General features: G+C 73.1%; 35 protein-coding genes and 1 pseudogene (1 of these 36 cut by a window edge). 7 read left to right on the top strand and 29 right to left on the bottom strand.

Annotated elements, in window-relative coordinates:
* Nucleotides 1–126 precede the first annotated feature (126 nt).
* The 9 genes from CRP52_RS21495 to eccD all read right to left on the bottom strand — a co-directional run bounded on the left by CRP52_RS21495 (nt 127) and on the right by eccD (nt 11218).
* Nucleotides 127–1812, bottom strand: a complete 1686-nt coding sequence (locus tag CRP52_RS21495; protein WP_097237874.1) for a ribonuclease J — start codon at nt 1810–1812, stop codon at nt 127–129.
* A 170-nt stretch (nt 1813–1982) separates the two neighbouring features.
* Nucleotides 1983–2882 (bottom strand): 4-hydroxy-tetrahydrodipicolinate synthase, encoded by a 900-nt coding sequence (gene dapA, locus CRP52_RS21490; protein ID WP_097237873.1) that lies wholly within the window; start codon nt 2880–2882, stop codon nt 1983–1985.
* 227 nt (nt 2883–3109) lie between these two features.
* Nucleotides 3110–3841 carry an FAD-dependent thymidylate synthase gene (gene thyX, locus CRP52_RS21485; protein ID WP_097237872.1) on the bottom strand — a complete coding sequence of 244 codons (732 nt, stop codon included), beginning with the start codon at nt 3839–3841 and terminating at the stop codon, nt 3110–3112.
* On the bottom strand, nt 3838–4296 hold the full coding sequence (locus tag CRP52_RS21480; protein ID WP_097237871.1) for a tetratricopeptide repeat protein: 459 nt from the start codon (nt 4294–4296) through the stop codon (nt 3838–3840). Before CRP52_RS21480 ends, thyX begins: the two co-directional genes overlap by 4 nt.
* Before the next feature lie 7 nt (nt 4297–4303).
* Entirely contained in the window at nt 4304–5071 is a 768-nt protein-coding gene (dapB, locus tag CRP52_RS21475) for a 4-hydroxy-tetrahydrodipicolinate reductase (protein ID WP_097237870.1), read from the bottom strand.
* Nucleotides 5072–5099: 28 nt separating this feature from the next.
* The gene (locus tag CRP52_RS21470) at nt 5100–6431 is read right to left on the bottom strand and encodes a M16 family metallopeptidase (protein ID WP_097237869.1); all 1332 of its coding nucleotides are present in this window, start codon (nt 6429–6431) and stop codon (nt 5100–5102) included.
* A gap of 141 nt (nt 6432–6572) precedes the next feature.
* Complete coding sequence (locus CRP52_RS21465) at nt 6573–8780, bottom strand: polyribonucleotide nucleotidyltransferase (protein ID WP_097237868.1); 2208 nt, start codon at nt 8778–8780, stop codon at nt 6573–6575.
* Between the two features lie 456 nt (nt 8781–9236).
* Nucleotides 9237–9527 carry a 30S ribosomal protein S15 gene (rpsO, locus tag CRP52_RS21460; protein ID WP_030062424.1) on the bottom strand — a complete coding sequence of 97 codons (291 nt, stop codon included), beginning with the start codon at nt 9525–9527 and terminating at the stop codon, nt 9237–9239.
* A 230-nt stretch (nt 9528–9757) separates the two neighbouring features.
* Nucleotides 9758–11218, bottom strand: coding sequence for a type VII secretion integral membrane protein EccD (gene eccD / locus CRP52_RS21455; RefSeq protein WP_097237867.1), 1461 nt, complete (start codon nt 11216–11218; stop codon nt 9758–9760).
* A gap of 313 nt (nt 11219–11531) precedes the next feature.
* Here eccD and eccCa point away from each other — a divergent pair, with 313 nt between their 5' ends.
* Both eccCa and CRP52_RS21445 read left to right on the top strand, forming a co-directional pair.
* Nucleotides 11532–15473 carry a type VII secretion protein EccCa gene (gene eccCa / locus CRP52_RS21450; protein ID WP_097237866.1) on the top strand — a complete coding sequence of 1314 codons (3942 nt, stop codon included), beginning with the start codon at nt 11532–11534 and terminating at the stop codon, nt 15471–15473.
* 481 nt (nt 15474–15954) lie between these two features.
* Nucleotides 15955–17358 carry an APC family permease gene (locus CRP52_RS21445; RefSeq protein WP_097237865.1) on the top strand — a complete coding sequence of 468 codons (1404 nt, stop codon included), beginning with the start codon at nt 15955–15957 and terminating at the stop codon, nt 17356–17358.
* An 82-nt stretch (nt 17359–17440) separates the two neighbouring features.
* Here the strand turns inward: CRP52_RS21445 and CRP52_RS21440 are convergent, their stop codons facing one another.
* The 6 genes from CRP52_RS21440 to CRP52_RS21415 form a co-directional block, all read right to left on the bottom strand.
* Complete coding sequence (locus CRP52_RS21440) at nt 17441–18694, bottom strand: hypothetical protein (RefSeq protein ID WP_097237864.1); 1254 nt, start codon at nt 18692–18694, stop codon at nt 17441–17443.
* Nucleotides 18695–18759: 65 nt separating this feature from the next.
* Entirely contained in the window at nt 18760–19308 is a 549-nt protein-coding gene (locus tag CRP52_RS21435; RefSeq protein ID WP_097237863.1) for a SigE family RNA polymerase sigma factor, read from the bottom strand.
* Nucleotides 19309–19408: 100 nt separating this feature from the next.
* On the bottom strand, nt 19409–20641 hold the full coding sequence (gene mycP, locus CRP52_RS21430; protein WP_257032791.1) for a type VII secretion-associated serine protease mycosin: 1233 nt from the start codon (nt 20639–20641) through the stop codon (nt 19409–19411).
* 138 nt (nt 20642–20779) lie between these two features.
* On the bottom strand, nt 20780–21073 hold the full coding sequence (locus tag CRP52_RS21425; protein WP_097237862.1) for a WXG100 family type VII secretion target: 294 nt from the start codon (nt 21071–21073) through the stop codon (nt 20780–20782).
* Between the two features lie 159 nt (nt 21074–21232).
* The gene (locus tag CRP52_RS21420; RefSeq protein WP_257032790.1) at nt 21233–21514 is read right to left on the bottom strand and encodes a WXG100 family type VII secretion target; all 282 of its coding nucleotides are present in this window, start codon (nt 21512–21514) and stop codon (nt 21233–21235) included.
* A gap of 294 nt (nt 21515–21808) precedes the next feature.
* Nucleotides 21809–23539, bottom strand: coding sequence for a type VII secretion protein EccB (locus CRP52_RS21415; protein WP_097237860.1), 1731 nt, complete (start codon nt 23537–23539; stop codon nt 21809–21811).
* A gap of 187 nt (nt 23540–23726) precedes the next feature.
* Between CRP52_RS21415 and eccE the strand changes: the two genes are divergently transcribed.
* The 3 genes from eccE to CRP52_RS21400 all read left to right on the top strand — a co-directional run bounded on the left by eccE (nt 23727) and on the right by CRP52_RS21400 (nt 28248).
* Nucleotides 23727–25127, top strand: a complete 1401-nt coding sequence (gene eccE, locus CRP52_RS21410; protein WP_179852873.1) for a type VII secretion protein EccE — start codon at nt 23727–23729, stop codon at nt 25125–25127.
* The gene (locus CRP52_RS21405) at nt 25127–25894 is read left to right on the top strand and encodes a hypothetical protein (RefSeq protein WP_097237859.1); all 768 of its coding nucleotides are present in this window, start codon (nt 25127–25129) and stop codon (nt 25892–25894) included. Before eccE ends, CRP52_RS21405 begins: the two co-directional genes overlap by 1 nt.
* A 131-nt stretch (nt 25895–26025) precedes the next feature.
* Nucleotides 26026–28248 (top strand): MinD/ParA family ATP-binding protein, encoded by a 2223-nt coding sequence (locus tag CRP52_RS21400; protein ID WP_097237858.1) that lies wholly within the window; start codon nt 26026–26028, stop codon nt 28246–28248.
* 89 nt (nt 28249–28337) lie between these two features.
* Here CRP52_RS21400 and CRP52_RS21395 read toward each other — a convergent pair whose 3' ends face one another.
* The 10 genes from CRP52_RS21395 to rimP all read right to left on the bottom strand — a co-directional run bounded on the left by CRP52_RS21395 (nt 28338) and on the right by rimP (nt 41718).
* Nucleotides 28338–29282, bottom strand: a complete 945-nt coding sequence (locus CRP52_RS21395; protein WP_097237857.1) for a bifunctional riboflavin kinase/FAD synthetase — start codon at nt 29280–29282, stop codon at nt 28338–28340.
* Nucleotides 29283–29347: 65 nt separating this feature from the next.
* Nucleotides 29348–33043, bottom strand: a complete 3696-nt coding sequence (locus tag CRP52_RS21390; RefSeq protein WP_097237856.1) for a hypothetical protein — start codon at nt 33041–33043, stop codon at nt 29348–29350.
* A gap of 232 nt (nt 33044–33275) precedes the next feature.
* Nucleotides 33276–34205, bottom strand: coding sequence for a tRNA pseudouridine(55) synthase TruB (gene truB, locus CRP52_RS21385; protein ID WP_097237855.1), 930 nt, complete (start codon nt 34203–34205; stop codon nt 33276–33278).
* A 47-nt stretch (nt 34206–34252) separates the two neighbouring features.
* Nucleotides 34253–35356 carry a DHH family phosphoesterase gene (locus CRP52_RS21380; protein WP_097237854.1) on the bottom strand — a complete coding sequence of 368 codons (1104 nt, stop codon included), beginning with the start codon at nt 35354–35356 and terminating at the stop codon, nt 34253–34255.
* 2 nt (nt 35357–35358) lie between these two features.
* On the bottom strand, nt 35359–35802 hold the full coding sequence (gene rbfA / locus CRP52_RS21375) for a 30S ribosome-binding factor RbfA (protein WP_097237853.1): 444 nt from the start codon (nt 35800–35802) through the stop codon (nt 35359–35361).
* A gap of 153 nt (nt 35803–35955) precedes the next feature.
* Nucleotides 35956–36252 (bottom strand): DUF503 domain-containing protein, encoded by a 297-nt coding sequence (locus tag CRP52_RS21370; protein ID WP_030397729.1) that lies wholly within the window; start codon nt 36250–36252, stop codon nt 35956–35958.
* A 133-nt stretch (nt 36253–36385) separates the two neighbouring features.
* Nucleotides 36386–39496: a translation initiation factor IF-2 gene (gene infB, locus CRP52_RS21365; protein WP_097237852.1), complete on the bottom strand. Its 3111-nt coding sequence runs from the start codon at nt 39494–39496 to the stop codon at nt 36386–36388.
* A 229-nt stretch (nt 39497–39725) separates the two neighbouring features.
* Nucleotides 39726–39968, bottom strand: a complete 243-nt coding sequence (locus CRP52_RS21360; protein WP_030062501.1) for a YlxR family protein — start codon at nt 39966–39968, stop codon at nt 39726–39728.
* A gap of 154 nt (nt 39969–40122) precedes the next feature.
* Nucleotides 40123–41127: a transcription termination factor NusA gene (nusA, locus tag CRP52_RS21355; RefSeq protein WP_097237851.1), complete on the bottom strand. Its 1005-nt coding sequence runs from the start codon at nt 41125–41127 to the stop codon at nt 40123–40125.
* Nucleotides 41128–41181: 54 nt separating this feature from the next.
* Entirely contained in the window at nt 41182–41718 is a 537-nt protein-coding gene (gene rimP / locus CRP52_RS21350) for a ribosome maturation factor RimP (protein ID WP_097237850.1), read from the bottom strand.
* A 315-nt stretch (nt 41719–42033) separates the two neighbouring features.
* On the opposite strand from rimP, the pseudogene CRP52_RS40845 reads away from it, so the two are divergent.
* Both CRP52_RS40845 and CRP52_RS21340 read left to right on the top strand, forming a co-directional pair.
* Nucleotides 42034–42750, top strand: a pseudogene (locus CRP52_RS40845) (ferritin-like domain-containing protein); the annotation flags it as partial.
* Nucleotides 42751–42936: 186 nt separating this feature from the next.
* A complete protein-coding gene (locus CRP52_RS21340; protein ID WP_097237849.1) occupies nt 42937–43869 on the top strand; it encodes an aminoglycoside phosphotransferase family protein in 933 nt (310 codons plus the stop codon).
* A gap of 21 nt (nt 43870–43890) precedes the next feature.
* Here the strand turns inward: CRP52_RS21340 and CRP52_RS21335 are convergent, their stop codons facing one another.
* From CRP52_RS21335 to CRP52_RS21320, 4 genes are all read right to left on the bottom strand, one after another.
* A complete protein-coding gene (locus tag CRP52_RS21335; protein WP_097237848.1) occupies nt 43891–44442 on the bottom strand; it encodes a GNAT family N-acetyltransferase in 552 nt (183 codons plus the stop codon).
* A 92-nt stretch (nt 44443–44534) separates the two neighbouring features.
* Nucleotides 44535–45410, bottom strand: coding sequence for a GNAT family N-acetyltransferase (locus tag CRP52_RS21330; protein ID WP_097237847.1), 876 nt, complete (start codon nt 45408–45410; stop codon nt 44535–44537).
* A 160-nt stretch (nt 45411–45570) separates the two neighbouring features.
* The gene (ispG, locus tag CRP52_RS21325; RefSeq protein WP_030060613.1) at nt 45571–46731 is read right to left on the bottom strand and encodes a flavodoxin-dependent (E)-4-hydroxy-3-methylbut-2-enyl-diphosphate synthase; all 1161 of its coding nucleotides are present in this window, start codon (nt 46729–46731) and stop codon (nt 45571–45573) included.
* A gap of 143 nt (nt 46732–46874) precedes the next feature.
* A protein-coding gene (locus CRP52_RS21320) for a M50 family metallopeptidase (protein WP_097237846.1) crosses the window boundary here: on the bottom strand, nt 46875–46972 show its end. Its footprint extends 1207 nt past the window's final position; the window shows 98 of its 1305 coding nt (coding positions 1208–1305); its start codon lies off the right edge, out of view; its stop codon occupies nt 46875–46877.

Below are 46972 nucleotides of genomic sequence, written 5' to 3'. Positions count from 1 at the left end.
GAATTCGAGCCCGTTACCGAGGGGCCGTCCCGCGGGGCAACCCGGAGAACACTACGCACCGGGTCGCCCCACGTCAAACCGGCCTCAGCCGGGGACGGACGAGCGACTGACGCTCGCCGACGAGCGTCAGACCTCGACGACGACCGGAAGGATCATCGGCCGACGGCGGTAGTTGTCCGCCACCCACTTGCCGATGGTCCGGCGGACGAGCTGCTGCACCTGGCGGGGCTCCAGGACGCCGTCGCTCGCCGAGCGGTCCAGGGCCTCCTGGAGCTTGGCGACGACGGGCACGAAGGCGTTGTCGTCGATGCCGGAGCCGCGGGCCTGGATGGTCGGGCCGCCGATGATCTTGCCGTTGGTCGAGTCGACCGCGACGAAGACCGAGATGAAGCCCTCCTCGCCCAGGATCCTGCGGTCCTTGAGCGAGGCTTCGGTGATGTCGCCGACCGAGGAGCCGTCGACGTAGACGTAACCGGCCTGCACCTTGCCGACGATCCGGGCGACGCCCTTCTCCAGGTCGACGCAGACGCCGTCCTCGGCGATGACCACCCGGTTGCGCGGGATGCCCGTGGCGATGCCCAGGTCGGCGGCCGCCCGCAGGTGGCGCCACTCGCCGTGAACCGGCATGAGGTTGCGCGGCTTGCAGATGTTGAAGAAGTAGAGCAGCTCGCCGGCCGAGGCGTGGCCGGAGACGTGCACCTTGGCGTTGCCCTTGTGCACGACCTTGGCGCCCCAGCGGGTCAGGCCGTTGATCACGCGGTAGACGGCGTTCTCGTTGCCCGGGATGAGCGAGGACGCGAGGACCACCGTGTCGCCCTCAACGATGCGGATCTGGTGGTCGCGGTTGGCCATCCGGGACAGCGCGGCCATCGGCTCGCCCTGCGAGCCGGTGCAGATGAGCACGACCTCCTTGTCCGGGAGGTCGTCCAGCTGCTTGACGTCCACGACCATGTTGCCGGGCACCTTGAGGTAGCCGAGGTCGCGGGCGATGCCCATGTTGCGGACCATCGAGCGGCCCACGAAGGCGACCTTGCGCTTGTACTCGTGGGCCGCGTCCAGCACCTGCTGGATGCGGTGCACGTGGCTCGCGAAGGAGGCGACGATGATGCGCTTGTCCGCGTTGGCGAAGACGTTGCGCAGCGCCGCCGAGATGTCCCGCTCGTGCGGGATGAAGCCGGGGACCTCGGCGTTGGTGGAGTCCACCAGCAGGAGGTCCATGCCCTCCTCCGCCAGCTTGGCGAAGGTCGGCAGGTCGGTGAGGCGGCCGTCGAGCGGCAGCTGGTCCATCTTGAAGTCGCCGGTGGCCACGACCATGCCGGCGGGGGTGCGGATCGCCACGGCGAGGGCGTCCGGGATGGAGTGGTTGACCGCGATGAACTCGCAGTCGAAGGGGCCGATGCGCTCGCGCTCGCCCTCCTTCACCTCCAGGACGTACGGGCGGATCCGGTGCTCGGCGAGCTTGGCCTCGATCAGGGCCAGGGTCAGCTTGGAGCCGATCAGCGGGATGTCCGGGTTCTCCCGCAGGAGGAAGGGGACGGCGCCGATGTGGTCCTCGTGCCCGTGGGTGAGGACGATGCCGTCGACCTTGTCGAGGCGGTCCCGGATGTAGGTGAAGTCCGGGAGGATCAGGTCCACGCCGGGCTGCTCGTCCTCGGGGAAGAGGACGCCGCAGTCGACGATCAGGATGCGGTCCCCGTATTCGAGGACCGTCATGTTGCGGCCGATCTCGCCGAGGCCGCCGAGCGGAGTGATGCGGAGGGCGCCCTCCTTCAGGGCCGGAGGCGCGCCGAGTTCGGGGTGCGGGTGGCTCAAAAGACTCTCCTCACGACGCACGCCATATGCCCGGGGTCCTCCCCCTGGAGACATATGGCGTGCGTACTCAGTGTCGTTTTCCTACTGGGTCTGTGCTCTCGCGCCTTCAGTCCGGTCCAGCGGCGGACCCTGGGGGTCCGGCGAGCCGGGGCGCGCACGTCTGTGTCTGCCTACAGGTGTACCCCGCCGGCGGCGAGATCCTGCTTCAATTGCGCGATCTCCTCGGGCGTCGCCCCGACCAGTGGCAGCCGGAGCGGGCCGGCCGGGAGGCCCTGCAGCTCCAGCGCGGCCTTGGTCAGGATGGCGCCCTGGGTGCGGAACATACCGCTGAACAGTGGCAGCAGGCTCTGGTGGATCGCGGTGGCCTTGGCCACATCGCCCGCCAGGTAGGCCTCGATCATCGCCTTCAGCTCGCCGGCCGCGAGGTGCCCGACGACGCTGACCACGCCGACCGCTCCGACGGACAGCAGCGGCAGGTTGAGGATGTCGTCGCCGGAGTACCAGGCGAGGTCGGCGCGGGCGATCGCCCAGGCCGCGGAGCCGAGGTCCCCCTTGGCGTCCTTGTTGGCGACGATCCGCGGGTGCTCGCCGAGGCGGACCAGCGTCTCGTGGCTCAGCGCCACCCCGCTGCGGCCCGGGATGTCGTACAGCATGACCGGCAGCTCGGTCGAGTCGGCGAGGGCGACGGTGTGCCGGTACAGGCCCTCCTGCGGGGGCTTGCTGTAGTACGGCGTGACGGCCAGCAGGCCGTGCGCCCCGGCGGCCTGCGCCTGCCGGGCCAGCTCGATGCTGTGCCGGGTGTCGTTGGTGCCGACGCCCGCCACCACGTGGGCGCGGTCCCCGACCGCCTCCACCACGGCGCTGACCAGTCGGGCCTTCTCGGCATCGCTGGTGGTCGGGGACTCACCGGTGGTGCCGTTGACGACGATGCCGTCGTTCCCGGAGTCGACGAGGTGCGTGGCGAGGCGCTGGGCGCCTTCGGGGTCGAGTCCGCCGTCAGCGGTGAACGGGGTGACCATGGCGGTCAGGACCCGGCCGAACGGCGTTTGGGGGGTGGAGGTCGGAGCCATGTGTCCAAAGCTACTCGTAGGCGGTGGGGCGGTATCCACACCGGTCCAGGGTTCGGACAGGGGCAGCCGCGCGGAGCGGTGGAAACAGGCGGTGGGGTGGGATCCCGGTGCTGCCCGCTCGGGGGTTCAGGCAGCACCGGGATCCGTGTTCACGAATGTAGGGAGCGGCTAGAAAAGCCGCAATCCAGACATGCCAGACACTCTGCCCATATGCCTGTCGTCCCAGGTCAGGGGGCGACCCGGCCGTGCTTCTCGAAGGCCGCATGGGTGAGCGGCATGAGCTCGGCCCACTGCCGCTCCATCTGCTCGGCGACCATCTCGATCTCGCGCTGCGGGAACGACGGCACCGCCGAGTTCTCCCGCTTGGTCCGCAGCGACAGGAAGTGCATCAGCGAACGCGAGTTGCAGGTCGCGTACATCGAGGAGAACAGGCCGACCGGCAGCACCGCGCGGGCCACCTCGCGGGCCACCCCGGCCTCCAGCATCTCCCGGTAGCGGGCGTAGGACTCGCGGTACGCGGCCTCCATCGCCTCGGTGGTGGTCTTGTGCTGCTCGGGCGTGCCCTCGTGGAACTCGTACTTGCCCGGGCGGCCCTGCTGGACCAGCTTGCGGTCCTCGGCCGGGACGTAGAAGACCGGCTGCAGCTCGCGGTAGCGGCCGGACTCCTCGTTGTACGACCAGCCGCTGCGGTGCCGGTGGAACTCCCGGAACACGAAGATCGGCGCGCTGATGAAGAAGGTCATCGAGTTGTGCTCGAAGGGCGTGCCGTGGCGGTCGCGCATCAGGAAGTTGATCAGGCCCTTGGACTTCTCCGGGTCCTGCTGCAGCGCCTCCAGCGACTGCTCCCCCGCGGTCGAGACGCGGGCCGCCCAGACGACGTCCGAGTCGGCGGCGGCGCTGCGGACCAGCTCCACCGTCACGTCACTGCGGAAGCTGGGGGCCGTCGGTTCGTCGCTCACGCGTTACTCCTTGCAGGTTCGGTGCTGTGCAGCTTGATGGCGTGCTGCATGGTCTTGCGGGCGCGCGGGGTGTCGCCGGCGTCGGCGTAGGCCACGGCGAGGCGGAACCAGACCCGCCAGTCGCTCGGCGCGGCCTCCGCCTCGGTCCGGCGGCGGGCGAACACCGCGTCGGCCGAGTCCCGGTCGATCCGCCCGCCGGTGGTGCGCTTCAGCTCGTCCACCGGCAGGCCGCCCTCGGCCTCCAGCTCCCGGGCGAGCCGTTCGCTGGCCCGGCCGAAGCGGACGGTCTGGCGCAGGAACCAGAGCCCGATCACCGGGATGACGAAGGCGCAGAGGCCGATGCCGATGCCGAGCGGCTTGCCGGTGGCGATCAGCTGGACGCCCTCCCCCACGCAGAGCAGGGCGACCAGCAGCAGCACGCCGGACAGGACGAAGAAACCGGTACGGGAGGTCATGAAGGGCTCACAGGTCCAGGAAGTGTTCGAGGCCGAAGGTCAGCCCCGGGGTTTCGACGACCTTGCGCACGCCCAGCAGGATGCCCGGCATGAAGCTGCTGTGGTGCAGCGAGTCGTGCCGGATGGTGAGCGTCTCGCCGGTGTCGCCGAACATCACCTGCTGGTGGGCGAGCAGGCCGCGCAGCCGGACGGCGTGCACCGGCACCCCGTCCACGTCGGCGCCGCGCGCGCCGGGCAGGCTGTGGGTGGTCGGGTCCTGCTGCTTCGGGCGGCCGGCCTCGGCGCGGGCCGCGGCGATCAGCTGGGCGGTGCGGGTGGCGGTGCCGCTGGGGGCGTCGGCCTTGCGGTCGTGGTGCAGTTCGACCACCTCGACCGACTCGAAGTACTTCGCCGCGACCTGGGAGAACTTCATGCCGAGGATCGCGCCGATGGAGAAGTTCGGCGCGATCAGGACGCCGACGGGCAGCGGCGGGTGTCCGGTGGCCTCGGCCGGGACGAGCCAGCCTTCCAGCTCGGACAGCCGCAGGTCGTCCCAGCCGGTGGTGCCGGTGACCACGTGGATGCCGTTGTGGACGCAGTAGTCGAGGTTGCCCATCACCGAGTCCGGGTGGGTCAGCTCGACGGCGACCTGGGCCCCGGCCTCGGTCAGCTCCTCCAGCCTGGAGCCGCGGCCGAGGGTGGCCACCAGCTCCATGTCCGGCGCGGCCTCGACGGCCTTGACGGCCTCGGAGCCGATCCGTCCCTGGGCGCCGATCACGGCGACACGCAGCGTCATAGCGAAGTTCCTCTCACACCAGCCGGTTTCAGACCAGCAGATCGGCGAGCTTGGCGGCCCGCTTGTCGTTGACCGGGCCGATCAGCGCCAGCGACGGCCGGTACGCGCCCAGCACATCACGGGCGACCTCGTGGACGTCGTCCAGGGTCACGGCCGCGATCCGCTCCAGCATCTCGTCCACCGACAGGTGGTGGCCGTAGCTGAGCTCGGCCTTGCCGATCCGGTTCATCAGCGAGCCGGTGTCCTCCATGCCGAGCACCGTCGAGCCGGAGATCTGCCCGATCGCCCGCTGCAGCTCCTCCTCGGTGATGCCCTCGGCGACCACCTTGGCCAGCTCGGCGCGGCAGATCCGCAGCACCTCCTCGACCCGCTTGGGCTGGCAGCCGGCGTAGATGCCGAACAGGCCGCTGTCCGCGTAGGAGGAGGAGTACGAGTAGACCGAGTACGCCAGGCCGCGCTTCTCCCGGATCTCCTGGAACAGCCGCGAGCTCATCCCGCCGCCGAGGGCCGCGTTGAGCACGCCCAGCGCCCAGCGGCGCTCGTCGTGCCGCGGCACCCCGGGCACGCCCAGCACCAGGTGGGCCTGCTCGGTGGACCGGTTGAGCACCTCGACCCGGCCGGCCGTGCGCAGCGCCTTGACGCCGCGGCGGGCCTCGGCGGGAGCCGCGGTGGAGCGGGCCAGCACCGGCGCGAAGGCCTGCTCGACCTGCTTGACGACCTTGCGGTGGTCGAGGTTGCCGGCCGCGGCGACGACCAGGTTCTCGGGGCGGTACCGGCGGTGGTAGAAGCCGGCGATCTGGTCCCGGGTGAGCGTCCTGATGGTCTCCTGGGTGCCGAGGATCGGGCGGCCGAGCGGGCCGCTGCCGTAGATCACCTTGGCGAACAGGTCGTGCACCACGTCGCCCGGGTCGTCCTCGGCCATCGCCATCTCTTCGAGGATGACGCCGCGCTCGGCCTCCACGTCCTCGGTGCGGATCAGCGAGCCCGTGAGCATGTCGCAGACCACGTCGATGGCCAGCGGCAGGTCGGTGTCCAGGACCCGGGCGTAGTAGCAGGTGTTCTCCTTCGCGGTGAAGGCGTTCATCTCGCCGCCGACCGCGTCCAGGGCCGCCGAGATGTCCAGCGCGCTGCGCCGCTCGGTGCCCTTGAAGAGCAGGTGCTCCAGGTAGTGGGTGGCGCCGTTGAGCTGCGGCGTCTCGTCCCGCGAGCCGACGCCGACCCAGATGCCGAAGGTCGCGGAGCGAACCGTCGGCAGGGTCTCGGTGACGACCCGCAGGCCGCCGGGGAGGACGGTGCGGCGCACCGTGCCGGCGCCGTCGACGCCCTTGAGCAGGGTCCGGGTGCTGCCGGGACGCTGCATTACCGCCGGGGCCTGCGCCACGGGGGGTACCTCCAGAGAAAACGCACGTGGCGAAGGCACGTACGGACGAAAGCAAGGACAACTGGGTGCGGCCCGCACGCCGTGAGGCGTACGGGCCGCAGGGAGTCAGCTAGCGGCGCTTCACTCGGAAGCGGCCTCGCCGGCCTCTTCGCCCTCGATGACCGGGATCAGGGAGAGCTTGCCGCGCGGGTCGATCTCGGCGATCTCGACCTGCACCTTGGCGCCGACGCCGAGGACGTCCTCGACGTTCTCCACGCGCTTGCCGCCGGCCAGCTTGCGGATCTGCGAGATGTGCAGCAGGCCGTCCTTGCCCGGCATCAGCGACACGAACGCGCCGAAGGTCGTGGTCTTGACCACGGTGCCCAGGTAGCGCTCGCCGACCTCCGGCATGGTCGGGTTGGCGATCTGGTTGATCGTGGTGCGGGCGGCCTCGGCGGCCGGGCCGTCGGCGGCACCGATGTAGATGGTGCCGTCGTCCTCGATCGTGATCTCGGCGCCGGTGTCCTCCTGGATCTGGTTGATCATCTTGCCCTTGGGGCCGATGACCTCACCGATCTTGTCCACCGGGATCTTGATGGTGATGATGCGCGGCGCGTTCGGGGACATCTCGTCCGGGGAGTCGATGGCCTCGTTCATCACGTCGAGGATGTGCAGGCGGGCGTCCTTGGCCTGCTTCAGCGCGGCGGCGAGCACCGACGCCGGGATGCCGGTCAGCTTGGTGTCCAGCTGGAGGGCGGTGATGAAGTTGCGGGTACCGGCGACCTTGAAGTCCATGTCGCCGTACGCGTCCTCGGCGCCGAGGATGTCGGTGAGGGTCACGTAGTGGGTCTCACCGTCGATCTCCTGGGAGATCAGGCCCATCGCGATGCCGGCGACGGCGGCCTTCAGCGGCACACCGGCGTTCAGCAGCGACATGGTCGAGGCGCAGACCGAGCCCATCGAGGTGGAGCCGTTGGAGCCGAGCGCCTCGGAGACCTGGCGGATGGCGTACGGGAACTCCTCGCGCGAGGGCAGCACGGGCAGGATGGCCCGCTCGGCCAGCGCGCCGTGGCCGATCTCGCGGCGCTTGGGCGAGCCCACGCGGCCGGTCTCGCCGACGGAGTACGGCGGGAAGTTGTAGTTGTGCATGTAGCGACGACGCGTCTCCGGGGAGAGCGTGTCCAGCTGCTGCTCCATGCGCAGCATGTTCAGCGTGGTGACACCCAGGATCTGGGTCTCGCCGCGCTCGAACAGGGCCGAGCCGTGCACCCGCGGGATGGCCTCGACCTCGGCGGCCAGGGTGCGGATGTCGGTGACACCGCGGCCGTCGATGCGGACCTTGTCCTTGATGACGCGCTCGCGGACGATCTTCTTGGTCAGCGCGTTGTAGGCGGCGCTGATCTCCTTCTCGCGGCCCTCGAACTCGGGGAGCAGCTTCTCGGCGGCCAGCGCCTTGACGCGGTCCAGCTCGTTGTTGCGCTCCTGCTTGCCCGGGATGGTGAGGGCCTGGGCGAGCTCGTCCTTGACGGCGGCGGTCAGCGCGGCGAGGACGTCGTCCTGGTAGTCCAGGAAGACCGGGAACTCACCGGTGGGCTTGGCGGCCTGGGCGGCCAGCTGAGCCTGCGCGGCGCACAGGACCTTGATGAACGGCTTGGCGGCCTCCAGGCCGGAGGCGACGACCTCCTCGGTCGGCGCGTCGGCGCCGCCCTCGACCAGCTTGATGGTCTTGTCGGTGGCCTCGGCCTCGACCATCATGATCGCGACGTCGCCGTCCGGCAGGGCGCGACCGGCGACGACCATGTCGAAGACGGCCGACTCCAGCTCGGTGTGGGTCGGGAAGGCCACCCACTGGCCGTTGATCAGCGCGACGCGCACGCCGCCGATCGGGCCGGAGAACGGCAGGCCCGCCAGCTGGGTGGAGGCGGAGGCGGCGTTGATCGCGACCACGTCGTACAGGTGGTCGGGGTTGAGCGCCATCACGGTGACGACGACCTGGACCTCGTTGCGCAGGCCCTTGACGAAGGACGGGCGCAGCGGGCGGTCGATCAGGCGGCAGGTGAGGATCGCGTCCTCGGAGGGCCGGCCCTCGCGACGGAAGAACGAGCCGGGGATGCGGCCCGCGGCGTACATCCGCTCCTCGACGTCCACGGTCAGCGGGAAGAAGTCGAAGTGCTCCTTCGGCTGCTTGGACGCGCTGGTGGCCGACAGCACCATGGTGTCGTCGTCCAGGTAGGCGACGGCGGAGCCGCCGGCCTGACGGGCCAGGCGGCCGGTCTCGAAGCGGATGGTACGGGTGCCGAAGGAACCGTTGTCGATCACGGCCTCGGCGTAGAACACGTTCTCTTCCACCTGGAAGATCTCCTCTTTCGTACGTCTCCGGGAGAGCGTCCCCGCGTCCTGCCTGCGGGCGGCCCTGGGCCCCCGTCTGGGAGGGCGGCAGTCGGGCCGGTCTTCGATCGAAGCCTCCGGAGTGCCCCGCTCGGTCTGCGGGGGTTCCGGCGGCCACTACCGAGGACCGGCGCCTCACAGCTGCCGGGCCGGGAAGGGCGGTCCGCGTCTGGACGCTCTCTCGGATGCGGGCGGCTTCCGTTTGAAGCCTTCGTCCCGCGGGGGGTTGGGGTCCTTCTGCCTGGGTGGCGCGCTGGTGCGCCATCACCCGGCATGCCCACAACCCTACGGTGCAATCCTCGGCCACCTGGGGAGGTGCGCGCGAGTTGTTATGTCAGGGTGCCGCGGCTCGGGAGGTCCGCGGCATACGCGCGAGGGGCGGCTCCCCGGTGTGGGGAGCCGCCCCGAGCGGCGGTCTTAGCGGGCGCCACCGGCGGCACCGCGGCGGATGCCCAGGCGGTCGACGAGCGTACGGAAGCGCTCGATGTCCTTCTTGGCCAGGTACTGCAGCAGACGGCGGCGCTGGCCGACCAGGATCAGCAGGCCACGGCGCGAGTGGTGGTCGTGCTTGTGGGTCTTCAGGTGCTCGGTCAGGTCCGAGATGCGGCGGGACAGCATGGCGACCTGGACCTCGGGGGAGCCGGTGTCGCCCTCCTTGGTGCCGAACTCGGCCATGATCTGCTTCTTGACGTCAGAGGCGAGAGCCACTGCAACTCCTTACAAGGTCTACCGAGCGGTCCTGGTCGACAACACAGGACTCTGTGAGAACTCGATGTCGTGACGGAGCGCGGCTGACGCCCTTCCGGATTTGTCGCTGGGCGACCCACCAGGGCGGACACACGGCTGCGCTCGAAGGCCAGCGTACCAGTGCCGCCCACCCGGCCGGGCGGCCGGGCGGGCAGCGGGCGGGCAGCGGGCGGGCAGCCCTGGGCGGCCGGTCAGCCGGTGGCGCCGCGGACCAGTCGGTAGATGTCCAGGACGGCGAGCGCCAGCGGGACGAGCGAGATCAGCGTGAGGCTGTCGACCAGGTCCAGGATGCGCCCCCAGAACGGGGAGACGCCGAGCCGGGGCACCACCAGGGCGATCGCGACGAGCAGCGCGGCACCGAAGGCGATGGAGACGGCCAGCCAGATCGTGCGCAGGTCGAGCTGGGTGGTGGAGCCGGCCACCCGCAGGAAGAACTGCGGGGTGTGCAGGGACAGTCCGACGATCAGCAGGCAGAGGCCGAGCAGGCCCGCCACGGTGAGGCTGAGCACCTGCGCGGTGTAGCGGAACAGCCGGGCGCGCAGCATGGTGGCCAGGCCCAGGGCGAGCGCGAGCAGTTCGGGGAAGGTCTCGTCGGTGAAGCCGAGGACCGCGCAGGCGCCGACCACGACCGCGGCGCAGCCGCCGACCAGGCCGACCAGCACCTCGTGGCCGCGCCGGGCCTGGTGGGCGATCTTCTCGTACTGGACGGCCTCGGCGCGCTCGGCCTCCTCGTCGTAGTCGCGGCTGCGGGTGCGGGTCTGGCCGGGGGCGCTGAAGCCGACCGGCAGCCGGGCGAAGCGGGCGGAGAGGCTGGGCAGGAAGCCGAGGACGGCGACGGCGGCGACACCGGTGACGGCGGCGATGTGCCCGGCGGGGGTGTCGGGCATCAGGACGGCGGCGAAGGTGGCGAAGGTGCCGGCGGTGGCGACCAGGGCGGCGGCGACGAACGCCGCGTCCTTCTCGGGCAGCAGGCCGGCCAGCAGCACGGCGACCACCAGGACGCAGACGCAGCCGGCCAGGAACTGGAGCCGGCCGGGGCCCTCCCACGGGTGGGCGGCGGCGATGATGCCGCTGCCGCCGATCATGGCGTGCGGCAGCGCGCCGAGGCCGAGGGCGAGGGCGGCGTGGGCGTCCTGGTAGACCCGGGCGCGCACGCCGGCCAGCGCGGTGAGCACGACGGCGGTGACTCCGGCCAGGACGCCGGGCAGGCCGTGCATGTCGTGGCGCAGGTCGGAGAACCAGAGCGCGAAGCCGAGCAGGGTGAGCAGCACCCCGGCGCCGATCAGGCCGAAGCCGCGCATCAGCTCGGCGGTCCAGAACCGGCGGTCGGCCTCGACGGCGCTGGCGATGGCGTCGGCGACGTCGTCGTAGACCGCGGGCGGCAGGGACTCGGCGAAGGGGCGCAGCGCGAGCAGGTCGCCGTCGCGGACCTGCTGGGCGGCCAGGGTCAGGCCGCTGTCGAGGACGGTCCCGTCACGGCGGACCAGGTGGAAGCCGGTGGGCGCGCCCTCGGGCTGGCTCTGGTTGGCCAGGCGCAGCACCTCGGGGTAGACGTCCGCGAGCGGGACGTCCTCGGGCAGGGCGACGTCGATCCGGCGGTCCGGGGCGACGACCGTCACCCGGCAGTAGCCGGTAGCGGCGGCATTGTTCATGCTTCCGCCTCGTTCCTTCGACGCACGTGGCGCTCCCCCTTGTTGACGGTGCCGAGGCACGGCGGCGCTCGGTGTGGCTGTGGAACCGGCCCGACCGGGCCGCGAGTTGGCGCGGCGTTACCCTACCCGCTCGGTCGGTGACCGGGTCCTGGCGGGCGGGCCCGGGCCGACCGTTAGGATCGGCGCCTGCGCAAAGGTACGGGGGCTGCGCTGTGTGGGGCGTCCTCAGCCGCCGGATTCCCGTACGGACCGTACGCAGTCACGTGAGGGCTGATGCCGAAGTGATCGATCGACGCCACGGGGTGGATGACACATGGGTGTGATCACGGTCAAGCGACCGGCCAGGGCGTATCCGCCGACCGTGCCGGACGAACCGGTGGAGCTGGTGAGTCCGCCCGAACTGCCCCGGCAGGGCGGCGAGGACTGGCTGATGAGCATCCTGCCGATGCTCGGCATGGGCGGTTCGGCAGTGTTCTTCTTCTCGCCCGGCGCGGCCGCCCCGATGAAGATCATGGGCGGTCTGATGGTCGCCTCGACGGTCGGCATGGTGCTGGCCCAGATCGTGCGGGCCCGCAAGGGCGGCTCCACCGCGATGGCGGACGAACGGCGCGACTACCTCAAGTACCTGCAGCAGACCCGCCGCCAGGTGCGCCGCACGGCGGAGCGCCAGCGCGGCGCGCTGCTGTTCCTGAACCCGGCGCCGGACCAGCTCTGGTCGATCGTCGAGGACGGCCGGCGGCTGTGGGAGCGGCGCCCCGGGGACGGCGACTTCGCGCAGATCCGGGTGGGCCTGGGGCCGGTGCAGCTGTCCACCCCGCTGGTGGCGCCGCAGACCGCGCCGATGGACGAGCTGGAGCCGCTGTCGGCGGCCGCGATGCACTCCTTCCTGAAGGCGCACGGCACCCTGCAGGACCTGCCGCTGGCGGTGTCGCTGCGGGCCTTCTACCACATCACGGTGTGCGGGGATCCGGACTCGGTGTACGGCAACGTGCGCGCGATGATCGCCCAGTTGACCACCCTGCACTCGCCGGACGACCTGATGGTGGCGGTCGCCGCGGCCCCCGGTGCGGCCGAGGAGTGGGACTGGGCCAAGTGGCTCCCGCACAACCAGCACCGCAAGGAGGCCGACGGCGCGGGCTCGCGCCGGCTGTTCGCCACCGACCTGGGCGACCTGGAGTACCTGCTGCAGGACGAGCTGTCCGGGCGCCAGCGGTTCATCCGGGACTCGGCGCCCTCGGCGGACCAGCCCCACCTGGTGGTGATCATGGACGGCGCCGGGGTGCCGCACGACTCGATGCTGGCCAGCCCGGAGGGGGTCCAGGGCGTGACCGTCATCGAGGTGGTCCCGGGCGAGGTGGACGAGCCCAGCGGGCACCTGATGGTGACGGTCAACTCCGAGGAGCTGGTGCTGCGTTCGGCCTCCGGCGCGACGTACAGCGGCAAGCCGGACCTGCTCTCGACCTGGCAGTCCGAGGCGCTGGCGCGCCAGCTGGCGCCGTACCGGGTCTCGGCCGGCGGGGACGACGAGCCGCTGCTGTCCAACCTCGACTTCACCGACATGATGAACTCGGGCGACCCGGGCTCCTTCGACGTGAGCCGCAGCTGGCGCCAGCGCGCCCAGCACGAGCGGATGCGGGTGCCGATCGGTGTCGGCGCCAACGGCGAGCACGTCTACCTGGACATCAAGGAGGCCGCGCTGGAGGGCATGGGCCCGCACGGCCTGTGCGTCGGCGCGACCGGCTCCGGCAAGTCGGAGCTGCTGCGCACCCTGGTGCTGGCGCTGGCGATGACGCACTCCTCGGAGATCCTCAACTTCGTCCTCGCCGACTTCAAGGGCGGTGCGACCTTCTCCGGCATGGCGGACATGCCGCACACCTCCGCGGTGATCACCAACCTGGAGGGCGAGCTCACCCTGGTCGACCGCATGCGCGACGCGATCGAGGGCGAGCTGCACCGCCGCCAGGAGCTGCTGCGCTCGGCGGGCAACTACGCCAACATCCACGAGTACGAGCGGGCCCGGGCGGCCGGCGCGGCGCTGGACCCGCTGCCCTCGCTGGTGCTGATCATCGACGAGTTCTCCGAACTCCTCACCGCCAAGCCCGACTTCATCGAGATGTTCATCCAGATCGGCCGGATCGGCCGGTCGCTGGGCGTGCACCTGCTGCTGGCTTCGCAGCGCCTGGAGGAGGGCAAGCTGCGCGGCCTGGACACCTACCTCTCGTACCGGATCGGTCTGCGCACCTTCTCGGCGGCCGAGTCGCGGGCGGCGATCGGCGTGCCGGACGCCTACCACCTGCCGCCGGTGCCGGGGGTCGGCTACCTCAAGTTCGGCGAGGACGTGATGGACCGGTTCAAGGCCGCCTACGTCTCGGGGCCGTACCGGGCGCCGGGGCAGCAGCGGTCGACCGGCGGGCAGCGGGTCGCCGCTCACCCGGTGGAGTTCACCGCGGCCTACGTGGAGCCGCCGGACCCGGTGGTGGAGGAGGCGCCGCCGGTCCCGGAGCAGGACGACGCGCTGGTGGACACCGTGCTGGACGTGTTCGTACAGCGGATGGTCGGCCAGGGCCCGGCCGCGCACCAGGTGTGGCTGCCCCCGCTGGAGGAGGCGCCGAGCATGGACCACCTGCTGCCGCCGCTGCAGGTCGCGCCGGACCGCGGGCTCACCGCGACCGGCTATCCGGTGGGGCGGCTGCGGGCGCCGATCGGCATCGTGGACAAGCCGCGCGAGCAGAAGACGGACATCCTGGAGGTCGACTACGCGGGGGCGGCCGGCCACGGCCTGATCGTGGGCGGCCCGCGCTCGGGCAAGTCGACCGTGGTGCGCACCACGGTGGCCTCCTTCGCCCTCACCCACACCCCGCTGGAGGTGCAGTTCTACCTGCTGGACTTCGGCGCGGGCAGCTTCCAGTCGCTGGCCGGGCTGCCGCACGTCGGCGGGGTGGCCGGGCGCCTGGACGTGGACAAGGTGCGCCGGATGGTCTCCGAGGTGCACGGGGTGATGAACCGGCGCGAGGAGCTGTTCCGGGTCGCCGGGATCGACACCATCGCCACCTACCGGGCCCGTCGGGCGGCCGGCCAGCTGCCGGACGAGGCCTTCGGCGACGTCTTCCTGGTGATCGACGGCTGGAACACCTTCAAGCAGGAGTTCGAGGGCCTGGAGCCGGTCATCGGCGACATCGCGCAGCGCGGCCTCGGCTACGGCGTCCACCTGGTCGTCACCGCGGCCCGGTACGCGGAGGTGCGCCCGGCCCTGAAGGACCTGCTGCAGAACCGCACCGAGCTGAAGCTCGGCGACGCGATGGAGTCCGAGGTGGACCGCCGGGTGGCGGTCAACGTCCCGGCGCTGGCCGGGCGCGGCATCACGCCGGACCGGCTGCACTTCCTGTCCGGCCTGCCGCGCCTGGACGGCTCCTCCTCGGTGGACGACCTGCAGGCCGGCGTGGCCGGCCTGGTCGCCGCCGTCGACGGGGCCTGGAGCGGCCCGCGCGCCCCGCAGGTGCGGATGCTGCCGGCCGTCCTGGACGGGCACTCGCTGCCGAAGGGCTTCGAGCACCCGGAGCGCGGTGTGGCCTTCGGCGTGGACGAGGCGGAGCTGTCGCCGGTCTTCGTCAACTTCGAGACCGACCCGCTGTTCATCGTCTTCGGCGACACCGAGTCGGGGAAGTCGGCCGTGCTGCGGATGCTGGTCAAGCAGATCACCGAGCGGTACACCCCGGACCAGGCGGGCATCGTGGTCGGCGACTACCGGCGCGCGCTGCTGGGCGCGGTGCCGTCGGAGTACCTGGTCGAGTACGCGGCCGCCCAGCCGGCCATGTCGGCCGTGGTGGACATGCTGCGCGGGGCCTGCTCCCGCCGTCTGCCGGGCCCGGACGTGACGGCCGAGCAGCTGCGCAACCGCAACTGGTACACCGGCAAGGACATGTTCGTGATCGTGGACGACTACGAGCTGGTCGCGACGAGCTCGGGCAACCCGCTGGCGCCGCTGGCCGAGTTCCTGCCGTTCGCCCGGGACATCGGCCTGCGGGTGATCGTGGCGCGCAGTGCGGGTGGCGCCGGGCGGTCGCTGTACGAGCCGGTGCTGCAGCGGATGCGCGAGCTGGGCGGCCAGGGCGTGATCCTGTCGGGCAACCGGGACGAGGGCGCGCTGCTGGGGACGGTCCGGCCGCAGGCGCTGCCGCCGGGCCGCGGGGTGTACGTGTCGCGCCGTGCGACCGGCGGGCAGATGGTCCAGACGGGCTGGCTGCCGGTGGCGTAGCCGCGAATCGGCCCTCGTCGGCCGTCACGGATGGTGATCGAAGGGGTCGGACTTCCGCAGTCCGGCCCCTTCGGCGTCCCAGGTGCTGAAACGTTACCTAGATCTTTCGCCGGGGGTGCTGCGGTTCCCGCACCTCGCCCGGGAGTTGCCGTGCCGTTCCGGGGCGCCTGGGCGTGTCATCCTCCGCCCGCGCTGCGGCCTTTGAATCTCGTCATTCAACTCCTTGTTCACCTTCGATTCATTCGCGTTGGCACCGAGGTAACAAGTCGGACAAACCGCGCGCTGACTGATTGTGATCATCAGATCGCATGTTTATGCCCTTCTCCGCAACGGATTCCGAAGCAGTTCCGGCGTTGACGCAGTCAATACGCCCAAGGTTCCATTGCGGCCCGGGAGCGACCGGACAAAGGACCCGAGCAACCAGCCAGCGGAGGCGATACCGCTCCCCACCCAGGACCGCACAGAGCCGATCGGAACGAACATGAGCGACACGCTTCGCCCGCCACAGACCGTAGCCGCCACGGCGGCCGGGGCCGCCTCGCCCCAGCAGCTCAAGCGCTCGATCGGCGTCGTGGGCGGCACACTGCTCACGCTGTCCTGCGTCACCCCCGCCTCGACGCTCTTCGTGATCGTGCCGGAGCTGTTCTCCAGCATCGGCAGCGCCACCGCCCTGGCCATCGCCATCGGCACGGTGCTCTGCGTCGCCGTCGCGTTCTGTTACTCCGAGCTCGGCACCCTCATCCCCAGCGCCGGCGGCGAGTACGCGATGGTCGGCACCCTGGCCGGACGCCTGATGGGCTGGCTGGTCTTCGTGCTCTCGCTGATCGTGGTGATGATCGTCCCCTCGGTCATCGCCCTCGGCACCGCCGACTACCTCGCCCCCGTCCTGCACGTGGACAAGGCCATGACCGGCGCCGCCGTGATGCTGGCCGCCACCCTGGCCGGCCTGCTCGACCTGCGCGCCAACGCCTGGATCACCGGCATCTTCCTGGTGCTGGAGGTCATCGCGGCGGGCGTGGTCTCGGTGCTCGGCTTCTCCCATGCCAACAGCCACGCCCCCAGCCTGCTGCACGGCGTGGTCGCCGGGGAGGGCGGCACCAGCAGCACCGTGAGCATCGGCGCCATCGTCGGCGCGCTCGGCATCGCCCTCTTCATCACCCAGGGCTTCTCCACCGCCGTCTACCTCTCCGAGGAGCTGGAGAACCCCCGCCGCAACGTCTCGCGCACCGTGCTGTGGACGCTCGGCATCTCCTCCGCGGTCATCCTGGTCCCGGTCGTCGCCATCACCGTGGGCGCCCCCGACCTGCAGACCCTGACCTCCGGCGACATCTCCGGCATGGTCACCGCCTGGAGCAACTCCGCCGTCGGCACCTTCATCAGCCTCTGCGTCGCACTCGCCATCATCAACGCCGGCATCGTCATGGTCATCCAGAACTCCCGGGTGCTGTTCGCCTCCGCCCGTGACAAGGCCTGGCCCGAGCCGGTCAACAAGGCCTTCTCCACCCTCGGCCGCTTCGGCTCCCCGTGGATCGCCACCCTGGCGGTCGGCCTGCCCGGCGCCGCGCTCTGCTTCGTCAAGGGCGAGCTGCTGAGCAACATCACCGGCGTCGCCGTCACCGGGATGTACCTGCTGGTCGCGGTCGCCGCGCTGCTCTCCCGCCGCGGCCACCACAAGCACGCCGCCGCCTGGCGGATGCCGCTGTGGCCGGCCGTCCCGGTCGTCCTGATCGCGGTCCTGCTCTACGTGATGACCAAGCTGGACACCGAGCCCCTGCTGTGGACCGGCGGCATCACCGCCGCCGCCACCCTCTACTGGCTGTTCTACCTGCGCCCCCGGCAGGAGACCCGCTGGGTGATCAGCCTCCCCGACGACCAGCAGGCCTGACCCCCACCCCCCTTCCCCCACCTCCCCCACAGAGCGGTGCCCCGGGCCTCCCCCAGCCCGGGGCACCGCCGCGTTCACGGCGCTACTTCTTCGCCTTCCACGCCGGGCTGGTGGCGATCGCCTTCAGCTGCTCCGCGGTGAGCAGCTGCCTTCCGGTCGGGCCCTGGGCGGCCACGACCTCCATGCCGTCCGGGTGCAGCACGGTCACCCGCAGCGGCTGCTTGTCCTTGCTGTCCGGGCCACCGAGGACGAGCACCTTGTTCCCGTCGGGCAGGACGACCGCGTCCTTGAACGCCTGCTGCGCGGGGTTGTCCACGGACTTCGCCCAGTTCTCCACCCGCAGCACCAGCGAGCCGGCTTCCTGCCCCTGGCCCAGCCGGAAGGTGGCCGTCAGCGCACTGCCGCTGCGGTCGGTCACGGTGACCCCCGGGGGCAGCAGCCCGGCCAGGACGGCCTCCCGGTCCGGCAGCGACAGGCCGGGGTCGATCGCATCGGTGTCGATCCCGTCGAACTTGACCGCCGCGACCGTCCGGTCCCAGGACTTGTCGGTGACGATCGCCTTCAGCTGGTCGAAGGTGAGCGGCGGGTTGGGGCGGCTGTCGCGGGCGCCCTTCTCCGCGGGCGCGTTCCACTCGCTCAGGTTGATGTCCCGGCCGTCCGGACCGGACAGCGAGGCGATCCACGCCTTGGTGTCGGCCCGGCCGTCCGAGTACTCGTGGCCCTGCTGGAGCATGAGCTGGGAGCCGTCCGGCAGGGTGGTGACGCTGCAGGAGTCGACCCGGGCGAGCTTGAAGTCTTTCGGGCAGCTGCGCGGCTGCCCCTGGTTGGGGCGGTGCTTCTGGATGCCGATCTGGACCAGCGACTTGCCCTGACCGTCGTCGAAGACCACGTCCGCGCCGACGAAGGTGCCGCCCGTCCGGTCGTCGTCGGTGCCGCGCCCCTTGCCGTCGGTGGTCTCACCCTTGGGCAGCAGGGCCTGGAAGGTCGCCAGCACCTCGTCGCCGGTGATCACGGTCGGGGCCGAGGACTTCACCGTCGTCGGAGTGGCCGCGGGGCCGGCGCCGGCCGTGGTCGTCGGGGCGGAGGCAGCGCTCACCGTCCCCGCGCCCTTCGCCCCCGACGCCCCGGTCAGGTACACGGCGCCGGTGCCCACCAGCGCCAGCGCGGCCGCGCCGCCCACCACGGCGGCGGTCGACCGGCGGCGCCAGCGGCGGCGGCCGCGCCGGTAGCCGCCCGCGACCAGGTCGGCCTGCTCGGCCTGTCCGGCGCGGAACCCTTCACCCGTACGGGTGAGGGCATAAAGAAGATCGTCCTCGAACTCTTTCGGTTCGGACATGGTGTTCACCGTCTCCTTGCGTCACGGGTTGCGAGAAGTGCTGTTCGTCCGGACGGCCGCCGGCCTCAGCGGGCGGCCAGCTCGGCCAGCGAGTCGCCGAGCAGGGTGCGCAGCCGGGCCAACGCCCGGGTCGTACGGGTGCGGACGGCGCCGGAGGAGACCCGCATGACCTCGGCGGTCTCCTCGACGCTGCGGTCCTCCCAGTAGCGCAGCACCAGGACCGCACGGTCCTTGGGCGGCATCCGGCCGAGCGCGTCCAGGAGGGTCAGCCGCAGACTGCTGTCGGCCTCGTGCCCCTCCGGCTCCGGCAGCGCGTCGGTGGGGCGCTCGCCACTGGAGCGGCGGCGCTGCTGGGCCAGGAAGGTGCGCACCATGACGGTGTGGGTGTAGGCCGCCGGATTCTCGATCCGGTCCCGGCCCCGGCCGCCGGTGAAGGCGCTGCGCCGCCAGACCACGTACATCCGGCTCAGGGCGTCCTGCACGAGGTCCTCGGCGTAGTGGGTGTCACCGCTGGTGAGCAGGCAGGCCGAGCGGTAGAGGTGCCCGGTGCGGCCGGAGACGAGTTCCAGGAACTCGGCGTCCTTGGCCTCCCGGCCGGCCCCGATCCACCCCATGCGCGCTGCCCCCCGTGCTCCGCCCTCCCTGACACTTGATCGATGCGGTGGGCGGGCGAGGGTGTTACAGCCGTTGCGGAGGAACTTTCCGACCGGTGGCTCAGCCGGCGGACTTGCGCCGCTGGTCGCGCAGCACCACGCCGCCGCCGATCAGCAGGGCGACCAGCAGCACGCCGACGCCGAGGACGTACGTCGCGGTACGGCCGTCGCGGTCCGCCTGGGTCTCGCCGAGGCCGACCGGCTGCGGCACGATCGGCGCGGAGGCGAGCTGCACCGGGGCGTCCGGGGTGGCGGTGAACGGCGCGACCTCGGGTGCCTTGGTGACGGCCTTGACCGGGTCCACCACGCCCCAGCCGACGAACGGGTCCGGGTCGCGCTGGGTGCGCTGGGCGGTCTGCTCGATCCAGGCCCGCACCTGGGCCGGCTTCCAGTCGGGGTGCGCGCCGACCAGCAGCGCGGCGAGCCCGGAGACGTACGGGGCGGCGAAGCTGGTGCCGTTGTCCACGCACTGACCGCCCTTGGGGACGGTGGACAGCATGTCGACACCGGGAGCGGCGACCTTCACGAAGGAGCCGTACTGGGAGAACGGCGCGCGCTCGTTGTTCCGGTCGGAGGCGCCGACGGCCAGCACGGTCGGGAAGGCGCCCGGGTAGGTGTCGCCCTCCTTGCCGTCGTTCCCGGTGGAGGCGACCACCACGACCTTGTTCGCCTCCGCGAACTCGACGGCGGCCTTCAACTCCGCGTAGCCGCCGAACTGGGCGTTGGCGGCGCCGCGCACGTCCTGAGAGATGTTGATGACCTGGACCTTGGCGGCGACGGCGTCCGTGATCGCCTGGACCAGGGTGGAGACGTCGCCGTTGCCGTCGCTGTCGTTCTGCCGGATCGAGCGGATCCGGGCGTCGGGGGCGAGCCCGACGAAGCCGGTCCTGTCGCTCCTGCGGGCCGCGATGATGCCGGCCACCTTGGTCCCGTGGCCCACCGGGTCCTCGGTGGACTTGCCCTGGATCTTCTCCTTGGTCTCCCGGTTCACCAGCAGGTTGGGGCCCGCGTCGACCTTTCCGGACAGCTGCGGGTTGGTCTCGTCCACACCCGTGTCGATGACCGCGACGGTCACGCCCGCGCCGGTGGTCCGCCCGCCCTGCCACAGCTCGTCCAGCAGCAGGCGCTGCAGCGACCACGGGACGGTCTGCACGTCGGGCGCGTTCTGCGGGCAGTCGCCCGCGGCGGCCAGCGCGGGCCCGCCGTCGGCGTACGCCGGGGCGGCGAGCGGGCCGCCCAGCACCACCAGCGCGGCCAGTGCCGCGGCCGCCTTCCGGTACCCGCGTCCGGACACCCTGCCACCCCTCATGTCGTCCACCCGTGCCGAGGGCCTGTCCTCGCACTCCACCTGCGGGAGTGCGAGGACAGGCCCTGGGGGCGGTGCCCGGAAGCCCGGTGCCCGCCCCTGTCGTTCCCGCTCGGGAACGCGCGGTCAGTGCTGCCAGAGCTTGGCGTTGTTGTCCTCGGTCGTCTTGTAGCTCTGCGCGGCGTTGTCCAGCGAGGTCGCGATCTGCGAGCAGACCTGCTGCAGGTCCTTGGCGCGGTCGTCCCAGATCTTCTGGTGGGCCTGGTAGCCCTCCTGGGCGACACCCTGCCAGCTGCTGGCGATGCGCGTGACGTTGCCCTTGAGGTCGTTCAGCAGCTGGTCGATGCGGCCCGCCGAGGCGCGCACCTCCTCGGCCGCGTGGTGAACGGTCTCGAAGTTGACGAGAATGTGGTCGGACACGTTGTCTCCCTTGACGAGGGTGCGGAGCGTCCCGCAGTCAGTGGCGGACGCCCCGCCGAGCGGTGGGTCGGAACAGACCGGTGATCGGCCCGGTGACGACGGCGACCGGCCCCGGAACGGTGAACGGCCCGGGAACGGCGATCAGCCCTGGAGCGGTGATCAGCTCTGGGTGGAGAACATCGCCTTCTGCTCTTCTTCGGTGCTCGCGTAGTGCTTGGTGGTCTGCTCGATCGCGTGCTTGATCGCGTTCAGCGACTCCTTGAGCTTCGCGATGTCGTCGTTGACCCTGTTCTGCAGGGTCGTGTAGGCCGTCGCCGCCTGGCCCTGCCAGCCGGCCGTGATGCCCTGGACCGTGCCGATGAGCTTGGTCCGCTCAGCCTCGATCTTGCCGATGGCCTCTTCGATCTGCTTGGCGAAAGCCTGCATCTCCTGAGCAGTCATCGTGAACTGACCAGCCATGCTCCACCGTCCCCCATGAGACAACAAATTGCGTGTGCGGAGGGCCCTGCGGGCCCCGGCCGCCGCATCACCCCTGTGATGCCCAGCAGCACTGTAGTCGGCACACGCAACTCGCCCAACACCGAGCACTGAGTAGTTACCAGACCATGACACTGCGGCCAATTCCGTTGCCGGGCTTGGCCGGTCAGGCGCCGTACGGGCGCCCTGTCGAACGCCGTACGGCCGGTCGGTCGGGCGTTCTGCTGCCGGTCGGTCGGGCGTTCTGCTGCCGGTCGGTCAGGCGTTCTGCGGCTGGGCGGCGCTCTTCGCGGTCAGCGGCGGGCCGGCCGGGACCAGGTCCGACCACTCGTGCGGCACCGGCAGCGGCTGGAGCCCCTGGTAGCCCAACCGGGCCTGGTTGCCGCCCTGTTCGTCCGGCTGCTGGCCCGGCTGCTGCCCCTGCTGCGGGTCCGGCGCCGCCGGGTTCGGAGCTGCCGGGTTCGGAGCTGCCGGGTTCGGTGCGCCCGGCTGCGGGGCCGGCGCCTTCGGGGCGCCGCTCTGGCCGGGCTGCGCCCCCGGCGAGGGGGTGCCGCCGCGGCCGCCGTCGCCGTTGGCCGGGACGGCGTAGCGCAGCCCGGTCTCGGTGATCAGGAAGTCGGTGCCGGAGCCGGCGGTGGTGTTGTTCAGCGCCCGGTAGAACAGGCCGTGACCGGGAGTCACGTACGCGGCGCCGGCGCCGTTGTTGTACCCCGCGGGATACGTGGGCCCGGCCCAGACACTGCGCTTGGGCGTCTTGCCGTCCTCGGCGACGCCGTCGAAGGTGCTGCACACGACCAGCCGGGCGTCCTGCCGGTCCTGCCAGTTGTTCACCGGCGCACCGGACTTCACCGGCCAGTCGGCCGCGGTGTCCGGCAGCCGGACGTCGCTTCCGTACCGGGACTGGTCGGACGGGGTCATCTCGTCGCTGCGCGGCTTCTTGTCCTGGTCGTACTTGTAGAGCATCTGGTAGGCCGGGTTCTGCCGGATCAACTCCGCCTGGAACGCCGTGATCAGGTAGAGCTTGTCCTTGCCGACCACGTAGTTGCGGTCCTGGTAGTGCACCAGCCGGCCGATCCGCTGGTCGGCGGCGTTCTCCAGCTTCACCTGGGAGTTGGGGGCCTGGCTGTCCGCCATCTCCTTGACCTGCGGGAAGGTGATCGGGGTGCCGTTGACCAGGGTGTCCAGCCAGTCCCGCTTGACCCGCTGCGGCACCGCGTTGGGCCCGAAGACCGCGGTGACCAGGGACTTGCGCTCCTTGTCGTCCGACTGCGGTGAGCCGATCTCGTGCTTGCGGCCCTGCGCGTCGACCAGGTACACCTTCGCCCCCGAGGCGGCCGGCTGCCCCGGCACCGTCGCGGCGGAGACCTGCTGCTCGTCCGCCTGCTGCACCAGCATCAGCTGGTCCGGGCCGAGCATCCGGTCCTTGGCCGCCAGCGCCGCCGCGTCCTGGCCCGCCGCCACGAACACCGCCTGGTTGACGGTCTCCTGCTTCTCGTCCGAGCCCGGCCGGTCGCAGACCGCCCACTTCATCGGCTGGCCCGCGTTGTCCTTGCTCGGCAACTTGTCCGGCGCGTACGGGATGCCGATGGTCGGGCCGTGGTTGGGGTACCGGTCGAGCACCCCGTCGTCCACCACCACGACCTTGGCGTCGGCGGCCAGCACCAGCCGCGCCGAGGACATGTTGAGCACCTGGTGCAGCCGCTTGGTCTTGCCGTCCGGGTCGAACAGCACCACGTACCGGGTGGTCGACTGCTTGCCCTGGATGATGTTCTTGCCGTCGTCCCACTTCACCGGCGCGCTCGGCTTGAACACCCCCCAGACCCCGAACCCGGCCACGATCACCGCTCCGGCCAGGACACTCGGCAGCACCGCCTTCACCGGACGCGGCGCGTCCTCGTCGCTGCCGCCGCCGGCGGGCAGCAGGAAGGCGCCCACCGTCCGCTTGCGGGCGAAGGTGTACGCGTTCAGCTCGTCCCGGCGCGATGCCATCCTCGTCGTCCCCCTTGTCAGACGTGTGTCGGACCTCGTCCGACCGACCTGCCCCGTGGTCCACCCGCCGGGCACGAACCCGCGCGAACCCTCTACGATGCGGCAGCAGACGGTGAGTACGGTACGGGTACGGTCCGCGAACCAGCCAGCCGGGCCGCGACAACGGATCAGAGAGGGCCACCGGGGGATGCCAAGCCAGACCGCTCCAGGACGCCGCCGCAGCGCGGGCGGCGGGAGGGCGCGCCGGTCCGGCCGGGCGCAGCAGGGCGGCCCGGCCGCCGGGACCGCCCGGCCCGGGCCGAGCACCGGGGGCGGCGGTGCCGTCCAGGTCCGCGTCAACCCCCGACCCGGGCTGCTCGGCGGCCGGTTGAAGCTCCAGCAGCTGGTCCTGATCGAGGTCGCGGCCGCCCTGGTCGCGGTCGGCTGGACGATCAGCCGCCCGGTCGCGGCCGGCTTCGGCGCGGTCGCGCTGGTGCTGCTCGTCCTCGCGGCCGTACCGGTGCGCGGACGGACCATCCCGGAGCTGCTGCGGGTGCGCTCCGCCCTCAAGTCCCGCCGCAAGCAGGCCAGGACGCTGCTGCCACCGGTCGGCACCGACCCGGCGCTGGCCCCCGCCCTGGAGCTCGAACCCGGGCTGCGCACCTGCACCCACGCCACCGAGGCCGAGTTCGGCGGCCGCCCGGTCCGCCGGGAGACCGGCATGGTCGGCGACGGCACCTTCCTCAGCTCGGTGCTGCTCGTCCAGGCCAAGGACCAGCCGCTGCGCCCGGTGCGCACCGCCCTGCCGCTGCCGCTGGACGTGATCTGCTCGGCGCTCACGGTGGACGACATCACCCTGGAGTCGGTGCAGCTCGTCCAGCACACCCAGCCCGCCCCGGCCCCGCACCTGCCCGAGCAGTCGCTGGCCGCCCGCGCCTACCGCGAACTGCCGGACGGCACCTCCACCCCCGGGCTGCGGCTGACCTGGGTCGCCCTCAAGCTCGACCCGGAACGCGCGGCGACCGCCGTGCGGGCCCGCGGCGGCGGCGAGGAGGGCGCCCGCAAGGCGCTGCAGCGGGTGACCGACCAACTGGCCGGGCGGCTCAACAGCGCCGGCTTCAACGCGACCGTGCTGGACGAGCGCGAACTGATCGCCGCCCTGGCCATCTCCGCCTGCGCCAACCCGATCGCAGTGGCCGGCCGCCAGGGCACCGGCAGCGGCGGCGGCACCACCCGCCGCACCCAGGAGGGCGGCCGGTTCTGGCGGATCGACGACCGCTGGCACACCACCTACTGGATCTCCCGCTGGCCGCAGCTGAGCCGCCCCGACGGCGCCCCCGGCCGGATCGCCGCACCGGACCTGGTCAACCTGATCACCGGCTCCCCCGCGCTCGCCAGCACCTTCAGCCTGACCGCCGGGCACGGCACCGGCGGCTCGGTCACCGTCAGCGGACACCTGCGGGTGACCGGGCGCAGCGAGAGCGAGGTCGGCCAGGTCGGCCGCCAGGTGGAAGCCAGGGCACAGAGCGCCGGCCTCGGCCTCGTCCGGCTCGACCTGGAGCAGGCCCCCGGCATGCTCGCCACCCTGCCACTGGGAGGAGCGTCCTGATGGCGTACCAGACCTATCCGGCCCTCGGTCCGCAGCCCGGCGCCGAGCAGCGGCGGGCCCGACCGCGGATCCTGCCCGGCTTCGGCCTGCGCGGGCCGCGCCGGGAGAAGCACGTGCTCGAAGCGGCCGACCTCGCCGCGCTGGCCTTCCCGGTCGGAGACGACGGCGTGGTCATCGGCGTCGACCCGCAGGGGCTGCCCGCGGTACTCGGCCTGTTCCGCCCCAGCGCGTACGACATCGTGCTGGTCGGCGGCATGTGGACGGCCCAGATCATCGCGCTGCGGGCGGCCGCGATCGGCGCCCGGGTCGCCGTGGAGACCGCCCGCGGGCAGCTGTGGGGCCCGATGGCGCAGGCCGCCGGCGGCGGCCAGCCCTGCGTGACGGTCCACCAGGTCGGCCGACTGGGCCCGCAGGGCGCCTCGGTGGCCTCGCCGGTGCTGGTGGTGCGCGACCTCGGCGCCCGCCCGCCGCGCAGCCGGCTCTCCGCCGCACCCTGGCAGACCACCCTGACGCTGCTGCCGTACCTGGGCCCGAACGCCGCCCGGGTGCTGAACGCGGCCGACCTGGTCGGCGTGCAGCGGATCTCCCCGCAGGAGGCGGAGCTGACCGGCCGGGTACTGTCGCTGCCGCCCGAGGACGTGGCCACGCTGCCCACCCTCGGCGACGACCTCACGCTGTGGGCGACCCGGATGCGGCGCCAGTACGTACGGGCCGTGGCCGGGCAGGCCGAACAGCAGGTGCTCGGCGGGCCGCGCCGGATGGACTGAGCGGCGGCTCGCCGCACCCGGCGGGCCACCGCGGAACCGAAGCCGCCTTCAACGGGGGTTGCCGTACGGCCTAGTCTGTGATGCGGCAACGGCACCGCTGAACAAGCGGCGGCGAACACGAGGGAGCCAGAGTGAGCAGCGATCGGGACGGCGTCTACGTCGGCGACAACGCGGCGGAGGACGACGACGACTGGTCGGACGCGCCTGACTACACTCCCCCGTCCTGGTACGTGCAGACGGAGGCTCCGGCCGCTCCGACGGCTTCGGGAACTCCGGCCGCTCCGGGGGCTCCGTCGGCGGCTCCGGCCGCTCCGGCGCCGGTGCCCGCGCAGGCTCCGGCCGTGGCGGACGCCCCGGTGGCCGCCGCGGCTCCGGTGCAGGACCACGCCCAGGCGCAGGACCACGCTCCGGTCCAGCCGCCGGCGCCGGCCCCGGACCAGGCTGCTGCGGCGACTGCCGCCCCGGTTCCGGCCCCCGCGCCCGCCGCACCGGTGCCGCCGGTGGCACCGGTCCAGGCCGAGGCGCAGCACGTCCCGTTCCCGGTGGCCGCCCCGGCCGCCTCCCCGACTCCGCCCCCCGCCGCCGAGCAGCCGCCGGCCGCCGCACCGGCGTGGCCCTCCCCGGAGGCCCTGGCGCAGCAGGGCGCGCCCCAGCCCTATCCGGCCCCGGCGCCCACCGCGGCCACGCCGCCGGCCCCGCCCGTCGCGGCGCAGCCCGCCCCGCCGCAGGCCTACCCGCAGCCGCCCGCCCAAGCCCTCCCGCCGCAGCACCCGCAGAGCCCGCAGGACCAGCACGCCGCCTGGGATCCGCAGGCCGCGTGGGCCGCCCAGCAGGCCGCCCAGGCCCAGCCGACCGCCCCTGCACAGCCGCAGCCGCAGCCCGCGCCGGCCCCGCAGGCCGGCCCGGTGGACCCGCGCCAGGGTGGCTGGCCGCAGCCCGCCGCCTACCAGCAGCCGGCCCAGCCCCTGCCCGGGCAGCCCCAGCCCGCCCCGGCCCAGCAGGCCCCGCAGGCCCCGCAGCCGGCCCCCGGGCAGCCGTGGCAGCAGCACCCGCAGGCCGCGCAGCCCGCCGCGTTCCAGCAGGCCGCCGCCCCGCAGCAGACCGCGCACGGCGCACCGCTCGGCTACACCGCCGCCGTCGAGCTGTCCTCGGACCGGCTGCTGCGCAGCCAGCCCAAGCAGCAGCGCCAGCAGCCGCGGTTCCAGTTCGGCGGCAAGGCCGCGGCCGCCGAGAAGTCCCGCCGGCTGGAGATCATCCGCACCCCGGTGCTGAGCTGCTACCGGATCGCCGTGATCAGCCTCAAGGGCGGGGTCGGCAAGACCACGACCACCACCGCGCTCGGCGCGACCCTGGCCAGCGAGCGCCAGGACAAGGTGATCGCGATCGATGCCAACCCGGACGCCGGCACCCTGGGCCGCCGGGTCAAGCGCCAGACCGGCGCGACCATCCGCGACCTGGTGACGGCCATCCCGCACCTGCGCAGCTACATGGACATCCGTCAGTTCACCTCGCAGGACCTGAACTCGGGCCTGGAGATCCTGGCGAACGACGTCGACCCGGCGGTCTCCACGACCTTCAACGACTCGGACTACCGCCAGGTCATCGACGTGCTGGGCCGCCAGTACCCGATCATCCTGACCGACTCCGGCACCGGCCTGCTGTACAGCGCGATGCGCGGGGTGCTGGACCTCGCCGACCAGCTGATCATCGTCTCCACCCCCAGCGTGGACGGTGCCTCCAGCGCCTCGACCACCCTGGACTGGCTCTCCGCGCACGGCTACGCGGACCTGGTGCAGCGCAGCATCACGGTGGTCTCCGGGGTGCGCGAGACCAGCAAGATGATCAAGGTCGAGGACATCGTCGCGCACTTCCAGACCCGCTGCCGCGGCGTGGTCGTGGTGCCCTTCGACGAGAGCCTGGCGGCCGGCGCCGAGGTCAACCTCGACATGATGCGGCCCAAGGTCCGCGAGGCGTACTTCGAGCTGGCCACCCTGGTCGGCGAGGACATCATCCGGGCCCAGCAGGCCGCCGCCCAGCAGGCCACCTGGCAGCAGCCGCAGCACGCCCCGCAGCCGCAGCCCTACCAGGGCCAGGCCGCGCACGCCCCGCAACCCGCTCCCGGCGCCCCCTGGGCGCCGCAGCCCGGCCAGACCCCGCCGCCCCCGCCCGGGTACGGCTACCCGCAGCCGCAGCCCTGGCCCCAGCAGGGCGCCCCCGCCCCGCAGCCCGGCCCCGGCTACGGCTACCCGGCCCTCCAGGGCCAGCCGCCGATGCCCGCCCCGCCCGCCGAGCCGGAGGGCTACCAGCCCCCGCCGCCGGGCTACGGCTACCCGCCGCAGCCGCCCCAGCAGTGACGCCAAGGCCGTGACACCAAGCCGGTGACACCACGGGAAGGGCCCGCCGACACCAGGTCGGCGGGCCCTTCCGTCATCGTCTCCGCAGGTCAGAGGCCGTCGGTGAGCTCACGGGCGCGCTTGACGTCGTCGGCCATCCGGTCCAGCAGCGCGTCGATGGAGTCGAACTTCTCCATCCCGCGCAGGTAGGCCAGGAAGTCCACCGCGACGTGCAGCCCGTACAGGTCCAGGCCGACCCGGTCGATGGCGTACGCCTCGACCGTGCGGGCAGTGCCGTCGAAGGTCGGGTTGGTGCCGACCGAGATCGCCGCGGGCATCCGCTCGCCGTCCGCGGTCAGCCAGCCCGCGTACACGCCGTCGGCCGGGATCGCGCTGTGCGGCACGGTCTCGACGTTGGCGGTCGGGAAGCCCAGCTCGCGGCCGCGCTGCGCGCCGCGCACCACCTCGCCCTCGACCCGGTGCGGGCGGCCCAGCACCTCGTTGGCGCCGGCCATGTCCCCGGACTCCACCAGCCGGCGGGTCAGGCTGGAGGAGAACGGCTCGCCGTCCCCGGCCGTACCGGAAACCTGCAGATCGATCACCTCGACCTCGAAGTCGTCCGCCCGGCCCAGCTCGGCGAGCAGCGCGACGTCCCCCGCGGCCCGGTGCCCGAAGCGGAAGTTGGGGCCCTCGATGACGACCCGAGCGTGCAGCGCCTCCACCAGGACCTGCCGGACGAAGAACTCCGGGGACTCCTTCGAGAACTCGGTGGTGAACGGCAGCACCAGCACCGCGTCCACGCCGAGCTCCGCGATCAGCTCGGCGCGCCGCGGGTGCGGCGCGAGCAGCGGCGGGTGGCTGCCCGGCCGGATGACCTCGCGGGGGTGCGGGTCGAAGGTCACCACGACCGCGGGGATGCCGAGTTCGCGGGCGCGCTCGACCGCCCGCCCGATGATCAGCTGATGCCCGCGGTGCACCCCGTCGAACGAGCCGATGGTGACGACGCTGCGTCCCCAGTCACCGGGGATCTCCTCCAGGCCACGCCAGCGCTGCACCCGACCGCTCCTTGTTCCGTACGGTGCGTACGTTCTGTACGCTCAAACGCTCAAAACCCGAACCCCTATAGCGTGCCATGCGCCTGCCCCGGCTCAGGCACCGGAATACGGGTTGAGCGCACCGGGGGCCGTACCGCCCGCCCGGGCGCGGTCCGTTCCGCCTCGGCGGCGGCGTACTGCGGATCCCGGCCGGCCGCCGTCAGGGCCCGCATCCGGGCCAGCCGGGGGCCGTCCGGGGCGGTCGGGGCGGCGTCGCGCGGCCACCGGGTGAGCAGCCGGGCGAAGGCCGCGGAACGCCCGGCACAGCGCACCAACACCTCGTCGGCGTCCGGCAGCCCCGGGACGGCCCGGGCCAGCACGGCCCGCGCCCGGGCCGGCTTCTCGGCCGCGCAGTGCTCGGCGAGCCGCTCCACCACGGCAGTCAGCACCGCCGGGTCGGTCTCGGCGGCGAGCAGGGTGTCCAGCAGCTCGCAGCGCAGCGCGTCCGCCGCGGGGTCGGCCACCGGGACGGACAGCACCTCGGCGAACGGCCGCCGCACCGCCGCCGTACGGACCGCCAGCGCGCCGCCGAGCAGCAACCGCAGCTCCAGCCGGTCGGCCGGGCCGACGGCCGTGGCGCGCGCCAGCCGGCGGCCGAGGTAGTCGACGGCGACCGGGCCGGCCAACCCCGGGTGCGCCCGCAGCAGCCGGGCGGCCAGCTCGGCGCCCCGCCGCACGGCCGCCGGGGCGGCCGCGTCGGCGAGCACCCGCAGCGTCTCGGCGGGCGCCGACCCCGCCGCCGCACCGGGCAGAGCCCCGGGCGCCTCGCCGGGCACCGCCAGCCGGTCGGCGAGCGCGGCCAGGACGGCCTCCGGGTCGCTCTCCAGCGCCGGAGCGAGCGCCGAGGGCGTGAGGAAGGCGTCACCGCCCACCCGCAACAGGGCGAGCGCCGCCGGAAGGTGCGCGGCCCGGGTCGCCGGATCGCGGACCAGCAGGGCCAGCGCCGCGCCGTGCAGGCCGGGCTCGTCCTCGCGGGCGAGCAGGGTCAGCGCGGCGAACCGCAGCAGCTCGGCCCCGGCTCCGGCCGCGTACGGGGCGGTGCGCAGCCCGTGCACGGCGGCCGCGACGTGCCGTTCGGGCCGCCGGTCGTGGCTCCAGCGGTCCACCGCCCGGCAGAGCGCGGAGGGCTCCTCGGCAGCGAGCACGGTGAGCAGCGCGTCCGCCCGCGGGTGCGCGGCGTCGGCCAGCGCGTCGGCCAACTCGTCCAGGGCGAGCCGCCGGTGGGCGTACAGCAGGTCGTGGGCGAGGTCGGCAGCGGTTCGTCCGGGAGGGCCGGGCAGACCGGGCAGGCCCGGCAGGCCGCGGGGCTCGTCGAACCAGGCGCAGAGCAGCGGGAACACCGCGACCGGGTCGGCCCGCAGCCGCTCGGCCACCGCACCGAGGTAGCCTCGCTCGGGCCCGTCGACGGCCACCAGGCGGCGCAGCAACGCGAGTTCGGCCTCGACGGGCAGGCCGAGGCCGGTCCAGAACGCCGGACCGAAGCGACCGAGCCCGGCGGCCGGGAGCGCCGCCACTCCACCCTCCGCGGCGGCCCGTTCGGCGATCCGGCCGGCCAACTGCTCCAGCAGTGCCCGGTGTTCGGCAGGGTCGGGGCTGGCGGCCAGACCGGCGGTGAGCAACCGGGCCGCCCACCAGGCGGGTTCGCTGCCCGGCGGGCGCAGGTCCACGGCGCGCCAGATCCGGTGCAGCCACGGGTCCAGCGCGGGCGCACCCCAGGTCTCGGCGACCCGGCGCAGCGCGGCGGCGACCGGGCCGATCCGGTGCCGGGGGACGGCGTAGCCGGTCCGCTCTCCCGCTGCCCGGCGGCTCTGGGACGCCGCCGGCCCTCCGGGCTCCTCCGGCCCCTCGGCCGGCACCGGGGGCGTGTCCTCGGCCTCCCCGAGCAGCAGCCGCAGCGCCGCGTCCAGATCCAGGTGCAGGCCCTGCAGCCAGTCGGCGAACTCCCCGTGCGCGAAGCGGAATCCGGGCCCGGCGGGCACGAACAGGCCCTCGGCGAGCACCGCCGTCGCCCAGCCGCCGTCGGGCGGGAACAGCTCCTCGAAGGCCGTCCGGTCCAGCCCACCCGGTTCGCTGCCGAGCATCCGCCGGGCCGCCTCGTGCACCCGCCCGGCCACCGCCGCCGCCAACCGGCGCACCCGCCCGTGGCGCGGCCCGCCGGGCCGGGTGGCACCCCGCCGGTGGGCGCCGCCGCGCCGGGGCCGCCCGTCCTCGGCCAGCCGCTGGGCCACCCGCAGGCAGCGCAGGTCCAGGAAGGCACCGAACAGCTCGCCCCGCCGCGCCGCACCGTCCCGCAACCCTTCGGCCCACAGCTCCCCGGCCAGCCGTACGGCCAGTGGATGCCGGGCGTCCTCGGCGGCCGGGCGGCCTGGCGGCAGCCCGTAGCGGCGGCGCACCCGCTCGGCCGCCTCGGCGGGCAGCGGCCCGAGCCGCTGCCCGGCCAGACTCGGCCCGCCGAGGGCGGCACCGTCCATCCGCACGGTGGGGGCGCTGCTCAGGTCGCCGTCCGGGTTCGGCTCCTGGGCGCGGTGCGCGCCCGGTGCCCCGCTCCCCCAGGTCTCGGCCGCCAGTCGCTCCCAGAGCTCCTCCCCGCAGGCGGTCAGCAGCCGCGCCCCGCAGCCGGTCAGCCACTGCCCGGCACCGCGCAGCCGGCGCGCGTCCAGCGGCACCGGGGCCTCCTCCGGACCGTCCAGGAGCACCAGCAGCGGCCGCCCGGCCGCCGCGCACAGGGCCGCCACCGCCTCGGGCGGGGGCGCCGGGGTGCCGAGTTCGGCCGCCGCGGCGGCCAGCGCCCGCTGCACCGCGTCGGCGAGCGAGCGGTCCTCGGCGTGCAGGTCGGCGCCGCGCAACCAGAGGGTGGGCAGCGGTTCCGCGGCGCCGGAGCGGCGGACGGCCAGCGCGGCCAGTTCGGTGGAGCGCCCGCTGCCGGCGGCGCCGACCAGCGCGGTGAGGGTCGCGGCCGGCTCGTCCCCGAGCAGGCCGTCCGGCCGGTCCACCCGGTCCGCGGCCAGCCCGGCGACCCGTCCCGGCCCGGCGCCGGCGGCGGCCAGCTGGGCTGCGGTCAGCCGCAGCACCCCGGCCAGGTTGAGCGCCGACCCGTACGCGGGCACGGCCGCGGCGTTGCGCGCCAGCAGCCCGGCCAGCGCCCCGGCGACCTCCGCCCCGCTGCCGGCCGCCACCGCGGGCAGCGCCCCGCCGTGCTGCGGGCCGCGGAGGGCGGGCGCGGCCAGCGCGATCACCGCCCCGCTGCGGGCGTCCAGCACCGGCGAGCCGGCCGGCACCGTGACCCCGCCGACCACCGGGACGTCCAGCAGCAGCACCCCGCCGAGCAGGTGCCCGCCGTACGCGGCGCCGGTGAGCCCGAGCAGCCCGCAGCGCAGCGTGACCGCCCGCCCGTCCTCGCCCTCCAGCCCGGGCAGCAGCACCTCGTGCCCGGCCCCGACGGCGGCCAGCGGAAGCGGCGGCACCGGCAGCCCGCCCACCGCGTCGGTGCGCAGCAGTGCGAGCCCCTGTTCGGGCAGCGGCAGTACGGCGTCCGGGCCGAGTACCCGGGTCTGCCCGCCGGGGGTGTGCAGGACGACCCGGTCCAGCCCGGCCACGCTCTCGTGCGCGGTCAGCACCCCGCCCTGCGGATCGGCGACGAACCCTAAGCCGTGCAGCCGCCCGTTGAGATCGCGGATCCGCAGCAGGTAGCGCCCCGGATCGCGCTCCAGAAACCCCGGCATGACTGGCCCCCTCGACCGTCGTTCGCTCACCGCCGGGAGCCTGCCCGCCGGGGCAGCGCCCCGACCGCGCCCGCGCCGCTCACCACGGGCGTTCACCTCGTGCGCTCCCCCGTGCGGGTGAGCGCCCCGGCCTGGTGCGGGTGTCCCCGGAAACGGCGAAACCCCCGCCGGACTCGACGGGGGTTCCGAGGCTCAGCCGACCGCGGCCGGGCTCAACCGATCTCGACCGGGCTCAGCCGACGAAGACCGCGACCGGCTTCGCCTGCCCGCCCGTCTCCTCGACCAGCGCGAGGAAGCGCCCGTCCGGCCCGAACACCGCGATCGGCCCGTCCACGCCCATCCCGGGCGCCTTGAGCCGGGCGCCGTGCGACAGCTTCTGCGCCGCCGCCTCGTCCAGGTCCCAGCGCGGGAAGGCGGCCGCCGCGGCCTCCCCGATCGGCAGCACCTGCAGCCCCTCGGCGGACTCGCCGGTCACGGCGGCCTCCAGCTGCTCCAGGGTGTGCGCCGACTCCACCGAGTACGGCCCGACCTTGGTGCGCCGCAGCGCGGTCAGGTGCCCGCCCACGCCCAGCCCGGCGCCCAGGTCCCGGGCCAGCGCCCGGATGTAGGTGCCGGAGGAGCACTCGACGGTGACGTCCAGGTCGATCACCGGCGTGCCGTCCTCGGCGACCGCCGCGCGCTGCTCGTGCACGGTGAAGGAGTGGATCGTGGTCGGCCGGGCGGCCAGCTCGAAGTCCTCGCCCTCGCGCACCCGGGCGTACGAGCGCTTGCCGTCGATCTTGATCGCGCTGACCTTGGACGGCACCTGCATGATCTCGCCGGTCAGCGCTGCGATCCCGGCGTCGATCGCCTCCCGGGTGACGCCGTCGGCCGGGGCCGAGGAGGTGACCTCCCCCTCCCGGTCGTCGGTGACGGTGGTCTGGCCGAGCCGGACGGTCGCCTCGTACGTCTTGGCGGTGAGCATCAGGTGGCCGAGCAGCCGGGTGGCCCGCTCGACGCCGATCACCAGTACGCCGGTGGCCATCGGGTCCAGCGTGCCGGCGTGACCGACCTTGCGGGTCCCGGCCAGCCACCGCAGTTTCGCGACGACCCCGTGCGAGGTGATGCCCTCGGGCTTGTCGACGATCACCAGGCCGTCCGGGCCGGTGCCTTTGCGCTTCATCGAGCTCTTTCTCTCAATAACGTCAGGAGACGGTCAACGCGGAATGATCAATTGTGGGGCCGCAGTGCGCCCCGGAACCGCTCGACCACCGCGGCCACATCCTCCCGGACGCTGAATCCGGCCGCGAACACGTGCCCCCCGCCGCCCAGTTCGGCACAGGCCGCGGCGACGTCCACCGCGCCCTTGGAGCGCGAGGAGCCGCGCAGCGTGCCGTCCGGGTCCTGCTTGAGCACCAGCGCCACCTCGGCCTCGGCCGGGCGGCGCAGGATGTCGATCAGCCCCTCGATCTCCTCGACCGTGACGCTGAACAGCGCCAGGTCCTGGTACGGCACCCAGGTCCACACCAGGCCCAGCCCGCCGGCCGCCTCGGGCTCGTAGACGGCCCGGTCGAGCGCGCCCGCGAGCACCTTGAGGTAGCCGAAGGAGGAGGTGTCCCACAGCTGCCGGGAGATCAGGTCGTGCCGGATGCCGGTGGCCAGCAGCCGGCCGGCCAGCTCGTGGGTGGCGGGCGTGGTCGCCCGGTACTTGAACGAGCCGGTGTCGGTGGCGACGCCGGTGTAGAGGCAGGTGGCCAGGGACTGGTCGAGCTCGACGCCGAGCCGGCGCAGCAGTTCGTCGACCAGGACGGCGGTGGCCGGCGCGGTCGGGTCGATCAGCTGGTGGGTGCCGAAGCCCGGGTTGGAGGCGTGGTGGTCGAACACCACCAGGACGGGCGCGGCGAAGGCCTTGTCGTGCAGCAGGCCGAGCCGGCTCTCCGCGGCCACGTCGAAGCAGAGCACCAGCTCGGGCACGTCCGGGACCTCGGCGGCCGGCACGATCAGCTCCTGGCCGGGCAGGAAGGCCAGCGACTCGGGCACGATCTGCGGGTCGTCGCCGAAGGAGACCCGCACCTGCTTGCCGAGCGCGCGCAGTGCCAGCGCGGCCGCCAGCGAGGAGCCCAGCGCGTCGCCGTCCGGGCAGATGTGGCAGATCAGGTCGATCGAGCGGGCCCGCCCGATCTCCGCCACCACCTGCTGCCAGAGCAGCTCGAAACCGCTCTCCTCGGCGCGTGGGCCCGGGAGCGCCGCGAGGGCACCCTCCACCGTGCTGGTGGAGGACGCCCCCGTGGTCGTTCCGGCTCGCGAGGCGGCCTGCGCCGGCTCACCCGCCATGACTACTCGTCCTCGTCGTCACGCTCGGACGCCGGAGCCCGGTACGGGTCCACGTCGCCGGCGTAGGTCGCCCCCGCGGCCTGCGTGCGCACCTCGGCGTCGGAGAGCCGGGCCCGGTCGAGCAGGTCGTCGATGTTCCGGGCGTTCTCCGGCAGCGCGTCCGCGACGAAGGTCAGCGACGGAGTGTGGCGCACCCCGGTCTGCTTGCCGACCTCGGAGCGGAGCACGCCCTTGGCGCTCTCCAGCGCGGCCGCGGTGGCCTGGCGCTCGGTCTCGTCACCGAAGACGGTGTAGAAGACGGTGGCCTCGCGCAGGTCGCCGGTCACCCGGGTGTCGGTGATGGTCACGAACCCCAGTCGCGGGTCCTTGATCCGCCGCTCCAGGGTCTGGGCGACGACCACCTGGATGCGGTCGGCGAGCTTGCGCGCCCTTGCGGTGTCGGTCACGTTGCCTCCTCGTGCAGTGGGCCCGGTACCCGGGCGAGTTGTGCACCCGTCGGGGCCCACGCCCCAAAGTACCGGCCCGCGCCCGGCCTTGCGGGCGCTCTGGGTCCTGATCCGTGTGAGAACGGCGACTTCCGCCGGTCCGCTCCACGGCTCTCATTCGTCGTCGTCGTTGTGGTACCTCCTCCTCGCGGAGAGGAGCTGCACCTCGGGGCGGCCGGCGACCAACCGCTCACAGCTGTCCAGGATCTCGGTGACGTACCCGGCTTCGCCGGACACCACCGCGAGGCCGATCTCGGCCCGGCGGTGCAGATCCTGGTTCCCGGTCTCGGCAGCGCACACGCTGTACTTGCGCTGCAGTTCGGCCACGATGGGCCGCACGATCGAACGCTTCTCCTTGAGCGAGTGGACGTCGCCCAGCAGCAGGTCGAAGGTGAGTGTTCCCACGAACATGTCATGACAGGTCTCGCCGACCTGAAGGCCTCGGGGAGCGGCCCCGAACAGGACCGCTCCCCGGACCCTACACAGCGAGACCGGGGCCGGTCGACGGAAATTCCACCCGTCGACCGGCCCCGGCTGACACCGACTAGGCGCGCGGCTTCTCGCGCATCTCGTAGGTCTCGATGATGTCCTCGACCTTGATGTCGTTGAACGACCCCAGGGTGACACCGGCCTCGAAGCCCTCGCGGACCTCGGTCGCGTCGTCCTTGAAGCGGCGCAGACCCTCGATGGTGAGGCTCTCCGCCACGACCTTGCCGTCGCGCAGCAGGCGGGCCTTGGCGTTGCGGCGGATGATGCCGTCGCGGACCAGGACACCGGCGATGTTGCCGAACTTGGAGGAGCGGAAGACCTCGCGGATCTCCGCGGCGCCGAGGCGCACCTCCTCGTACTCCGGCTTGAGCATGCCCTTGAGGGCGTTCTCGATCTCCTCGATCGCCTGGTAGATGACCGAGTAGTACCGGACGTCCACGCCTTCCTTGTCGGCCGCCGCACGCGCACGGCCTTCGGCGCGCACGTTGAAGCCGATGATGATGGCGTCCGAGCCCATCGCCAGGTCCACGTCGGACTCGGTGATGGCACCCACACCGCGGTGCAGGACCCGGAGCTCGACCTCCTCGCCCACGTCCAGCTTGACGAGGGCGTCCTCCAGGGCCTCGACCGAACCGGAGACGTCACCCTTGATGATGAGGTTGAGCTGCTCGATGGAGCCGGCGGCGATGGCCTTGTCCAGGTCCTCCAGGGACACCCGGACCCGACGCTGCGCGAAGGCGGCGTTGCGGTCGCGGGCCGAGCGCTTCTCGGCGATCTGGCGCGCGGTGCGGTCCTCGTCGACGACGATGAAGCTGTCGCCGGCGCGGGGCACCGAGGTCAGACCGAGCAGCAGCACCGGGCGGGACGGGCCGGCCTCGGCGAGGCTGTTGCCGTTCTCGTCCAGCATCGCGCGGACGCGGCCGTAGGCGTCGCCCACGACGATCGAGTCACCGACGCGGAGGGTACCGCGCTGGACCAGGACGGTCGCCATGGCGCCGCGGCCCTTGTCCAGGTGGGCTTCGATCGCAATACCCTGCGCGTCCTGCTCCGGGTTGGCCCGCAGGTCCAGCGAGGCGTCCGCGGTCAGGACCACGGCCTCCAGCAGCTGGTCGATGTTCAGGCCCTGGCGCGCGGAGATGTCGACGAACATGGTGTCGCCGCCGTACTCCTCGGCCACCAGACCGAACTCGGTCAGCTGACCGCGGACCTTGGTCGGGTCGGCGCCCTCGACGTCGATCTTGTTGACGGCGACCACGATCGGCACACCGGCGGCCTTGGCGTGGTTGAGCGCCTCGACCGTCTGCGGCATGACACCGTCGTTGGCCGCGACCACCAGGATCGCGATGTCGGTGGACTTGGCACCACGGGCACGCATGGCGGAGAACGCCTCGTGACCCGGGGTGTCGAGGAAGGTGATCGGGCGCTCTTCGCCGTTCACCATCGTCGCCACCTGGTAGGCACCGATGTGCTGGGTGATGCCACCGGCCTCGCCGGCCACCACGTTCGACTTGCGGATGGCGTCCAGCAGGCGGGTCTTACCGTGGTCGACGTGACCCATGACGGTGACGACCGGCGGGCGCGGGGCCAGCTGGTCCTCGTCGCCCTCGTTGGCACCGAAGTCGATGTCGAACGACTCCAGCAGCTCGCGGTCCTCGTCGTCCCGGCTGACGATCTCCAGGACGAAGCCCATCTCGTCCGCCAGCAGCTGCAGCGTGGCGTCGGAGACCGACTGGGTCGCGGTGACCATCTCACCGAGGTTGAACATGACGGAGACGAGCGCGGCCGGGTTGGCGTTGATCTTCTCCGCGAAGTCCATCAGCGAGGCGCCACTCGACAGGCGAACGGTCTGGCCGTTGCCGCGAGGCAGCATCACACCGCCGACGGACGGGGCCTGCATGGCCTCGTACTCCTGGCGCTTCGCCCGCTTCGACTTGCGGCCGCGCGCCGGGCGACCGCCCGGGCCACGACCGAAGGCGCCCTGCGTGCCACCACGGGCACCCGGGCCGCCGGGACGGCCGCCGAAGCCGCCGGGACGCGGACCGAAGCCGCCGCCGCCACCCGGGGCACCGCCACCGGGACGCGGACCGCCGAAGCCACCGCCACCGGCCGGACGCGAGCCCGGACCGGCCGGACGGCCCTGGAAGCCCGGACGGGCGCCACCGGCACCCGGACCACCCGGACGGCCACCGGGGCCACCCGGACCACGGCCACCCGGACCCGGACGCGGGCCGGCCGGACGCTGCGGCATCATGCCCGGGTTCGGGCGCGGCATGCCGGACGGGGTCGGGCCACCGGGACGCGGCGCAGCCGGACGCGGCATGCCGTCGGGACGCGGGGCACCACCCGGACGGGGGGCACCGGCACCCGGAGCACCCGGACGCGGAGCGCCACCGGGACGCGGCGCACCGGCACCCGGAGCACCCGCACGCGGGGCACCACCGGGACGCGGCGCACCGGCACCGGGGGCACCGGCGGGACGCGGACGGTCGCCACCCGGACGGGGACGGTCGCCACCCGGGGCGCCCGCACCGGCCGGACGCGCACCCGGCGCGCCGCCCTGACGGCGGTCGCCGGGGCGGCCCATGCCGGTGGCGCTGCCCGAGGTGAACGGGTTGTTGCCCGGACGCGGGCCGGCCGGGCGCGGGCCCGGACGGGCGCCGCCGGCGGCCTGGCCACTCGGGCGCGGGGCCTGGGTGGACGGACGCGGGGCGTCACCGGCCGGAGCCGGCGAGGAGAACTCGGCCGCGGGCGCGGCCGGGGCCGCCGGAGCGGCGGGACGCGCCGCCGGGCGCGGGCCCGGAGCCGGCGCGCCGGCCGGCTTCGGCGCGGCGGGGGCGGCCGGGGCGGCGGGAGCCGCGGCGGCCGCCGGGGTCGGACGGGGACCAGGGGTCGCGCTGGGGCGCGGACCCGGGGTCGGGGCACCCGGCTTCGGGGCACCCGAGCCGGAGGGGGAGGGCGCCGCGGTCTTCCGCGGGCCCGGCTTGGCAGCGGAACCACCACCGGTGGGGGACACACCAAGCGCGTCAGTCAACTTGCGCACGACCGGCGCCTCGATCGTCGAGGACGCCGAACGGACGAACTCGCCGAGCTCGGTCAGCTTGGCCATGACGGCCTTGCTCTCCAAGCCAAGCTCCTTGGCGAGTTCGTAAACCCGGACCTTAGCCACTTCACTCCTGTCTATGAGTCCGGGGGTCTCGTCCGCCGGACTGTCGCTACTTCATGGGCGTACCCATCGCGTACTCATCGCGTACTCATCGAGTGCTCATCGCAATCTCGACCTACTTCCACATCGCGAGGTACCTGACTGGTGCACGGCGCGCGGCTGCCCGAGCGCTGTGCTTGTTGCGGTGGTTCTCCGCCGCGTGGAGCGGCGGCCGTCGCGGGAGGCGGCCCGACTACGAGGCCCCGCCTGCCCGCTCCCCGATGAACTCGCGGAGCCGCTCCGTGTCGAGCGTGCCCTGGAGCCGGAAGGCCCGGGGAAACGCCCGACGGCGGACCGCGAGGTCGAGGCAGGCCGGATCGGGGTGCAGGTGAGCGCCCCGGCCCGGCAGTGCGCCACGGGGATCGGGGACGCACTCGCCCTCGACCGCCGTGACACGCAACAGCTGGTGCTTGGCCGCGCGCTTGCGGCAGCCCACGCAGGTGCGTTCCGGGCGTGCTCGGACGTGCGTCCGGCCAGACGAAGGCAAGTCTACCCCTCCGAAGCGACATGGCGCCGCCCCACGGATCCCGGGGGACCCGTCGGGACGGCTACGACAACACCGATCACCGGTCGGCCGCCACCCATTTTTCTTACTGGGGGCGGTCAGCGTCCTCCGGCTGACCCTCGGTGTCGGGCCGGATGTCGATCCGCCACCCGGTCAGCCGGGCGGCCAGGCGGGCGTTCTGCCCCTCCTTGCCGATCGCCAGCGAGAGCTGGTAGTCCGGCACGATCACCCGGGCGGAGCGCTGGGCGGCATCCACGATCTCGACGCTGGTCACCCGCGCGGGGGACAGCGCGGCGGCGACCATCTCGCGGGGGTCCTCCGACCAGTCCACGATGTCGATCTTCTCGCCGTGCAGCTCGCCCATCACCGCGCGCACCCGGGCGCCCATCGGGCCGATGCAGGCACCCTTGGCGTTCAGCCCGGCACGGCGCGACCACACCGCGATCTTGGTGCGGTGGCCGGCCTCACGGGCGATGGCGGCGATCTCCACGCTGCCGTCCGCGATCTCCGGGACCTCCAGCGCGAAGAGCTTCTTCACCAGGCTGGGGTGCGTGCGCGACAGCGTCACCGAGGCCCCGCGGACACCGCGGCGCACCGCCACCACGTAGCACTTCAGCCGGGTGCCGTGCCGGTAGTCCTCGCCCGGGACCTGCTCCTGCGGCGGCAGGATGGCCTCCAGCTTGCCGATGTCGACCAGCACGTTCTTCGGGTCGTTGCCCTGCTGGACGACACCGGTGACGATGTCGCCCTCCTTGCCCGCGTACTCGCCGAAGGTCTGGTCGTCGGCGGCGTCGCGCAGGCGCTGCATCATCACCTGGATGCCGATGCTGGACGCGATCCGGCCGAAGCCGTTCGGGGTGTCGTCGAACTCCTTCGGCTCGACACCCTCCTCCAGCTCCGTCGGGTCCTCCATCGCCCACACGGTGACGTGGCCGCTCTTGCGGTCCAGGTGCACCCGGGCGCGACGGCGCGAGCCCTCGGTGCGGTGGTACGCGGTGAGGAGGGCGGACTCGATGGACTCGACCAGCAGGTCGAAGGGGATGTTCTTCTCGTTGACCAGCGTGCGCAGGGCACTCATGTCGATGTCCACGGCTACGCCTCCTCGTCTTTCGTCACGTTCGTCATGGTCGTACGGCAACCGAGGTCACTCGGTGCCGTCGTCCCCCTCGTCGAAGTCCGCGGCCTCGTCCAGGAGCTCGTCGTCCTTGCGGTTGAACTCGACCTGGACGCGCGCCCGGGCCACCTCCGCGTACGCCAGACGGCGCTCCTTCGGGCGGCCACGCCCCTTCACCGGCTGCACCTCGACCAGTGCGCCGTCCTCGTCGGCCTCCAGCACCCGGGCGACGATCTCCCCGCCGTCCGCCAGGTGGATCTTGGCCAGCCGACCCTCCGCGCGCTGCCAGTGCCTCGGCTGGACCAGCGGACGCTCCGCACCCGGCGAGCCGACCTCTAGCAGGTAGGGCTCGTCCCCCATCAGGTCCGACCCGTCCAGGGCCTCACCGACCACCCGGCTGAACTCGGCGATGGCGTCCATGTCCACGCCGCCGTCGGTGTCGACGTCGATCTGCACCTGCCGGCGGCTGCCCGCCTTGGTGACCCGGACGTCTTCGAGGTCCAGTCCGGCCTGCGCGGCCAGCGGCTCCAGCAACTCGCGCAGCCGGTCGGTGTGGGTGGTGCTCATCCGGGTGGACTCCTCGGCCGCGTCTGCTGTTGTCAGAAGGTCGCCGCGCGCCCTCGGCGCCACACCGGGTCACGGCAGCTCGGCCCAAAGCCTATCCGGTGAAGACCCCAACCACCGATTCCGGACCACCCCCGGCCGCTCGCACACCACCCACTGCGAGCAAGCTCACACCTGCCGTACGTGAGGATTCTGTAATCATTCACGCCAACGAGGGCAGGCGGGGAGGCCGTCCTCCCGTACACGCCCCGGAGTGACCCCGATGCAGCCGCCCAGCCGACGGACCTTCCTGGCCCTCGGACTGTTCACCCTGACCGCCTGCACCACCGGCCACCCCGGCGCCACCCCGGGCACCACCGGCCCCCGCCCCGACCCGGACGACCCCGTCCGCCTCCGCGCGATCGCCGCCACCGACACCCTGCTCGCCGGCTACGACACCCTGCCGCCGGCCCCCGCCGCCCTCCGCGCCGAGACCGCCCGCCACCGCGCGGCCCTCGCCGAAGGCCTGCCCCCCACCGCGACCCCGGCACCCCCGCGTCGCCCGCCCCCACCAGTCTGGCCGCCCTGGAACGGCAGACCGCCGCCTCCCACCTCGCCGACCTCGACACCGCGAGCCCACCCCTCGCCCGCCTGCTCGCCTCGATCGCCGCCGCCCACGCCCTCCACGCCACCACCCTCGGCGACCCCACCCCACCGACCACCACCCAACCCACCGGCAGCACCACCACCCCCACCCCCACAGCCGTCACCGCCCTCCAGAACGCCCTCACCGCAGAACACGCCACCATCTACGGCTACGGCATCGTCGGCGCCCGCCTCCCCGACGACCAACAACGCACCGACGCCCGCACCGCCCACGCTGCCCACCAGGCCCAACGCGACGCCTGGCAACGCCTCCTCACCTCCCTCGGCGCCACCCCCACCCCCGCCGCCGGCGGCTACCAACTGCCCTTCCCCGTCACCACCCCCACCGACGCCACCAGACTCGCCGCCCACCTGGAATCCCGCCTCACCACCGTCTACGCCGACCTGGTCGCCGCCGTCACCACCCCCACCGCCTCCCCGCCGCCACCGCCCTCCGCGACTGCACCCTCCGCGCCCACCACTGGGGCGCCCCCGACACCCCCTTCCCCGGAATCCCCGACCCCGCCCCCTGACCCCAACGGGCGCGCAGACCAAAGACCGCGCGCCCGCAACACCCCCGCCCCCGACAATGGACCCATGTCGGCCCCCACACCCCCCCTCCCCGTCCCCACCTGGCTGACGGAAACCGTCACCGCCACCCACGGCGAGGGCGGCCGCCAATGGCTGTCCACCCTCCCCGCCAGAGCCGCCGCCCACCTCGCCGCCTGGGACCTCACCCTGGAACGCGTCCTCGACCCCGGCGGCAGCCTCAGCCTGATCGCGTACGTCCACCGCGACGACCTGTCCCCCGCCGTCCTCAAGGCCGGCCTGCTCACCCCCGAGACCACCCACGAGCACGCCGCCCTCACCCACTGGGCCGGCCGCGGCGCCGTCCTCCTCCTCGCCGCCGACCCGGCCGAGGGAGTCCTGCTCCTGGAGCGTCTGCACGGCGAGATCCCGCTCCGTTCCCTCGCCGAGTCCAAGGCCATGCTGGAGGCGACCAGCCTGCTGCACCGCCTCTGGGTGGAGCTCCCCGAGGACCACCCCTTCCCCACCCTCGCCCAGCAGCTCGCCACCACCGAAGCCCGCCTCCAGGAGCACGGTGCCCACCCTGCCGCCACCGAAGCCGGTCCCCTGATCGCCGAAGCCCTGGACACCGCCCGCGCCCTCGTCGGCTCCGCCGGCTCCGCCGCCGAGAACTTCCTCCTCCACGGCGACTTCCACCACGGCAACGTCCTCGCTGCCGACCGCGCCCCCTGGCTGGCCATCGACCCTCGCCCCGTCGCCGGCGAGCGCGCCTACGACCTGGCCCGCCTCGCCCTGGACCGCGCCGACACCCTGCTCGGCTCCCCCGGCGTCCCCGCCGCCCTCCGCCGGCGGCTCCACCAGCTCTCCGACGCCCTCGACGTCGACCGGGACCGCCTACGCGGCTGGACCCTCTTCCGAGCCGTCGACCTGGCCCTCCGCGCCCTCACCGCAGGCCGCCACCAAGACGCCGAACTCCACCTCGAACTCGCCGGCTCCCTCTGAAAACCCCCGCCGCCTGACCCCCTAGGCGCCCTGAGCCCCCCGCAAGGGCAACCGAGCCCCCATCACCGCATACAGCCGATCCGTCGCCGGAAACCGCACCGCCCGCGCCAGGTCCTGGTACCCCAACCCCCGGTACAACCGCCGCGCCGGCGTCTCCGCGTCGATCGCCGAGAGGATGCTCCGGTCCAGCCCCGACCGCTCGCACAGCGTCCGGATGATCCGCGAACCGACCCCCTGCCCCTGGAACTCCGGCAACACGTGCAGCTCGGTGATGGCGAACACCCCGTCCAGCCAGTCCTCGTGCCCCCGCGCGGTCAGGTACGGCTCGATCACCGTGCTCCACCAGTGCTCCCGCTGGTTGGGCATCCCGTACCCGAACCCGACCAGCCGCTCCCCGCTCATCGCCCCGAGCGCGATCACCCCCGGCTGCCGGGCGTGCCGCCCCACGATGTGCAGCCGTACCGCGACCTCCTCGGGCGTGAGCCCGAACGCCACCGCCTGGACCTCCAGCGCCTGCGGCGCCCAGGCCGCAAGGTCGATGGCCCCGATCGTCACCCCGGTCAGCTGATCCATGCTCCGGACGTTACTACCAGCGGCCGTTCACCGCGGCCGAAGATCGGAACAGCCCCCGAACCGGCTCCCGCACCGCCCCCCGAACCGACCCCTCAGAACAGAACGCTCATGAACGCCCCGACCTCCCGGAACCCCACCCGCCGATACGCCGCCCTGGCCCGCAGGTTGTAGTCGTTGACGTAGAGCGACACCACCGGCGCCACCTCCCGCAGCGCGATGTCCAGGACCGCCGCCATCCCCGTCTCGGACAGCCCCTGCCCCCGGTGCTCCGGCGCCACCCAGACGCCCTGGATCTGACAGGCGCCCTCCGTCACGGCCCCGATCTCCGCCTTGAAGACGACCTGCCCGTCCTCCCCGAACCGAGCGAACGAACGCCCGGTGGTGACGAGTTCGGCCACCCGCGCCTGGTAGAGGAGCCCTCCGTCCCCGGCCAGCGGCGACACCCCGACCTCCTCGGTGAACATCGCCACGCAGGCCGGCATCAGCGCCTCGACCTCGTTGCGTCGCACCCTCCGCACCAGCGGATCCGGCGCGATCTCCGCCGACGGCACCGCGGTGGCCAACAGCGGCTGGTGTGCCCGGACTTCGCGCGGCGGCCCCCAACTCCGCTCCAGCAGCGCCCAGAACGCGGCGGTGGACCCGGCCGGCCCGACGATCGAGGAGCAGCGCCGCCCCTGGCGGCGGGCCCGCTCGGCGAACGCCGCGACCGCCTCCGGCCCGGCGTCGACCAGGACGAGGTTCGCCCCGGCGTAGCAGAGGGCGTCCAGCGCGCCGTTCCCGTCGTACCAGCCCCAGATCTCCCCGCCGAGCCGCCACGGGTCCAGCCCGACGGCCTCGACCCTGGTGGCGACGAAGGCGTTGGCGACCGGGTCGCGGTGGAGGATCTCCAGGGCGTCCGCGAGGTCGGGCGGCTCCAGCACGCGGGTGGTGGCCAGGGCCCGGGCGGCCTGGAAGGAGCTCGGGAGCATCACACCTCGATCGAGCATCGAGACAGCACCTCACTGAGACGACTCTGGCCGCACCCTACTCCGTGGCCCCACCCGGCTACGGCCGCGGGGCCGTCCGCGAACGGACGGCCCCGCTTCCGGAAATCTTCACGCGGGCTTCCCCGCGCCGGCTACGCGGGCTTCACTCCCCCGCGACGACGGTCGGCGCCCCCGCCTCGACGCCCGCCGCCTGCATCTGCTCGGCGAGCTTGAGCGCCTCCTCGATCAGGGTCTCGACGATCTTCGACTCGGGGACGGTCTTGATGACCTCGCCCTTGACGAAGATCTGGCCCTTGCCGTTGCCGGAGGCGACCCCCAGGTCGGCCTCTCGGGCCTCGCCCGGGCCGTTCACGACGCAGCCCATGACGGCCACCCGCAGTGGCACCTCCATGCCCTCCAGCCCGGCGGTGACCTCCTCGGCGAGCTTGTAGACGTCGACCTGGGCGCGGCCGCAGGACGGGCAGGAGACGATCTCCAGGCCGCGCTCGCGCAGCCCGAGCGATTCGAGGATCTGGTTGCCGACCTTGATCTCCTCGGCCGGCGGGGCGGAGAGCGAGACCCGGATGGTGTCGCCGATGCCCTCGGCCAGCAGCGCGCCGAAGGCGACCGCCGACTTGATGGTGCCCTGGAAGGCCGGCCCGGCCTCGGTCACGCCGAGGTGCAGCGGGTAGTCGCAGGCGGCGGCGAGCTGGCGGTAGGCGTTGATCATCACGACCGGGTCGTTGTGCTTGACCGAGATCTTGATGTCGCGGAAGTCGTGCTCCTCGAACAGCGAGCACTCCCACAGCGCGGACTCGACCAGCGCCTCCGGGGTGGCCCGGCCGTACTTCTCCAGCAGGCGCTTGTCGAGCGAGCCGGCGTTGACGCCGATCCGGATCGGCACGCCCGCGTCCTTGGCGGCCTTGGCGATCTCGCCGACCTTGTCGTCGAAGGCCTTGATGTTGCCCGGGTTCACCCGCACGGCCGCGCAGCCAGCGTCGATCGCGGCGAAGACGTACTTCGGCTGGAAGTGGATGTCCGCGATGACCGGGATCTTCGACTTCTTGGCGATGATCGGCAGCGCGTCGGCGTCGTCCTGCGACGGGCAGGCGACCCGGACGATCTGGCAGCCGGACGCGGTGAGCTCCGCGATCTGCTGCAGGGTGGCGTTGATGTCCGCAGTCACCGTGGTGGTCATCGACTGCACCGAGACGGGCGCGTCACCGCCGACCGGCACGTTGCCGACCATGATCTGCCGGGAGTAACGACGCTTGGCGAGCGGCTTGAGCGGCAGGGACGGAATACCGAGCGAGATCGCGGTCATGTGCGCAGGGTTCCCCGGGGTTGAGGTGTGGTCGACCGCCCGGCCGCTGGGACGGCCGAGGCCGGGCGCGCTGACGATCGCGCACCCGGCCTCCACGGTACGGCACGGCAACGGCCCCCAGCACACCCGCCGTACCCGACCTGCTAGCTGATCTTCACCGGGTTCACCAGGTCCGCGACCATCACCAGCAGCGTGAAGCCGATGAAGATGCCGGCCACGACGTACGCCACCGGCATCAGCT

Origin of the sequence: Streptomyces sp. 1331.2, from assembly GCF_900199205.1 — a bacterium.
Lineage (GTDB): Bacteria > Actinomycetota > Actinomycetes > Streptomycetales > Streptomycetaceae > Kitasatospora.
This window is presented reverse-complemented; position numbering and strand designations above follow the sequence as displayed.

Excerpts from the sequence above, each read along its gene's own strand:
- dapA (WP_097237873.1), bottom strand. The coding sequence starts at position 2,882 with ATGGCTCCGACCTCCACCCCCCAAACGCCGTTCGGCCGGGTCCTGACC.
- CRP52_RS21480 (WP_097237871.1), bottom strand. The coding sequence starts at position 4,296 with ATGACCTCCCGTACCGGTTTCTTCGTCCTGTCCGGCGTGCTGCTGCTG.
- dapB (WP_097237870.1), bottom strand. The coding sequence starts at position 5,071 with ATGACGCTGCGTGTCGCCGTGATCGGCGCCCAGGGACGGATCGGCTCC.
- CRP52_RS21470 (WP_097237869.1), bottom strand. The coding sequence starts at position 6,431 with ATGCAGCGTCCCGGCAGCACCCGGACCCTGCTCAAGGGCGTCGACGGC.
- eccD (WP_097237867.1), bottom strand. The coding sequence starts at position 11,218 with ATGAACAATGCCGCCGCTACCGGCTACTGCCGGGTGACGGTCGTCGCC.
- eccCa (WP_097237866.1), top strand. The coding sequence starts at position 11,532 with ATGGGTGTGATCACGGTCAAGCGACCGGCCAGGGCGTATCCGCCGACC.
- CRP52_RS21445 (WP_097237865.1), top strand. The coding sequence starts at position 15,955 with ATGAGCGACACGCTTCGCCCGCCACAGACCGTAGCCGCCACGGCGGCC.
- CRP52_RS21440 (WP_097237864.1), bottom strand. The coding sequence starts at position 18,694 with ATGTCCGAACCGAAAGAGTTCGAGGACGATCTTCTTTATGCCCTCACC.
- CRP52_RS21435 (WP_097237863.1), bottom strand. The coding sequence starts at position 19,308 with ATGGGGTGGATCGGGGCCGGCCGGGAGGCCAAGGACGCCGAGTTCCTG.
- CRP52_RS21420 (WP_257032790.1), bottom strand. The coding sequence starts at position 21,514 with ATGACTGCTCAGGAGATGCAGGCTTTCGCCAAGCAGATCGAAGAGGCC.
- CRP52_RS21415 (WP_097237860.1), bottom strand. The coding sequence starts at position 23,539 with ATGGCATCGCGCCGGGACGAGCTGAACGCGTACACCTTCGCCCGCAAG.
- eccE (WP_179852873.1), top strand. The coding sequence starts at position 23,727 with ATGCCAAGCCAGACCGCTCCAGGACGCCGCCGCAGCGCGGGCGGCGGG.
- CRP52_RS21405 (WP_097237859.1), top strand. The coding sequence starts at position 25,127 with ATGGCGTACCAGACCTATCCGGCCCTCGGTCCGCAGCCCGGCGCCGAG.
- CRP52_RS21390 (WP_097237856.1), bottom strand. The coding sequence starts at position 33,043 with ATGCCGGGGTTTCTGGAGCGCGATCCGGGGCGCTACCTGCTGCGGATC.
- truB (WP_097237855.1), bottom strand. The coding sequence starts at position 34,205 with ATGAAGCGCAAAGGCACCGGCCCGGACGGCCTGGTGATCGTCGACAAG.
- CRP52_RS21380 (WP_097237854.1), bottom strand. The coding sequence starts at position 35,356 with ATGGCGGGTGAGCCGGCGCAGGCCGCCTCGCGAGCCGGAACGACCACG.
- CRP52_RS21370 (WP_030397729.1), bottom strand. The coding sequence starts at position 36,252 with ATGTTCGTGGGAACACTCACCTTCGACCTGCTGCTGGGCGACGTCCAC.
- rimP (WP_097237850.1), bottom strand. The coding sequence starts at position 41,718 with ATGAGCACCACCCACACCGACCGGCTGCGCGAGTTGCTGGAGCCGCTG.
- CRP52_RS21340 (WP_097237849.1), top strand. The coding sequence starts at position 42,937 with ATGTCGGCCCCCACACCCCCCCTCCCCGTCCCCACCTGGCTGACGGAA.
- CRP52_RS21335 (WP_097237848.1), bottom strand. The coding sequence starts at position 44,442 with ATGGATCAGCTGACCGGGGTGACGATCGGGGCCATCGACCTTGCGGCC.
- CRP52_RS21330 (WP_097237847.1), bottom strand. The coding sequence starts at position 45,410 with ATGCTCCCGAGCTCCTTCCAGGCCGCCCGGGCCCTGGCCACCACCCGC.
- ispG (WP_030060613.1), bottom strand. The coding sequence starts at position 46,731 with ATGACCGCGATCTCGCTCGGTATTCCGTCCCTGCCGCTCAAGCCGCTC.